The following is a 52,199-nucleotide window of genomic DNA, read 5'->3' as shown; positions in this document are numbered from 1 at the left end:
CATATCCCCCCATCGCCCACATACCCACCGGGGAACGGACCAGCATCAGAGCGCGTTGAGGGGCGCGGGCTGGTCCTGCGCGGCCGTGCCGGCGCGCGCTCCCCCATGGATATGTGGACGAGGCGCGCCCAGGAGCAGGGTACAGGAGATTTGCCGGCGGCTACACGCCGCCATGGGCCGGGTACAGCCGGTTTCGCGCCGGGTACAGCCCGAAACCGCCAGGGTACAGGTGAGACCGACGGCCGGCTCCGCTGGCGCGGTTCCGGCCGTTTGCGAAGTGGCGGATTTGCTAGGCTTTTAAAAGACCGAAGATGAAGCAGGATAGGACTTTTGTGGCCACAAAGTGGCCCCAAAAGTCCCCGGCCGGGGGCCTATCCTGTGTTGCCGGTGGCAACGGGTGCGGCGGGGGGTGCCTTCGGCCGGCTGCGCCGACCCCCCGCCTTGGTCCTCTCGATCCAGCGTCTGCACGCCGATCCACGCCCGGTCTTTCGCCCACCCGACCGATAGGAGTAGATTAGTCGCCACCCACAGCCGCAGAGGACAGAGGCCCCGGTGCGCGACGAAATGTTGAAAATCCGAATGAGCGGAGGCGAGCTAGCGGTCATCCGCCGGAAGGCGGAGGCCGAGGGGCGGAAGCTGTCCGACTTCGTTCGCTCCGTCGCCTTGTCGGTGGCAAACGGCGAGAAGGCGTATCTCTCCACCGAGGACCGCCAGATCTACATCGCCATGCTCCACCAGCTGACGGGCGTCGCGACCAACCTCAACCAGATCGCCCGGCAGCTGAACACCGCCGCGGTGATGGGCGCCGACATCGCGGCCGAGATGCCGGCCGAGGTCTTCGCCGCACTGGCGGCCGACGTGAAGCCGCTCATGGTCGACCTTCGCAAGATCGTCGCCCGTGGCTAAGTTTTGGGACGAGTGGAGCCGGCGGCCGACAAAGGCCGACCGCACAGCCGAACAGGCACGGCTTCCCGGCCTACCGTCCAAGCGCGGCAGCAAGAGCAAACCGCACAAGCCAGAGCGCGACGGCCCCGCCCGCGCCGACGACGCCCAGGACCGCGCCGACGTCATCCGTCTTGGATTGCCGCCTCCCCCGACCAGCGGCAGCGGCGGCCGAGCCGGACCCCGTGGCCCGCGACCGACACCCGGATCCGGAGGGGGTGGACGCACCGCGCGAGGCGTCAGCCGGGAGGGTGTGTTCCGCGTCCTGAACACCGCCAAGCACGCCCGCGCCACCGTGAACCAGGCGCGCTATATCGGCCGCGTCGACTCCCATGCCGAGCGCAACGGGCGTGCCGACGTGCCGCTCGAAAACGAAGCCGGGGAGATCGTCACCGACCGCGACGGCATCGATGCCGAAATCCAGTCCTGGAACCTGAAGGTCGCCGACGACAACCGCTCAGCGGCGTGGAAGAAGGCGACGGCAGACGAGCGCCGCGACCTGGAGGAACAGTGGCGCAACGCCACGGCCGAGTGGCGCCAAAAGAACTGGAACAAGGATCCGCTGCGCAAGACGCAGACGGCCCACATCATCTTTTCGATCCCGCCGGCGAGCGGCGACGCCGAGCAGCTGCGCGCCGCCGTGCGAGCCGCCGGTGCCGAGGCGTTCGCCGGGCATCGCTACGTTTTCGCGATCCACACCGACCACGGGCGAGGACCGCACGCGCACTTCGTCGTGCAGATCGACCCTATCGACGCGACCCAGCAGCGATTGAATCTGCGCAAGCACGCCCTGCAGCGCTACCGCGCCGCTTTTGTCGACCACGCCCGCGAACATGGAATCGACGTGGTGGCCACCCGCCGCCAGGACCGCGACAAGACCCGCGATCACATCCACAAGGGGGAGCAGCCGTTGCACGACCACGAGAAGCGCAGCAAATGGACCGCCGCCGATACCCTGCGCGGCAATGTTCCAGGCTGGTATGAGCAGCACGGCCGCGAATACGAGTATTACCGCAACGGCCAGGAGGCGCCGGACGACGCCCGCCCCGGCAAGCTGCGCGGCTTCATGAACCGCTTTTCCAAGCGGCACACGCCCTTCGCCGACCGCACCCAGGAGCTTCAGACGCTGGCCAAGTATTTCGCCCATTACCCGGAGGGGGAGGCGCGCAGCCGCGCCGTGGAGAGCTTCGTCACGATGTTCAAGGAGAACCCGCGCACCGCGCTATGGGCGTTCTCCAATCACGCACAGGCGTTCGGGCTGGCAGACGGGAACAGCCCGGTCCTGCCCGGCCGCATCGCCGCAGCGGCAGCGCGCAGCGTCGATCCCAGCCCGCGCAGCGCCACCGAACAGCAGCGCCAGGACCGCGACCAGCAGCGCGAGCGCGCCGACCGGTCGCGGCAGGCGCGACGGACCCAGCAGGACCGCGACCGTATGGCGCGCAGCTTCAATAGCATGGCCGCCGACCTCGCGGCGGCTGGAGACCCCGAAGCCGCCGCCCAGGTCGCCGGACTGGCGGCCGACACCGCAGCCGGACGCACCGCTCCCCAGCATCAGCCCGGCAGCATGGGCAAGCCGCGACAGCGGCCCCAGCGCCGGCCGATGCGAGGCATCGACAAAGGGTTCGGTATCACGGATTGACCGCAGCCGCGCCCGTACTGGTCCCGCGAACGTAAACAAGCAGAGTGCCCGCCACGATCAAAGCGCTGCCCGCCAACCCGTGCAGGGTGGGCACCTCACCGAACAGGACGAAGCCCAGCACGGCGGCGGCCGGCACCGTCAGGAAGTCGAACGGCGCAAGGAAGCCGACCGAGGCTTTCGCGTAGGCTTTCGCCGCCGTCAGCTGCGCCAGGACCGCGAAGCCGCCCAGGACGGCCAGCAACGGCCAATCGCTGATCGGCGGCCCGATCCAATTCACAGCCGCGACCGGCCCCGTCGCCGCCACCGACGCCGCGGTGTAAATCAGCACGATCAAGCCGGCCGAGTTCGTCGCGGTCAGGCGCCGCACCGCTGTTTGAGACCCAGCCGAGGCAACGGCCGCCAGCAGCGCCGCCGCCGCCGGCAGCCGGAGTTCCGGAACCGTCAGCGCGGGCCAGAGTGACACAACCGCGCCAGCGAAGCCGGTCAGCACGCCCGCCCATACCGCCGGACTGGACCGCTCCCCCAGCATCACGCGCGCCGTCACCGGCATCAGCAGCACCCGGCTGAAGAACAGCAAGCTGGCCAGCCCCAGCGGCATGGATGAAAAGGCAAACATCAGGCTGTAGAGTGCCACCACGCCCAATCCGCACCGCATCGCATAGCCAAACGGATCACGCGGCCGCCCGAGGTCGACCAGGAGCCGGGAGGCGCCGACCAGTACCAGGACGCCAAATGCCGCCCGGAAGAAGGCCAGCTCCGCAGTGGGAAGCTTCAGAGCGAGAAATTTAGCGGCCGCACTGCTGGCCGCGAAGGTAGCGGCCGAGGCAATCGCCCACAGACCCGCTTGTAACGATATGCGCATTCTCCGCCCCGTCCTTTAACCTTGAGCGGGGCTCGTACCAGATCCAGAGGTGGGCCGACAACCAAGCCGGCCCACCCTCCTAACTCATGCTCAACCGATCTCCTTCAGGAATGACGCAATGTCCGTGTCGGACATGGGTGCATCATTCTTGCCCTTCCCGCCTCCCTTGGCCGTTCCCTTCGCCGGCTTTGCCGCCGGTTTCGGTTTCGCCGGCTTTGTCGCCGGCGCCGGCGGCGTCAGCCCGACCGGTGGCGCGATCACCTTCGCCGGATTGCCGACCGGGTTGAGTGCGCGTTGGATCTCCGGAGGCAGCGGCAAGTTCACCAGCCGCCGCAGTCGTAGCCTGGAGAAATGTGCGGCCTTGGCCTTGATTGGTGTCTGCTGGTGATATTGCGCGCCGACGATCACCCGACCCTTCGGCATCGACATGATTTCCTGCGGACGGATTAGTGGCACGCCCTCATAGGCTTCGCCCTCGCTACCGCCCGACCGTCCGAGCCCGACTTGGCGGTTCCAACTCAGCCGGATCCGGGTTTTCTGCCCTATGCTTTCCGAGATGAATTTCGCGGTGTTGAGGTTGTTTTGGGCGAAGACGACGCGGAAACCGTAGTTGGTCCACATCGCGTCCACCTGATCGTGCCCATACACGACCCGCGCCTGCGCCAGATCCTGGAATGCCACAAGCATCCGGACGCCGAAGCCGCGGATGATCGCCGGGCCGTCCTCGATGGCGCGGAGGCGCGGGAGGAATTTGGCCTCATCCAGCACCATCGCGACCTGCAGCTGTTTCCTGTCCGGTTCGCGGGCGGTCAGGTATCGCACCAGCGCTTCAGCGTGCATGCCGGCAATCTTGCCGTACAGATCGGCATCGAACGGAGGGGCTTTCCAGTATGTCGTGATCGGCCGCCGTTGCGGACCCACGCCATGATAGTCCGCAAGGTGGAAGTCACAGCGGGCCGTGCATTCAGAAATGTTGTCGTTGAGCCAGGGCGACATGTAGGCAAAGACCGTGCCCAGGATGTTTGAGCGCGTGCGGTAGTCGAACTGTGCAATCTGCCGAAGCCCGTCCGCAATCCGGCTTGGCCAACGCATCTCTTCCGCGTGAAAAGCCGCCTCTTCCAGCGCGGCCCGCACTTCGTCAACCTCGCCTTCCTGATCCTCTTCCGCCTCGATCCGCAACGACGACAGCCATTTCAGCACCTCCCCAAAGGACGTGTCTTGCTTGCGGCTTTCGTGATCGTAGATCTGATACAGCGTTGCCGCCGCGCCGAGCAGCCGGCCAACCCGTTCGAAGAAATCTTCCTGTCCCACGCGCGCCGCAGGCAGGATGATCCCCCAATACCGATCTACCAGATCGCCGCGCGCGGCGCCGTCCCTCGGCAGTTCAGAACAGGCGATCGGATTCCAACAGGCGGAGTTTTCCGATCCCCCCGCCATGTTGATGACGAACACCTTTCCCAGCTGACCGCGCGCGCCGGCCGTCATAGCCGCCAGTTCGCCCTTGGTGTCGTGGACCATAGCCGACATGCGGTTCCCCAGGCTCAGGAGCGAGGGGACGATCACGCAGCTGGTCTTGCCGGTGCCGGCAGGACCGAGCACCACCACCGACAGGTTGGCCGTGCGCAACACCACCCGGCGCAGCAGCCCCAGCACGAAGCCGTAGCGACCGCGCAAGTCCATCTTACGGAGGTCGCGGACCCGCGCCCATCGCGCCTGTCCATAATCTCCACCCATGGGCAGGATCTGGAGCGTCAGGACCGCGACGACGCCGGCCGTGAGCCATCCAATGGCCGACCAAAGCAGCCAGTCCGGGACATGGTGTTTCACCGCGACATAGCGCGCGATCAAGTCCCAGGTGTGAGACTCCCACAGTGGCACATCCCAGCCAACGAACACCGTGGCCACCCAGCCGGCGCCGACGACGAGCGGCACCAGCAGCTGCCCGATCAGGCGCCGATATTCAACCATTCACCCTCTCCCACCAGCCGCACGGGGTCTGCACCTTTCGACGGCTCCCAAAATTCGACAGCCCGGCGGCGACCGCCGGACAGCCGCTCGACGTGCACCACCAGGTCGATATTCCGCTTCAAGAACTCGAAGACTGCCGCCCGGTCCATCGTGTAACCGGCCATGGACAGGCGGAACCAGAAGCCTGTTTCCAGCGCCGCCGTGCAGTTGTTCGCGTGGGCGCTGGTCAGAAAGCCCTTATGGCCGTTGTTCAGGAATAGCAATGCCGGATAAGCATTCGGGATAGACAACTCGCCGAGCCAGAGCCGATCCGGCCGCGCACGCATGGCGTGGTCGAATACATCGGCATAGCTCACCGTCGCTTCCTTGTTGTTTCGGTCCAGCAGGAACCCGGCTTTGTTCTCCTGTGGCACCTGCAATTCGCTCACTTCCTCCGCGTAAAGCACGCGTTCATGGAGCGGCACGTCCCGGATGTAGGCATTCACCAGAGAGGTTTTTCCCGAACTGGTGCCGCCCGACAGGATCACATTATCCCCGTTGACCGCGGCCGCCTTCAGTCGCTCGATGAGATCCGGAGGACACCCGAAATCCTCATAGCTCCGCTTCGCTTGCCGGTGCACACGGATTGCGACGCTGATTCCCTCACCGACCGCCCGGCCCATCATCGCATCGAGACGATGCCCGCCCGGCAGCCGGGCAGACACGCGGGGTTGATCCGGTCCAAAATGCTGGCCCTGCCTCGTGGCCAGCAGGCTAAGCACCTTGCCCCACCGATCCAGCGTCAGATCCGGAACGCTCAGCGCCTCCCAGCGGCCACCATCCAATTCAAGCCGGACCTCTTGCGGACGCACCGCCACGATTTCCTGTACCCCCTGTTTGGCAAACAGGGGGCGCAGAACGTCGAGTTGCGAGTCAAAAAGAGCGTTTCCGGTTTCCGCCAAAGGTGATGTGCGGATTTTTCTGGCCATCAGTTGCCTCCGGTGCCGCAATCTTGCGTCGGAGACGGGTGAAGCACTTCAATCAACAGAGTTGTGTAGACCCACGGATCTTGGAAAATTTCACCGGCGCCGTTCTGCCGTCGTTCCGCACTCCGCTGTTTTTGAAAGCGCTCAATGTTGAAAGAGCACCCAACATTGCCGTTGATTCCCCAGGTCTTTACTTCCTCCACGTCACCGATGTTTTCAACAATCGGCGGAAGTGACGAGCACCCATCCTGCGTCACCACCGGCGCCCCAGCGTCGCCGGGAAGTGTCACCGTGGTTTGGTCGGTGCGAATGTAGGTGTTCTGGTGCTGAGTGCCCTGATACTTGGTGCAGCCGGAGTACCAAACCGAACCTGCGGCCGGAATCAGATCCTGCCGCACAAGGTTGTAGTCGCTGACCCGCGTCCCCTCGCGCTTGCTGATGACGATCCGGCCGCTCGGCGTGTCGACATAGCGGATGATCTGCTGCCACGACTGCTGAACGGTGTCGTCGTGGAACCATGGGGAGTTCGGATCGTCCTGATGCTGGTAGGTCGCGGCCGAGTTCGTTGTGCAGCCTTCCGTGTATTCCCACGAGCCATTATGCGACCAGCGATACCGGACGGTTCCATAGCTCACATTCGCCGCCGGCACATGGATGTACTGGCCTTCACACCCCTCTGTTGTCGCCACGATCCCGGCGGTGGAGGACGGCGTGCAATCCTGGACGGTGATCTTGCCTTCCGGCAGGTTCACCACCGTCCGCTGAAACAGCGTCACGACCTTGCCGGCATTGTTCACCGCCGGCTCGCAGCCGTTTTCCGTCCGGTAATGCGGGTATGTCGCCCCGTGGTCCTCACACCCGCCGATGGGGCGCGTTGAGCCATCCAGGAGGTAAAAGCGCGTCATCTGCTGATATGTCGTGCCGCCGCCAACATCGTGCCGAACATCGCAGCCGGCCGCCGTCCATTGGATCGGCACATATTGCGAGGTGGCGGCGCAGGCTTTCGCCGTCACTTCCGTCCCGGCCAGGTTCTTGTACGCCTTGCGCTTGTTGACGATCACCTTGCCGCCGGCAAGGTCGATGGATGGACTGCAGCTTTCCGCCGTGTCGTAGATCGAGAAGCTCTTTCCGTCCCAACGCTGGCAGTTGCCGGCGGTCTTCCTTGCGCCCGCCGTGGTCACGTAGAATGGTTGTGCCTTTGGATAGGCGAGGCTGGCCGACAGATCCACGTCATCGGTGCAGACACTCGGATCCCACTGAATTGGATAACGGTCAACCGCGTCCGTGCAGCTGCTGATTCCCTGAGATACGCCGTTAACGAACACCTCTTGTTTCTGCTGGCTGTAGACCAACCGACCGGGCACGTCGATGCGGTCGGAGCACGCAGTCGTGGTGACGGAGCGCGTCGGTTCGGTTGCCGTGCCTCCCGGCGTCGTGGTTGGATCCGTGGGGTTGCCGTTCGGCTGCGGCGTCGTGGTTCCCGTCCCACCGGGATTCGTTCCACCGCCCGTGATCGGTGTTTGGCTGCCGCCTGGAACCGTGTTCCCGTTCGGCGTTGTGTTGCTGCCCGTGTTGCCACCCACGCCAGTCCCGCCGCCGATCCCGCCCGTGCCGGTGCCGTCGCCAAACCCGCCCGTTCCGGTGCCGCTTGAATCACTCCCGATCCCGGTTCCCGAGGTGAGGCCGCCGGTGCCGTCACCATTGTTCAAGCCGCCGGTGCCGGTGCCGGAGGTAAGGCCACCGGTGCCGTTACCATTGTTCAAGCTGCCGTTGCCGTTGCCGGAGGTAAGGCCGCCAGTGCCGTTGCCCGTTGAACTGGTCCGCATCGCGTTCGCGCTGCTGGTCGTGCCCAGGCCGTTGGCCCCACCCGCTCCATTGCTGCCGCCGCGGCCACCGGCGCCGCCGTTGGCGTCCGTGCCGCTGCCGCGACCGCCGTTGGCGGAGGCGTCCTTGTTGTCGCCATCGCTGAGCAGGCGGCGGGCGGTGCGCACCATGTCGTTGACGGCACCCGTTGCGGTCAAAGCGTCTGCCTTCCCGGCGCTGATCTTGTTCACCGCCTCCAAAGTCTTCAGCGCATCTTTCAAGGCGGCATGCCGCATCTTCTTGTTCGGGATGTATGCGCGGACTTCGGTCCACTTCACCGATCCGTCCGGCGCCATCTCGCCAATCAGTCTGATCGGATCGAGGCCGCGACCGTCCTTCTCCCCGAGCAGCTGATCCAGGCGTGCGTAAATCAGCCCAGGCTTTTCCGCCGGCAGCTTTTCCAAGGTGGACGAGTCTGTTGGACTGACGTCCGTTTTCGTCCGGGGCGTCATACCGTCCGGTTCCGCAGCCACTCCCCCGAGGTTCGCTAGGACCGGCTGCACTGCAGCTGCGGTTGCGCCCGCAACGCCTCCCACCGGCCCGACGCTGACCGGCGCACCGCCAAATCCTTGCGCGAAAGCTGTGCCACCCCATAAGGCCATGGTCGCCGCGACCATGGACAACGATTGCCGTTTCATCCTTTTACCCCTCAATGAATACAATGTCGTTCATCGGGATGATTTGAACTCGACTGCCAACCGGAACCGTCATGATCGGCGACAGGTCGAGGTTCTTTTCCAGGACCCTTTCTGTCGCCTTTGACATGTTGTCGGTCATGTTCTGGACGCCCTGCGCCACCAGCTGGTTCTGCACGCTGTTGTTGGCGCCGATCGCCGCCAAGGCGCCGATGGAGGCGGTCACAAAGGCCGCGCCGTACCGCTCCCAATTCCGGTTATCGACATCGCCAACCAAGCCAGTGGCGCCCGACTGGTCGGCAACGTCCGCTTCGGACAGCAGTCCGGACACTCCGTCCGGCCGAATGAAGCGGCCGCACCGCATGGGAAGCCGCGTGTCGCCTTCGCGCTCCAATTTCTTGAAGCGGCAGATGAACTTGGTCCCTTTTTCGATAAGGATTTTCCGTCCGTCGCCGCCGAAAATGTGAGCGTCGGCCACCAGGATGGCGCGGCCTTCCAGCTGCGAAACCGTGCGGCTTTCCAGGATCGCCCCAATGTAGCGGTCAGCCGTAATCCGCCGCGAGCGGTCGACAGGAAGCGTGGTCTGATCGTCCTTCAGCCGGAGGCGGCCGTAATCGCGATCCCGTGGCGGCCCGCTAGGCTCTGCCGGCGGCTCTTGATCCTCCTCGACCGGAACCGGCCCGCCCCGCAGGCGCTCCGCAATGCCCTCCTCCCCAAGCGCCGCCAGCAGACGGTCTATCTTCAGCCGCCTCAGCTCCGCCGAGGTGGGAGGGACCGGAGGGGGCGGCACCTCGATCTTCTCCACTCGCGGGGGCGGTGCCGGCGGCTGTGTCACCAGCATCACCCGCGCCCATTCCGACAACCCGCCAGCCTTCGACCGCACGCGCAGCGCCACCGAACCCCGGCCACCTTGCGCCGGCGGCTCATACTGCAGTGCCCCGCCGTCCGTTGGCGACACGGCCACCGGCACGCCCGGCGCAACCGGCGCGCCGCGCACAATCAAGCCCCCGTCCCCCTCCACCTGGACCTGTACCTCCGACACCTCATCGAAGGGCGTCAGGTCGAACAGGGGGCCAATGGCCACCAGCTGGCCAACGGTCGCGCTGCGTGCTGACACCTTCGCCACCGCGATGGCCGCCGGTGGCGCTGCCAACGGCGCCACCGAATAGAGATCCGACATTCCGCTGCGCTTTTCCGGCACGGTCGGTGCCGGCTTATCCTCGTTCTTCTCCCAGCAGCCGGCCAAAGTCAGGCCGACCACTGCACAGGCAGCAGACTGGAACACCCAGCGCCGCCATGGTCGCCGCCCTCTCACCGGTGCACGTCCCCGTAGTCGGGAGCCAGCCGCAGAGGCTCCCGCGAAACTGTACCGGCCCGAGCAGGCGCGGCGGCCGCCACCGGCCGCGGTGTGACTTCCGGCGCCGGCGCCGCATCCGTGCGCCGGATGCACACCACACGGCGCCCATTGCGCAGGGTCAACCCTTCAGCGACAGGGCTTTCCACGATCAACGTGTTCCCTTTGACGCGCGTGTTGACCGGCGTGTCAATCCGATCAACGACGCGCTGCACCACGGGGAGGTCGACCGCCTCGAACCGGTCGCCATAGTGGAGATACGTCCACTGACCATCGGAAAAGACAGCGGATGGGGCAATGGACTGATCGCCGCTCATCGTGAAGGCGAAATCCAGCTTCTGCGCGTCGAAAGGCGCATCTCGCAGGTAATCCGTCCGCCCATCAGCTGCAGCGCCGCCCGCAGCGCCGGCCGATCCGCCCGCCGGTGGCCCGGCATAGTTCAGCGGTGCCCGCTTCTCGATGTAGACGACTTCATCCGGTACGGACGAGCTAAGATCGTTCTCGACCACGGCATAGAAGGCATAAATGACGCCGGAATCACCGATGACCGTCAGCGTGGTATCCCATCCCGCGTGCCCTGGATTGAGCGTGAGGATCCGGCCGCCGGCACGCGGCTGGACGGACAGCGCTTCGCGCGACCCTATGTCGACCTGTTGCTTGATGTTCGAGACAGTTTCCCAATCGGGCAGCACGATCAACGTGTGTGCGCCTTCGCGCAGCCGCAGCTTTTCCTCAATGTTGCGGTCATAGCGAACCGTCCTGATCGCTTCGCCCGGCTGTGCCTTTTGCCAGGATTTCTGAATACGCCCCGCCGGAGCCCGATCACGGACCAGCTTTCCGAAATCACCGTTCATCTGATTGAAGATCTGATCGACGTTGAGCAGATCGCCCACGGGATCCGCTTTCTGCCGATTACCGGCCGCTGGTGACGGTTGCGCGGCACCAGCGGCCCGGCTCTGATCCACAGCAGGCGCCCCCGGTGGAAGCCCGCTTGCCGATCCCGCAGCCTGAGCGCCGGCGGAAAAAAACGCACACACACTCACAGCCAGAGCGACTTTGCGACAAGTCAACACTGCACTTTACTCCTTGGTATTCTTTGGTGCGACGTCGTAGAAGGTGACGACGTTCCCGTATGGATTAAGAAGGGCATCCTCGAAGCGCACGCTTCCTTTTTGCGTGTCCATGACGACTGTCGCAATCCAGCTGCGCTTATTGATTTCTTGACCCTTTTCTTTATCGATTTGTTCGAACTCGATAAGGTAGGTCCGTTGCCGCCCAACACGGCCAGCCTCTGGCGACGCCACAATGCGAATTTCGCGCGTCCGTCCCCGCTGGCGCATGGTCTTGTAATAAGAGCCTTCCTTGTCCACGAGCGACTTGAAGTCTTCGCTGACTTTTTCCGACGCCAGCCACGACGCCTCGACCCACCTCGACGCTTCGGTCTGCAGATCGAGCGACTCCCGGAGCATGACGTATCGACGCGCCAGGGTCAGAGCCACCCGATCGTAGGTCGGCATGTCGGTTTCAGCATTCGTCACGCGGAACACGCGATTGGTCGCGAGGTCCGCAGTGATGAAGAACGGTTTCACCTCTACCCGGTTGGCCATTTCCGCCACTGCCGCAACGAGCGTCGCGTTGCCGAACGCCTGTCCGACATTGATTGCGATGCTCGCCAGCAGCACCCACACCAGGAGCCTGTAGGGTTGTCCTTCGTCGACTGGCCGGGGCATTTTCAAACCGTCCGGCCATTGACGTAGAAAGCAGGCCCGCAGGCGCAGGGGGAGCGCGGGAACTCATCGCGGCCTCGCCCTACACCCACCGGCTCAGACGAGGTTGCCGGTAACAGCGAACACCCGCCCAGCACGCCGGCAGCAATCGCCAGCATCCCGAGACGCACCATAAAACGCCTCATCGCCATCTCCTTGTGTATTGCGATCGCACAGGGGCACCACGCGGCGGGATCACTTCCGCCACCCCTACGCCGTTCGTGATCCGTGCCCCGTAACCGCCGCCACCAGCTCTTGGCCCCTGCGGCGCTACGCGCGGACTGGCAAAGCCGCGGCCTGTTTCACCGCGGCCGCCGTCGCCTGTTGCTTCTGAACCACGGGAGCCTCCCGCTCCGTCGCGGCCCGGTAGACCTTCAGTGCCGGACCCATGTCCGGCAGGACCGGCGCCCGAGACATTTCCGCGCGTAGAATCGTAGCCTCCGGCACGTTGGACGCCGGGCGCTACGCCACTCGCCCCACCCGCTGCACCGCTCGCCAGATCGCCCCCGCGCCCACTTGCGCCGGCTGCCGCAGCTGCTGCCCCCGTTCCCGCCGGCACTGTTGCGCCGCCCCCGCTTTCGCCGCGAGAGCCGACACCGCCGGACGCTTCAACGCCGCGGCTCCCCATATCGCCGCGCGAACCGACGCCGCCGGACGCTTCAGCGCCGCGGCCCCCCATATCGCCGGTGCGTCCACTGGCTCCGCTGCCGACAGCAGATGCACCAGGAGCCGCGCCAGAGGTCGCAGGAACGCCCCGGCCGGCCATTCCCTGCATGCCGCCGGTGCCGACCATTGACGGGACGGCGGCTTGACGGAAGGCCGGAGATGCGGCCGACCCCGGCGCGGCTGGTCCGCCAGTCGGCCCGCCCAACTGCCGGGGGCCAGCGGAGCCGCCTGGACCCGGCAGCGCACGAGCCGGTGCCGGTAACGCGGCCGTCCGCCCGCCCAACTGTGGAGAACCACCGCCGCCGATCATCGGTCCCCCACCCATCGGACCGCCGCTTGGTCGACCGCCGCCACCAGTCGGGAACGGCCCCTGCCAATCCAGTGGCCCGTTTCCCAGCATCTTTACCGAGGACGACGGCGGAGCGATGGACGGTGGAGGGGTTGCCGGTCCAGGTAGGCTAGGCGCACCACCCCCGCCGCCCCCTTGACCCCCCTGACGTCCCCATTCCGATGGCGGGTTCACCCCGCCGGCGAGCCCTCCGACGAGCTTTGCCGCGCCCATGGCGCCGCTCGCAACCGTCATGGCGGCCTTTCCCACAGCCGCCGCGCCGGCCAATTGCGCCGCCGAATTGCCGTGGAACTCGATAAGCTGCCCCGCCCACCCTTGAGCTTTCAGGAGCATCAGCAGCATGAAATACCCGAAGAGCACGAGGCCGATATAGCCCTCGCTCCAGATGAACCCCTTAGCGTCGCGCCAGCCGCCCGTGCAGCTGCCCGGCACCCATTTCATAAAGGTGCCCAGCAGCCCCATCATGAGGCCCATCAGCGCCGCCGTGATGAGGATTGCGCCGGCCGCTTGTCCCAGCATCTTCGCGCCGTTCTTTGTGATGCTGCGTGTCGGCTTGAACGCCAGGAAGCCAATCAGCAGGGGGCCGAGCGCCTTCACGATGAAGAGGACGACCAGGACCTCAGTAAGCAGCAGAAGGAATAGAAGCAGCGCGACGAGATAGGGGAACCCCATGATGATGGCGGCAACGATGGCAGCAAGGCCGAACACGCCGGCATCGCGGATCATCTGCAGACCAAGGTTCACGACGCACAACAGGTTGGCTTCTACAGTCCGCAGAACCCCGCTCACGTCCCCGCTGAACCCGGCAACACTCGCTTGTGTCATCAACACCTGAGCGCCGTTGAACATGAAGGTTCGAACGGGATCCACGATCCAGTCGTTGAAGAATGCAGTGCTTGAGATCGTCTGCGCACAGAACGCATAGATCAGAAACTGGAACACGCCCTCGGAGAAGGCCGCATTGCCAGTAGCGATCATTCGCAAGAAATAGAAGCAAAGGGAGACGCCGACGAAAACATCAAAGGCATTCTTGACCGATGGCCACAACGCTGTATAGGCGCGCTCCCCGTAGCTAACCTGTGCCGCATCAAATAGCGTAAATATTTCGCAGGTAAGGCAAGCTGCCGCCATTACCGCACGCCTACCCGATCCTGTCCCATGGTCATGACAATGGGGATCTGTTGCAGGCTTTGAGTGGTCTGCACCTCAAGCAGAGACGCGAGAAGCAGGTTAGTTGTCTGCTGCTGCGTCAGAAGCTCTACCAGAAGCCGGTTCGTGATGTTCACTTGGCTGGCGCCGCTGACCGGACTCTCAGCAAGGACCGCGCTCGCAAGCAGATCGTCCCGCGTACGGCGGTTCGACTGCTGATACAGGCTCATGGCCATACCGCGCTTCACAGCCTCTTCAGCTGCAACCGTCCGCTTGGTTTCAATGTCCTTGGCCACCCCCTCAGACAGCGAACCGTCAGGCGACGCGACTGTGAAATACTCCTTTTCCACCATCTGCGCGCCCTCACAGAGCGTTGGAAGGTTTAGATTGTAGTTCCTAGAGCTAAAGCTGAAGAGGCAACTTCCGATTTCATTGATAAGTCGTGTCGGATTGCGCGCGTAGTCGATTGCCATGTCACCAACATGGCCCACGAAGGTCACGTAGCTGTTGATTTCGTTGTAAGTGTCCATAACAGTTTGGAGTTCTTCTTTTGCCGTCTTTCCGATGGCAATCAGCTCAGCCCATGTGGTCGCGTCGATCACCGGCATGTCGGCGCGAGCCGTGCCGGCAATCGCAACCATGGCCACGGCACCGGCAACGCCGGCGCGCAGAGCCTTCAGTCCATATTCACGAGTTCTTCCACCCATCGCTCGACCCCGTATTGACGTTGCAGTTGCTGCATGAGCAGCGATTCATCCGGCCCGCCGCGATAGACGCGGAGCGCACCGCCGAGACAGGAAAGGTCCGTGTCCAAGATCACGGTTTCCTGTCCCTTCTTGACCATCACCCAGCGCCGCAGATGCTTTGTCAGACGGCTTTCGCGTCGGATCGCGCGGAACTGTCCTTCGGTTAGGTTCAAGTGCTTATAGTCTTCCCAGGAAGCGCTTTCGTTCGGAAACAGGAAAAATGTCGGGCAACTCTCAATGATTACATGCCCGATCCCTGTATCGAACACTGATTTTACAGTTTGGAACGCCAAGTTTACGGAGCCGCGTGCTTTTCTCTGCTCAAGCAATAGTTTCTTTGCCTCCGCAGCAAAGACGGGATTGCTCAGAAGGCGTGGTGCCTCATCAATGAACACAAGGTGCGGTCTGTTGCCTTCGCGTGCGACTTGGCGGATGCGATGCATGATGTAGCCAACAGCCGCCGCAGTCGCGGCCTCGACCTCAAACAGATCGTCCATTGCAAAGCCGAACAGGCGGCGTTCCGTCAGATCCAGCGTATCCCGCTCCGCATTGAACAGCGCGCCGACACCATCTTCTGCCGCCCAGCGTTCCAGTCCTGACCGGAGCCGCCCTTGGTGCGGGAAACAGTCCATCGACTGTCGCAGTATGCGGCGGGCTGCCGGCACGTCGCGGATCATCCTCAGCGCGGCATTCGCCTCCATATCCGCTTCGGCGCTGTCGTCAGCAGCCAGCATCCGCAGCCACTGATTCAGGAAATCCGCGTCACGTTTGTCTTTGAAGTGCTGCAGCGGATTGAGCCCCGCTTCGCGGCGGCCGAGGTGGATGTAGGATCCAGGAGAGACGGCCTCGCAAAAGACGCGGCACCCCTGCCCGGAATCGAACAGGTAGGCTGATACCCGTTCGTGACGAAGGGCGCCGCCGGCCAGGTGCAGCCACAGCGCCGTCTTGCCGGCGCCTGTTCCGCCGACCGTCAGCGAGTGTGCAGCGACTGGACCCTCCGTTGCGGTGTGCAGCTGCAGCGCGTAGGGGCCTCCGGTTCGCGTCCGGAACAACCGGATTGCCCCCGGCCCCCAATCGCAGGACGCCATTCCGGTGGGCTCGGCCTCCCATGTCATCAGCCCAGCCAAGTTTTCAGCGGACAGCCGCCGCGGTCGCGAGAAAAGACGCACCGCCGGAAGCCGGCTGCGCCAAAGATATTCGATCGCTCCCGCTTCCGTCGCCGCTTCATGACCGCAGCTTTTGACGATGCTGCGCACCACGCCGAGCAAATATTCTAGCTCATCCTCCGTTTCCCCGTAGACGAACACGGTCAGCTGATATTTCAGAAAGCTGTCTTCATCGGATGCAACCTTTTCAATGGCGGTGGCGAAGTCCTGACCAGCGGCGCCAGATTTGTAAAACAGCGCAACTTGCTTGCGATCAAGATCCAGCGCGCCGACAAGCGTGTCCTGTGCAAAGCCAACGACGTGCGACAGGACTTCAACCCGCCCAGGGATCTGCATGATCGACCGCAGCATCCCCGGCCCGTCTTCAATGCCCCATTCCTTCACCGACACAGCCGCAGCCATGAACTGGCGGCCATCCTCTCGGAACAGCACCCGGCCCGCAGCGCTGTTGAAGCCCACTCTCATGGCCGCCAGCCGTTCGCCGAGGTTATCGCTTGCCTGAGCAACCTCGCACGGCCGACCGTTCAGGACCGACGCCCAGAAGGACAGCAATTCCGACCGCGGTTCATCATTGCACAGCACCCGCGGGCCCCACGCGTCCAGGCCCTCGACCACACGACGCGTCGCCTCCACCATTACCTTGGGGGCATGCGCCCCCGAAACCTGCAGAATGAGATAGTGTTCATTGACATAGACGCGTGAGAACGACGCGGACCAAAGGTCGTGGATATGCTGAAGGATTGGTTCGGCGTAATCCGCTTCGTTCGAGGCCCCGACGCTTTCGCGCCGACTGTAGGCCGTCACATGACACCCCAGCGCCGCGAGGTCACGCCACATGTCGTGACGCTGACGCTCCAACTGCGCGACGCCTTCCGGTGTCACCGATCCATAGTCGACCCCCGCAAGTCGCAGCACTCGGATCCGCGTACCGTCCTTTGCTACGAGCAGATCGCCAAGTTCGCCCTCGATCCTCACCCCTTCGAAAAGATCCGCAGTCCGCTTCTCAATGGGCGCGCGTGGAAGCCGCTTTGCTGCCGCAAGAGCGCCTACAGCAACCGCCCCCCCCACACCCAGGATACCGGCGCCTTGGATAAGGCTCTCTGTTGCGATCGCTGCAGCCGGCCCAGCCAGTGAAGCCACTGTTGCGACAAGACTCCCAACGCCGGTGACGCCAACGGCGACCCCCGCGCCGACAGCAAGCGACTTTCCCGCCATCAATCAACTCCCGCTGTACCAGTGGCCAGCTTCACCATCCAGTGCCGGCGCCGCCTTGCAGTGGCGCCGGGCAATCCCGATGGACATAAGGTCAGGATCGCGCTTCGTAAGAACTACGGCGATAGCCTGACCAATGCCGAAGATAACGAACGCGATAAAACCGTTAAGCGTCATGAAATAAACAAATATCGTGACGCCTAACGCGACGTAGGTTATTTCGCGGGTTGCGCCCATGAGCCGGGCAGGCCGCGCGACTGACCTTAAAATCATCTTAATTCGCCGACGCAATCCAGCTTTGGATCGCAGGCACGGTGTTGATCCCGGCGCCGCCCGCGCCGGTGAGCATCATCCACTTCCAGTCGGCTTTGTTCATGATCGTCATCGCCAGCTGACCGGCTAGGACAACGCCGATCACCGCATTGATGATGGTGACCATGTTGTTCCGCCCACTGGTCGCCTTCGCGACAATGCCGCTCGTGGGATCCGCCTGCGCGAACGCTTCCATGCCCGGCATCGTCATGACCGCGTAGGCACACAGCACACCGAGCGCCAGCACCCACACCTTCCCCTCCACACCGGCTTCCGTCGCCGGTTTGTGGCTACGCACGTTAAGCATCTTGATGCCTCTCATTAGACGATTAGTAGGCAGACCATAGCGACTAATCGACAAAATGGCTAGAAGGACGCTAGAGTGTGGTACCGCAAACGAGTTGCATACGCGGTTATGCAGCCACTCGCGCGCGCCAACATCGTTAACCTTTCGTTTACGTGGAAACCGTCACCGATGATCGTCCGCAGGAACTTCAAGATCCCCGGATCGCTGACCGGTCGGACCGCCTACCTTCACACCGGCTTGCGCCATCTGCTTTACACGCAGGATCCGAAGCAACTCCCCCCCGATCCACGGGTGAACTGTTGGCTTCGTCTCCACCAAAGTACGCTCAATGCAATCCGCACTTTCGCGACAGAGCACAAGATGGCTGAACGCGACGTTGTAGCGGCCGCGCTTGTCGAAATCGACAACGTGGCTGTGCTTCTGCCCGATCCAGAGCGTCCACTACCTTTTGGGCACTCTCGCAATCTTGCTCTAACCGACACTTAAACTTCAGGGGTAGAAATGACTTGCATCGGCTCTTTCAAAGAAACTGGAGACGGGTGGGCCGGAAAGATCACCACCGTCACATTCAATCGCGCATGCGCGCTGCAGCGAAACGAAGCGAAGAGTGCTGATAGCGAGCAGCCTGACTACCGCGTGGTGTGTGGGCCGGCCGAAATTGGCGCCGCTTGGATCAAGAATAACACCGAAGACGGCCGCCGCGTCGTCTCGGTTCGCATCAATGCCCCTGTCGCCGGAAAGTTCAATGCCTTGCTGGTCGAGGATAAGCCTTCCGTTGATGAAGATGAGGGCGAAACCAGAACTACGGCCACAGCGCAACTCTACTTCAGGAACTAGATTCATGGCGCCCCGGCTCAAATCGGGGCGCCTCCAACCGCCGGCACGGTGTCCCCCGCAGTGACTGAACTTTTCCGCCAACTGTCACCCGGCAGCACCGATCCGTATTATCACCGGAGAACCCCATGTCAGAACAGTTCGCCCCCGTCATCACCGTACCCAAGGCAGATACGGTAACCGTACCTACCCAGGTCGCGCCCTTCGCAATCTCCGAAACCTATCTCGTCAGCCGCGTTAATCTTGGCTCTTTCGGGATCTTGCAGTTTGACTCGATGCTGATCCGCGTGGACGCGACCGGCGCTTTGCGCCGCCGGATCGCAGCGGCGCTGAACGCCGATCCAGCATTGGCGACCGCCATCCAGCAGGCGGCGTTCAGCCCGGCCGACAAGCCCTAACCGACAGGCTATCGCCGATCCATCAGCCCCCTGTCCACCGAGGCTTTCCCATGCTGCAGACCGTCACCGACTTATTACCCGACCAACGCGTTCAAAACATTCTGGCCGCCTACTTCGCCCTGTCGCGCGTCATCAACCCGACGCGGCTCTACGGCACCCCTGCGCAAATCTTCGGGCATCACACCGCCGCAATGTGGTCGCCGGCCGACGTGGAAGCGGTGCTGAATCTGAACGGGATTTTAGCCCACGGCCTGGAAAGCTTTCTCCATGTGACGAACATTGATGTAGAGGGGCTGAACGAACAGTTGCGATGGCTTGTCCAACGGTTAGCGTTTATCGAGATTCCCCGAACCATCTACCTTCATCCCGAATGGAAGAATTTCTGTTACGAGGTGGACGAGCGGTTGATGGGCTTGCCAATGCCGCCGGATCCAGCTTCAGCAAGTGCCCCTGTGCCTGTGGTCAGGATCGCAACCATTCCCACTGCGTCCGAGACGCCGGCCGCATCGGCGAAGCAGACGAAGTCCACTATCCGGACACTCGCCACCGTTGCCAATACCGCCATTGGCAGCGTTCTGCGGATTGCCGCAGCCCTTTATGCCTTCACAGCCTCATGGGCAAAGTGGTTCGCCATCGGACTGGCGGTCTCCATCTTTTACATGGCCTGGTGGAGTACCGGCCCGGCGGAGTGGTCAGCGCTTGCCACGAAATGGAATACCATCAGCCCGGCGGCTCAGCTGGAACTCGTGAGAAAGCTGCTACATGCACCCTTCCCTGTCGCAGCCGCTTTCGCCAGCGTAATGGCCACAGCCGGCGCCTTTTTGCGAATACTTGCCCCGCTAAGCTCCGTCGTAATGCGTCGTCCTGCCGCCGATCGCGGCGAGGTGCAGCCGTGAGCCGCTTCCAGTTAATCAGCAACGTGCCCGGCACCACCGTACATGTCGGTTGGGATAATCCTCTCCAAACATTCTTCGCACACGTTCAGAAAGCCGGCCGCAAGGCAACGGACGAGCCGCAGACAGTGCTCTGGATTGGCACCGAGCCGAGCGAATGTCTCGACGTTCAGGATCTGCAGGAGCACATCCTACCATGGGCAAAACTCCCGCCCGGCACAGCTGCCGAATTGGAACGCCAACGGGACAAAGCAAGAGGGCCAACCCAACTCCAAGCGCAAATGTTGAATGTTGTGCGACTGTCCCAATACCGCCGCTGAACACGTTAGGGGCGGCTGTGGCCGCCCCTACCGCATCAGATCGCCCTTAGCTCTGTGTCCTATTTCTGCATCGTGTACCCATCCGAGCATCGCAGTTCTTGACCGAGCGGCCCCATTGTTACGCCGGTCACGCTGCCGTTGACGCACGCGTAAGCCTGCCAAACCTCTTCCCGTCCGTCCGGAAGTCGGACAATGGCACGGTGCAGCGTGTGAGGGTCAGACAGGAGAGTCTGCATGGATTTGCCGTCAGGCTCCGACTCCATGACCATGATCGGCTTGAACGCGGCCCCAGGTTCCGGCTGCGCCGACACAAATATCGTGGCGCGCACGGCCGGAGCAGCGGCTTGCTGTGCCGACGCATACGAACCAATGCCACCCGTCATGGCCGCTGCAAGCAACGGAATAGCGAGGAAACGGATACCCATAGAAAGCCTTCCGACATGACCGCTACAAGAGTATGGCTTTATACACCAACCCGCAGGTGTTTTCGCTGTGATTCCGTCATCCCTTGAGGGCCGTCTGTTCTTGGCCGCAATCGGCCTGTTGCTGATCCTTATCGCTCTATCCATCCTAGGTGAACGCACCTTGGCGCTATTCGGCGGTGATCGGATCCTTGCTGCCCGCTTTTACAAAACGCTCTATGTCGCACTCGGCGCCGGCATGCTCAGCTGCGCCTTGCCGGCACTGGTGACGGGCTTCGCCACTCAGCTGCGCGCGCTGATCGTGCGCGCTCGAACCTCCGGCATGTGGACGGACGCCCTGTTATCCGACCGCATGCTAGAGCAAGCGCATACTGTCAGCCTTGTCCTTGCCTTCCTGACTGCCGTCGCTGGCGTCGTCGCGGCAGTGCTGGTGTGGTGCGGCATCATGTGGCCTTCCGAGCCCTGAAGCCACACCCCTACCCCAATTCAAAACCCCGGAACCACCGCACTCGCTACTTCGTCGCCATCGGCGCCAACGAGCTTCCAGCACGTAAAGTCCGGGCCAGGATCGTTGACGCCCGACGCCTCGACCACCAGGAACACGCCGCGCAGCGCGACATCCTCCGAAAAGCCGGGGCCATCTGGACGCGGTGCGGTAGCCGCTTTGAACAGCTTGTCCGGATCTGTGATACGGCTTAATTCGTACATGGTTCTTGCTTTCAGCAACGCGGCTTTCAGTGCACGGATTTTACAGCGCGCATGCCTGAATGCGCGAAAAATTGGATCGCCGCCGGCACGCCGGCGAGGTGATCGCCCAGGGCGGCGCCGTCGAGGTTCAGCTGCAGGACCTGGAGGACGCGGTGGCCGACCGGCCGGGGCGCCGCTGGCCAGCCTGATCCGGATCGCCGCCGGCACGCCGGCGAGGTGATCGCCCAGGGCGGCGCCGTCGAGGTTCAGCTGCAGGACCTGGAGGACGCGGTGGCCGACCGGCCGGGGCGCCGCTGGCCAGCCTGATCCGGATCGCCGCCGGCACGCCGGCGAGGTGATCGCCCAGGGCGGCGCCGTCGAGGTTCAGCTGCAGGACCTGGAGGACGCGGTGGCCGACCGGCCGGGGCGCCGCTGGCCAGCCTGATCCGGATCGCCGCCGGCACGCCGGCGAGGTGATCGCCCAGGGCGGCGCCGTCGAGGTTCAGCTGCAGGACCTGGAGGACGCGGTGGCCGACCGGCCGGGGCGCCGCTGGCCAGCCTGATCCGGATCGCCGCCGGCACGCCGGCGAGGTGATCGCCCAGGGCGGCGCCGTCGAGGTTCAGCTGCAGGACCTGGAGGACGCGGTGGCCGACCGGCCGGGGCGCCGCTGGCCAGCCTGATCCGGATCGCCGCCGGCACGCCGGCGAGGTGATCGCCCAGGGCGGCGCCGTCAACCATCAAAAGAGGCTTTTCCAATTTGCGGTAGCACGCGCTGCGGCAGTATCGGCAGTTGGCCAAGTGAAAGCAGCAATCGTGTGTCCGGCCGCTTTTTCGATACGATAGCTAACCATCGCTGACCCATTGGTTTTGTCGAGTCCGCTCACAATTGCGGCCTTTATTTTAATAGGGTCATTTTCATTCGACAAAAAGGCAATGGTTGTCTCGGGTCCGGCGGGTGGAAAGGTTATTGTTCCTCCGAGTGCTTGCAGCGCTTTGCACACCGAGTCATTCGGGGCGCGAGAAGACGGATTGTCGTAGGTAATGGCGAAGCGCTTCATTGGGTACCTCATGTTTTGGACATCCCCAACATGGATATGCAATTTTTGACATACAACCATTTTGCATTAAAAACGATCAATTCCACGCCGTGATAGGATCTTATTCCCGATTCATTCCTATGCTTTTGGCTGGGGATGCCCTCGCTTGTCGGGCTGTGATGCGGTCAGTATGCTCAAACCAAACGTTCCTTTGGTTTTGATATGCCCTCACCAGCCCACGTCTTCATCGCCTACTACCGCGTCTCGACGGTCAAGCAGGGAGCCGCAGGCTTGAGTATCGAGGCGCAGCAGCGCGCGGTGGCGGCCTATGTCGCCGGCCGCGGCGAGCTGGTCGACGCCTACACGGAGGTGGAGAGCGGAAAGCGAAAGGACCGGCCCGAGCTTGCCCAGGCACTGACCGCATGCCGCAAGCGCGGTGCAGTGCTCGTGGTGGCCAAACTAGACCGCTTGGCGCGCAACGTCGCGTTCATCTCCAGCTTGATGGAAGCTGGCGTCGATTTCGTAGCCGTCGATTTTCCGGAGGCCAACCGGCTGACCCTGCACATCCTTGCGGCCGTTGCCGAGCATGAGCGCGAGGCCATCGCCCAGCGCACGCGCGCCGCCCTCGCTGCAGCCAAGGGCCGGGGCAAAAAGCTTGGGAACCCGGCGTTGGGGCATGACGGCGGTGCACTCGCCCGCCAGGGCGGCGCTGTCCGGCGAGAGCGCGCCGACGCGCGCGCCGCTGAACTGGTGCAGCAGGTGGATCGCATTCGCGCCGCCGGCCGCACGACCTATGCCGGGATCGCACAAGCGCTGAACGATCTAGGAATCCCAACACCACGCGGCAAGCGATGGCACGCAGCGACGGCCCGGCGCCTCATTATCCGTATGACGCCATAGCCCGCATCGAAAAAGCACCGCTTCAGCCGTCCTGCGCATGATGCACGATTGCATCCGTGCTTGGCATCACGCTACGATCCCCTCATGCCGTTTCGACGGTTTCAATTTTTCGTATTAAAAATTCATCGGTGCATGATGGCACGTAAGACCCGCGATTTTGGCGCCCTTGCGGAAGGGTTGGCCAACCTTAGAGGCCCGGCGCAACAGCCGGCGCCCACAACGCCCCCAACAGAGATTAGCCCCCCACGGGCGGAACCTGCGCCACCCGCCCCTGTCGCGTCTGATACGACACCCTCCCCGGCTTCCACCCCTACGCCCCGCGGCCGTGGTCGACCGCCGGAGGACACCGAACCGCTGCAGTTGCGGATCCCGCGAACGCTCATGCGCCAGTTGGTGCGCGAGGCGGCCGACGCTTCCGTTGAGGCAGGCAAGAACATCACTCCGCAGCAAATCATCCTGCGCATTCTTGAAGCGCGTTATAAGACGGAGGGCCAGAACCGTGGCTAAGCTGATCGCCACCGCCGGCAACAAGGGCGGCACCGGGAAAAGCACGTTAGCGCACCTGATCGGACACGGTTGCGGCAGCCTGCCCCATCCCATTGATGCCGTGGTCATCACCACCGACGACGAGGACGAACCAATCAGCGGCCAACGCCGCTATCTTCCACTCGACGGCCGAGATCTCAGCCTACTGCCGCCCATGCTGCAGAAGCTGGACGAGCAGGAGCGTTTACTCATCATCCTTGACGGCGCAGCTGCCCGACCGGAACTCGACAAGCTGGTGCAGTCCGTCGCTGACTTGGTGGTACTGCCCTACGGCGCCTCGATCCAGGAGGCACAACGCGTGCTGAAGGATCTTGAACGTCTGCCTGGAGCCGTCGCACTCCCGAACCGGTGGCCAACTCACCCCGACGTCCAGAAGCGGGCGAAACGCTTCCTTGAAATGGTGCCGGCCGACCGTCGCCTGCCGCCAATCTCAGCCTTGAGTAGAGTGGACGAACTACTCGACGCCACAGCCTACAGCCGCGTGGCGACGCCGCTATCCCGCCGCGCCCAGCAGCTGGTGATCGAGGTGCTTCACCGAATGAAGGTGCACCCGTTGGATATGGCCGCCAAGAATTGATGATTTTATCAAATCATCAATTCACGATGGCATAACGGATTGATCCTATACGCGCGTGCGACTTTGGAATTTTGCGTCGTCGCATTCGTTATGCCGTTTTTTCCGGGTCTGCTGCGCCACCGGCCGAGTAGGGCAGGGCGGCGCAGTATGTTCCGTTTTCTTTCAGGGAGTTGCAGAGCTTGCCTGCGGCTTGCCCCGCACTTCCGCAACCTTCGCCGCCAGTCCTTCAGCCGTCAGTGCCATAGGGACCATCTCTGCGCCGATGGCGAACGTCGGCGTGCTTTGGATCCCGAGGGACGACGCTTCAGCACGCGTTTCCGCCAGGGCCTTGTTCACTTCCGGGCTTTCCATGTCGCGCTTCAGCCGCTCGCCATCGAGGCCGAGCGTCGCGACCATTTCCTCAATCATCGCCGGCTTCAGATCGACACCGTGCCCGGTCTTCATTTCCATCAGCGCATGGTGCACGTCCAGGTAACGCCCTTGTTCGCGAGCCGCCAGTGCGACACGCGCCGCCAGCACGGACGATGGTCCCAAGATCGGCATCTCCTTGAACACCACCCGCACTTTCGGATCTATCGCCAGCAGTTCCCGCACCCCAGGCTCGCTTTGCTGGCAATAGGGGCACCCATAATCCAACCATTCGACAACAGTAACGTCCGCCTCGACCGCGCCGACGCTGATTCCGCTTTCGACCACCTTCGGCAACATCTCCGCGAGCCTTCGGTTGCGCTCAGCTGCAGCCTGCTGTCGCTGCTGTTCCTGCGCGCGTTGCATGGCGGCCGCCACCAAACCCGGCTGTTCTGTCAGGAGCCGACGCACCGCAGCGTCCAGATCTGCGGCGCCAACGGCCGCCTCCTGCCCCTGACCAGCTGGCGACGCCGGCGCCGATGTGACCGTCCGAGGTTGTTCGGGCGCGGTTGGCGCCGATCGGGGCAGGCTCGCTGCGGTAAAGGGCGAACCCAACCTTCCGTCGACGCACTGCCGGTATACGGGGCCGCCGTTCATGTCGACGGCCCCCAGCTGCAGAAGCACCGTCCCGTCCGGAACGCCCAGCCCTTCGACCGCGCAAACCTCGCCACCTAATGCAGCTGAACCGCTGAACAGTGTAACGAACGCAGTTGCGCGCAGAGTGTTTGCCAACATCATTTGAATCTTACCCCGTCATTACTGAGATTTTTTAGTAGTTCCAATCAATGTCGATCCGTGAGTTCGAGCATCCGCTTCCGTTGCAGGCTGATACATCGAAAGTCTGTGTACAGCCGCGCCGGGATCCGTCGTCGCAGAAAGTCACATCGAAGCCACCGCCAGTCGACCAGCCGGAGGACTGCCCCGCCAGGGCGCAAGAACCCGAGAAGGACTGTGACCCATTGAAACTCTGGCTGACAGACACTGCGATGTGCCTGCAACTCCCCCCCCACCTATCGTAACTCCAGCTGATCGAAGGGGGCGGCGTGCAGCCTTGCGTGTTGCATGCTTGACTGGTAGTCCACGACCCACCGCAGCCGTCTTCCCAATAGACTGTCTGACTTCCACCGCCGCAGCTTGCCGAGCAGCCGCCATAGCCGGTGATGCGAGAATTAGGCGTGCAGCAGGATTGCGTGTTGCACGATTGCGTGTTCGTGGTCGACCCCCCGCCGCAATAACTGGGATCGACGGCAGTACTGCCGGCGACGCCCGTCTCCGACCGCTGGCACGTCCGGGTTTGCGACTGTGTGCCGCCGCCGCAGCTTGCCGAGCAGCCGGACCAGCCGGACCACCCCGACCAGGAGTAGGTGTAGCAGGCTGCCACCGTCGCCACGGCCGCAGAATTGCTGTAGGCCGACGTCCATTCTGCCGCCGACCCCAGCGGCACCATCATGGCCAGAGAGCGCGTGTTGGTGAGCCGCTTGCAGACCCCGAAGGCCGTGACATCGAGTGTCGCCCCGGCCGGAATGCACCGCATGCTGCCGGGCATGCTTGGACAGCTTTGCGCAGCTGCAGGCGCCGACCATCCCATGATGCCGGCCACCAGCGGGATCGCCAGCCCCACCGCCAGCATCACACCAAACCATCCCCGCCGGCGCAGCCCCCAACCCAGCGCACCCAGCAGGCACGCCCCCATCGCAGCCGCGAGGCACGCCAGTCTCAGCGTTACCGCATCCTGCCGCGCCCGCAATTCGTGTAGCGCCTGGACGAGTACCGCGGTCAGGTTTCCATAGGCCACGCTCCGCAGCCCGTCCGGACCCACACGCACGACCTCCGGCAACACTTTCTCGACGGCTTCCGCGTTGAAGCCGATTTCGCCTTCAGCGGTGGACAGGCGCACATACCGCAACCCTTCCAACCGCTCGACCAGTCTCAGCGCTTCATCCGCCGGAATCGCCCGCATGTCCGCCTTCAGCCGCGGGTCGGACGAGTAGAGATAGCCCGCCGCCGATATGACTTGGTTCGTTGAAGCACCGCGGGCCGTCACAGTCTGCAGCGTGTCAGCCTCGACCAAGCCAATTCCACCGCCGCCACCGGCAACCAGCGTCGACGGCGCGTAGCCCGAACCATTCCACTGCAGCACCTGACCCGTGGTCGCGCCGTTCGCCTGGACCGGAACCCCGTCAAGCATGTCCGCGTCCAGACCCGACCCCGCGCCATCGTTCGCCGTCGTCCACACGGTCGCCCCGTTGACGGTCAGGCTGCTGAAGTTGCCGAACCCTGCCGTGGTCGCTCCGATGCTGACGCCGTTCAGCGTCCCGCCGGACACCTGGACGGCGCCGGCGACCTGCCACGCCAGGGAGTCCGCCGGCGCGCCCTGCAGGATCGCCCACCACGCACCGGCCGCCGTTGAGGCCGAGGTGCCGCCGTCACCGATAGCCAGCGGTTGCCCGAGCGTCAGCTTGCCGACCGCCGCTTCTCCGCTGACCGCCAGCGACTGGGATTCCACGGCCCCATTCACGCGGAATGTCGATCCCAGACCATCCGTGCCGTACTCCACCGTCTCCGGCGCCGTGGCCACCAGAGGCCCAGCCAGTTGCATGGATTCCGCCACCGACACGCGCCTCACTGTGTCATCGCCGCTGGCGTTGCCGGCGAGAGCCGACGCGCAGGAGGTTTCCAACAGTCCGTTTTCGCCGGCCATAATCAGCGCGAAAAGCGGTGCGGCGTTGAGTTCGGTCGGAACCGACGTCCCAGGAATGAGCCCAGCCAATTCCGGTTGCGTACCCCGCACTCCGTTGTCGACCGCGCACACCACCAGCGGCGCCCCCCATACATCCAGTTTCGGCGCGCCGCTGGAGGCCGCGATGTACCAGCCGCCGGCCGGCAGGACCGGTTCGCCCGCCACTGCAGCCCGCAACAGCGTCACCTCCGGTACCGCATCGCCGTCTAGATTTGTGGCTTCAGCCGCCAGCTGCTGAGCGGCCGACGCCATAATCTGCCGGTTCTCCGCGTCCAACTGAGCGCTCACCATGCCGCCCAGCATCACGACAACGACGGTTGCGGAAACGGACACCATCAGCCCAAGCAAAGCGAGGCCGCCCAGGATCACCGCAATTAGCATCGGGAATCTTCCTTTAGAGGTCGCAGGCACTGCCGGCAGGAATGGAGGCCGTGCGCAGCGTCAGCAGCACCGCCAGCCCGCCGTTTCGCGAAACCCAGCTCTGGCCAGCCCCCAGGCGCCGCACCGCCCCCTGGACCGCTGAATCCGTCTCGCTCGTGCGCTCGACCGGCAGTGTCATCAGGCAAACCGCCGCGCCGTCGCGCCGATAAACCCAGCTGGCGAACCCGGCCGGCGCCGCCGGCAGCGGTTGCCCGCCAGAAATGACCGCGCGTCCGTCCTGACACGTCAGACCGGACACGTTGCCGACGCCGCCGGCCGGCGCGGGCCAGCCGCGCGGCTGGCCATCCGGCGAGGTGACGTCCTTCGCGACCCGCAGAGTGCAAGCCGCCATCGCGGTCTGATAAAGCCGGGCTTGAGTTTCCAATTCCGTCTGCGCCCGCGTCGCCGAAAAGGCGCCCAGCACGTCACCGCTGTCACCGGCAATGACGCCGATCGCCAAGCCGAGCATCACGAGCGCGCCGAACGCCACCGCAACCAGCGCCCCCATCGGTCAGCGCTTGGCCAAGCTGACGAACGCCACATAGGCGCCGTCCGTCGTTTGCACGCATCCCGTCGTGCGGGCGCGCAGCCCAGCCGGCGCCGTCGTCATAACCGTAGGGGTGGCGTCCGTCCCCGTGAAGGCGGACAGCGCCAACCCGCTGTTCGGCACCTGATCGGGATCTTCCTCGCTGTCGTTGTGCAGCTGCGCATTGATCGACAGACACACCCCGGTCTTGATGTTCGGGGCGAACATCACGATTTCGGGCGTCGTCGTCCCCAACTCCAACGGCACCGCGCCGGCGCCGCCTCTGAATGCGACGTTGTTGCGGTAGTAGAACACGCTTGTCCGAGGGTCCGCCGCCGCCGACGCCGCACTCGGAAACGCTGGCGGGCTGGCCATCGTCCCGAATTTGGGGTGGAACAACTGCCGTGTGGACATGACGTCCGATTCATCCGTGATAAGGTCCACCGGCGCCCCGTTGAGGCCGGTTTCACTGCCGTTGAAAAGCACTTGGCTGATTGCCACGCCACGCGACTGCATTGTCGTGAATCCCTGCTGCGTCGAAGACATAATGCCCACGGTGGAGTAGGCTGCCGCACGGTTGGTCTGAGTGGCCGTGTCGCCGAGCGGATTGTCGGACGACGGCATGAACATATAGGCCAGATAGCCGACGAGCGTCATCGCGCCTAAAATCAAAGCGATAATAGTACCCATGTCAGCGCCCCTTTTTTCCTTTTTCGATTTGAAACTCGACCACAGTTCCTTGTGCGGTCATCTGTGCGAGGTTCGGGCATTCTTTGCCGGCACACAGCATGGACACCTGCCATCGGATCGACGGATCCAGAACCTGCAGCCGCTGCACAGCTGCCCTGAATGCGGCCAGCTTTTCAGCGTTGCCGACCGCCACCGTGAGTTCGGCGCCTGACGGCTTGACCATCACGTCCGGGTAGGCCGCCGACAGCGCCGCCACCACGTCCGAAATCTGCTTCGGATCCGGCGGCCGCCGTTGCACCACCGGCAACGGGACATCCGCCGCCACCGCCGCACGGCGCCAGTCCTGTACGTCCTTGGCCATGTCCTGGACCGCCAGCAGCGCCGCGGCAACACTCCCCGCAGCGCCGATCGCCGCGGCCGCCACCACGACGTGCGAGGCCGGCGCCGCCTGCCGCCACACCTCCCACAGTCTCGACCGGTCCCAAAAAGCTGGAGCGTTCAAAGCCAGCCGCAGCCGATGCCGGATCTCAGCGAGAGACTGCATAGACGCCTCCATCGGCATGCACCGTGTCAGACCGCCCGCCCATCGCCTCGATGGCGTCAGCCGTAACGGTCTTCGGGAAGCTCGCGCGCCAGGTTGCCGCCCCCCCCTTCGTCACCTTGAAGCTCAGCAGATCGCCACCAAGCTGCAGCACCGAACGGTCGACGTCATCGAAGCGGCCCAGCTGCGCGGCAATGTCGTTTGTCGCCAAGGTCCGGGCATCGCTGACCACCGCCAGGGCCCGCTTGGTCGCCGCCTCCGTTGAGGCCGAGGTCAACAGCCCCACGCCGGCCGACACGACCCCGCACACCGTCACCACCGCCACCGATGCAGCCATGATCCCGACTGCGCGCCGCACGATCAGCCCACCGACCGCGCGCACGAACTGTTCCTCGGCCAGCGACTGAACCACCCAAGGCGTCACCGTTCCGGTGTGCTCACCGTCAAGCGTTTGGATGCTGACCCCGTATTTCTCCACGGCTTTCGCGACACCGCTTGGCGGCCCGGTGAACAGTTTCGGATCGCCATCGGCCGGGATCACGAGCACCGTTTGCCGCGCAGCCGTACCGAACCCATAGGCAACCGTCCCCTCTAGCGAGCCGGACGGAAGCACCGACGCGAACGGGCACCAGGACGCCGGCGGAAGGTCGCTCACCGGCGCCGCCAGCACATAGAGAAACCCCGCCGCGTAGCTGGCCACATACGCCACGCGTTCCGTGCCGCATTTCCCACAGGCGTTTTCCCAGGCCGTGCGCTCGTTCAGCCCCTCCGGTGATTCGATCCGAAGCACCTTCAAGCTTTCCGGCACCTCCGGCCGGAGCCCCAACATGTCCCCTTGCATCTTCACCGCCGTTTCGTCATGTGCCGCACAGCCTCTTGGCTGGCGGTAAGCTGCAGGCTCAGCAGCCACGCGATCCCGCCCAGCGCGACCGCGACCAGAACCCCGAAAAGGCTCAGCCCGAGCACCAGCGTTCGCCGTCGCGTCGTCTTGGCTTTTTCGGCGCGTTGCTCCGCGATCCGCTCGCACGCGGCCGCTATGTCTGCCATTTGCCGGGCTTGCCCGATCTGCGCTCGCTCGCCGCCGTCAAGCGGCGCCCTCGCAAATGCACGCGCCGGCTCGACCACATCGAGCGCCGCATGCACGCTGTCCCAATAGGCTTGCACCGCAGGAACCTGCGAAACCTCCCGCGCGAACTGGACCGTGTGTCCGACCGCCTCGCCGGCGCGCAGCAGGCGCGCGGCAACCGCCATGGAAAGCGACAGGGCGTCATGCTGTACCGACGCCCGCAGCCCAGGCACTGCCTGGACAATCCGCGCCGACCAATGGTTCCGCCGACCCCGGAATGCGAAGCGCACCAGTACCAGGACGCCGCCGATCACCGTCACCGACGTCATGAGCACGAAGGCCGTGTCCATGATCGTCCGCACTGTCGCCAATCCGAAATCGAAGCGCGCTCGCAAGGCCGCATCGTCCGTCCGGATCCCGCTCATCATCAGACCGGGCAGGTAATTGGACCGGACGAACGAAACACCGCTGAACAGCGCCGACCATTCCGAGGCAAGGCCGACCAGGAACGCCCGAGTGGCACGCGCCCGCGACCGTTTCGCCCGCACTTGCTCGACCGCCTGCGCCACGGCTTCATCCAGCTGGCCCGCCTTTTCGCCGGCGCCGATGATCGTCAAAGTCGCTTCGTCGTAGAGTTCGAGCGCGCGCAGCGCCTGGACGAAGTTCGCGCCCGCATCAAGCGCCGTCTTCGCCGGCGCCAGGACCGCCATTTTCCAGGGATCCGTCTCGCGCCGGATCAAGTCCGCGAGCGCCTGTTGCGCCGGCACCGCGAAACTCTGCTGCGCTACCGACCGCAACAGGCTTTCGCTGAAGGCGTTCACCCGCCAGAACGCAGACCAGCTGCGGACTGTGCGCGGCTGCACCCGAAGCACGTCACGGCCGGATCGCACAACCCGCTCCCGTGCATCCTGCGCGTCAATCGCCCACACGTTTTCCAGCCGCGGCCTAGACCCGTCGCGGCCGCGCGACGTGACCGAAAAAATCTGCATCGGTCACCTCACCGCCATAAGGTCGCCAGCAGTCTCGACGCACAGCAGACCTTCAGCCAGCAACTGCCCGACCCGCTCGACCCGAGGGGTAAACTTCACGCCGTCAGACAGCGGAATTTCGTCATACCGCTGGTCTTTAATCAGCTGGATGATCTTCTGCTTAAATTCCGGCTCGCGTGGCAGGATCATCGTCTCGGCCGCCAGGGCGCGACCGCTGACTCCGGTGTGCCGGCAGTATCGGCACCCCGTCTTCGATTGCCGGTATACAGGCGTCGCCCGCTTCAGCTTCAACCGCTGAAGATCGACCGACGCGAAGTGCTTATGCACCGGGCCGGCATCCTCGCGGCACACATGGCAGACCGTCCGGACCAAACGTTGATTGACGACAACGCGCAAGTGCTCACCCACGATGGCGTGCGCGACACGTTGGTTGTCCTGTCCAAGCCGCTCGATGTAGCGCTGAACGGTCTGCGGCGCGTCGCCGGCGTGCAGTGTCAGATAGGTTAGGTGACCGCTATCGACGGCTTGTGCCGAAGCGTCTCCGTCCTCTTCCGTCAACACTTCCTGGACGACCAAAACATCCGGCGCACGGCGCAGCGCGCCGGCGATATGGTCCGCTACCTTGCGCCCTTCGCGACCTTTCGCGTCCTCCGCCAGCACATACGGCACCAGATATTCGGGCGGTCGCGAGATTTCGATGATTTTGCGGCGCACGCGGTCATAAGCACCTTCGATCGACGCCAGCGACGTGGTTTTCCCCTGCGCCGTGGGCCCCGATATGATGACCAAGCCCGACGCCTTCACCGGCGCCTGGATCAACGACAGCAACGCCTCGCCAACATCCGGCATGTGCCGTGTCAGCACGCGGAAGCGCGGCACCTTGGCCAGATCCAGGAGACGCACCGAGACTTCTTCGCCATCGGGCTCGATGGGACCCGTACCAACGCGGGCATCAATCAAACGCCCTTGCCAGGAAATCGAAAGGCGACCGCTCTGAATACGCTCGCGAACGGAGTAGTCCTGACATTTGGCCTGTCGCTTCACGAGCGACACAAGCGCACCCATCGTAACAGAGGGGATATTGTGCCGAAGGTCACGCTCGCCATTCACATGGAACGCGATCCAGTTCTTCGTCGTCTCCGGCAAGAACATGAAATCAATGTCCGACGCGCCCAGGTCCAGCGCTTCCGTCCACACATCCTCCAGCAGCTGCAGCAGCGCGTCCCCGCCGTTTTCAGGATCCCCGGCGAAATGGGCGGCAAGTTCGCCGATCCGCTCCGGTGACGGCGGGCGGAAGGAGGCAAGGGCTTCCTCGACGTCCTGCTGCGCCAACGTCTCGACCGTAACAGTCTCGACCTCAAAACCGGCCGCCTGGACCGCGTAGCACAGATTGTCGACCGCCGCCGGATCATGGTCCGCCGTTGCTCCGACGACGAGCACACCGTTTGTCAATTCAGTAGGGATAAGCGAATGCTCGCCAAAGGCCGAGTACGGCACCATGGAGCGCAGCGTCTCGCCCGAGGCGTTGCGCCGGCCACGCGGGTCTTCATCCATCATGCTCAGGAACAGGTTCTGAGACATCACCGCTTGGTGTGAGATCTCGCGACCCGCCGCCGCGGCGGCCGCCACCTCGACGGCCGCCACCCGCTCGAAGCCCTGGACCGTCTTTTGGTCGATCCCGCTCATTTACCCGGCCCCTTCCGAGAGCCGAACATACCGAGGGTCAGCACCAGCTTTTCGCCGCCGCCTTCCAGCGTCAGCGCATTCCGGCCAATGCTGGCCTTCCAGACCCGGCCGCCAAGCATTACCTCCCCAGCCTCGACGCTTCGCGTACCCGTCCCATCATCGACCAGTCGGCGCGCCCCCTGCACACCGACAAGGCGCAGCGCGCCGACACCAGCCGGCTTTGCCGGCCCTCCACCGCCCGGCGCGGTCGCGCCGGCCGAAGCGCCGCCATACATCACTGATTCCGGCACTGGCGGCAGATTGACGACGTTTCCACCGTCCTCACCTTCGCCCGCGCCTTGCCCGGAAACCGGCACCACAAGCTGCCGCGACGGCCCGCTGTGGACCACCAGGAGATCGGCGCCGACATTGCCCGTCACCGCCGGCGGCGCATAGCTCACCACCACCATGCAGCTTTGGCCGGGCTTCAGGCCGGTCAATTCGCTGCATCCATCCTCCACCACGCGCATGCCCGCTTGCTCGCCGCCAATGAGGCGAACTTTGGCCACCGCCAACGAGGTATCGGAGCGGTTCGACAGAGCCACCACCCGTTCCGCCGGCAGAGAGGCGAAGCGCAGTTCCTTCGTCCCAGGTTCCAAATCCTTCGGTTCGGGTCCGGCCGTCGACAGGCGGGCGGCGCTATCGACCACCTCGCCCTTCAAATTGACCGCGCCAATTCCGGTATCGTGCTGCAGCGCCACCGACGCCCGCAGCACACCCCGGCGCGTCCCCACCACCTCGATCTTCAATGCGCAGCTGGCGCCCGGCCCTATGTCCCGATCCGAGCATTCGTCCGACACCACCTTGACCCGCGTATCCGCGTCGGAGGTCACTTCCGTCCGACGAACACGCACTGGCCGACCGCCAGTGTTCTTCCAGACCGTCAGCGCATGTTCCGCCCGGTCCTGTTCCACCTTGCCCAACTCCACCACGCGCTCCACCGGATCGAGCACACCCGGCGGGACAACCGGCCCAGCCGCTGCCGCGCCCGCCGCCGTTCGAGGCGGCTGTGCAGCCAGCGAACTGCTGCGGCCGTCCGCCTGTGCGAGCACCAGATCGCCGGCCGGCACCGGAAGACGATCAACCCACCGTCCGCCTTCCGCCACCTGGACCGGCCGCTTTTGATCGCCACGCGACACCGCCTTGTCCGGAGCCGTCGCCGACCGACGCCCCGACGCCGTGCGTCGCGGCGTCAGCTTCTCCGGTTCGCCCTTGCCAGGGGCCCGACGCTGTTCGACCGGCGGTTCAGGCATCGGCGGCATGACCGGAGCGCTCGACGCTCCGATTTCCTCGAACCGCACGACGCGCGGACGCATCAAAATCACGAGTTCGCTTTGCTCCGCCGCCTTTCCCGCCAGCAACGGCGCAAACACCCCCCAATCCCCGTCAGGCAGACCTTCGGCCGTGCCCTCCGTCCGCTTCTTGCGGATTCCGGCCAGCAGCAACGCTTGTCCCGGCCGCATCATCGCGTAGCTCGACAGGTAGCGATCCGAAGTGATCGGATTTTGGATGACCGTTGTGCCGGTTGTGATGTTCTCGACGTTCTGCAGATCCACAATGTCCAGCAGCACGTCGGCATGGACGACACCGCCGTAATACTGCGGCTTAACCGTCAGGTTCATTCCGAGCGTGTAACTTTCCGTCGACACCGTATTGTTGGCGACGTTGTTGATCGTCAGCCCGCTGCTGGAAGTGTTCCCACTGGTCGGGAAACCAACCTGTGTGATGAAGCGCCGCCGTCCACCGTTCGTGAAGCTGGCAGGCGTGCCACTCAGCGCCGTCAGTTCCGGTGTCTGGACATTCGCGACAACGCCCTCTTTCGCCAGGAAATCCAGCAGCACGCTGGCGGTCAGCCGGCTGCCGTCGTAAATTCCCGAAGCACTGACAGACGGCGACAAAATACCGCCAGCCGGCCCGCCGCCCAGCGCGACACGCAGACCACCCCCAATCTTGGCTTGGAGAACATCCCAGCGAATGCCCAGCTGATTGTTCGTGTTGAGGTTTACTTCCGCGATTGTCGTTTCCATCAGCACAAGCACGTTGTTGCGCTTGACTTGTTCGAAATACGTCGCAGCCTCTGCCGCCTGATCCAGTGTCGCCCGGTACACGATGGTACGCCCGGCGCTATCGACCTTCACATTGCCGTCGCCGAGGATGCTTTTCAGCGCACCCTCCATGCCGGCATAGCTCACCGTCCCCATCGAGCGCGGGGATCCAGCACCGCCGGACCCGCCGGCCGACCCGCTCGACCCCGTGTCCGATCCCGACGAGCGCCCGCCGCCATTCGTCACGGTCGCCGGCACCGGCGGCAATTCCACGACGAAGGTCGCATGCTGCGACACCTCGACCCGCCGTCCGTCCGCCGACGCCGAGCACCACGCGCGGCCCGCCGTGCACAACGCCGTCACCTGTTCGGCAACCGAACCGGCCGGCAGTGCCACAGTCACCGGACTGCTGGCCAGTTCGTCCCCTGTGAACACCAGCCCGACGCCCGACCCTTCCAACGCAGTCTGCAGCGCCGCGCCGAGGGGAGCACCCGACAGCATCAACGCCGGCATCCGCTTTGCCGGCAGCGTTTCCAAGCCGCCACTCCGCCGCGGCCGGAACGCGCCGGCTGGCACCGGCACGGTCAGCACCGGTTCGTCCTTCGTAAGCCGGCTATCGAGCCGTTCCTCTGCGCCCGGCACAGACGGATCCGGCGGCCGCGTCGGAAGTTCGAACGACGGCCGGTTCGCATCGGTCACCGGCGAGCAGCCCACAGCGACGGCGGCCGCCGTTGCGACCAGCACCCAACGGAAGCGTTTCATGGATTCCCTACTTTCTGTTGAGCGACATAAGCGCTCTCACACAGCGATGGCCGCACGCGTGCACCCGACGCGCGCGCCAACTGACGCAATCGCCCGCAGACCCCCAGCACCCTCTGGCCATACAGCCGGGCAACGTCGGTTCGCTGCCATGCGTTGTACCGTCCGATGCGTACTGCTATCTCCGGATGGTCTGTTTGCAGCCCCTCGTTCAGCACGCGGGCGCCTAAACGCAGATTTTTCAAGGGATCGAATAGATCAACCGCGTGCTCTACTTGGCGCCCGTGGTCTTTCAAGCTGATCTGCATGAGGCCGATCGCGACGTTTCGTCCGTTCCTCATCTCACGATCAAGTATGCGGATCGCTTCCTCTCGGCTCGACGGCTGGAAGGATTGACTGGCGGTCGCAATCGCAAAAGGAGACGGCGCTATTCCACCCTCTTTCCCTTTGCGGGACTCAACCAAGGCCACGGCGTAGAGCAGGTAGGGGTCCAACCCGTATTCGGCAGCGACTTTCGACCACGCGGAACGCCCCAGGTCGAATGCCATAGCGGGCTTTCCGGCCTCGATGCTTCCACTCAGCACCGCAACGGCAAGAGCCATACCGATGCGTGTCCGCTTCCCACAGACGCAGCTTGGCTTGTGGCTACGCCCGTTAAGCATTGCGCATCCTTAAAAACGACGATTAGTAGGCGGACAATAGCGACTAATCGACAAAATAGCTAGAAGATCGCTCGAATGTGGTACCTCTCACGACCGCATACGGGGATATGCATCCATCCGCGTGCGCGGCTATCGTTAACCTTTCGTTTACGTCGCAGGGACTGCCGCCGGCATTCCGGTGCCCTCCTTCGTCGCCCCCCTATTCCTGCCTGGACACACTTTTCCGGACGGCGAAGCACGCACCGCCGCACCCGCCCGGAACCCTGAGTCGGCAGCTATGCCCGAATCATTCAGCCATTCAGTCTGAGGCTTAACCAAACCCTGCTAACGGGTCGCCAAGTAAGCGTAGATTAGTCTACCCAAAGTTCGCGATATTGGCGGCATTTGTTGTCTTTACGGCGACTGTTCGGCGGGCTTGTAAACTGTTTTGCACTTCTCTACGCACGGCGCTTAGACTTTCGTCGGCCGTCAGCGGAGGAAGCAGGAACTTGCGAGTGGGAATCAAAAGGGGCCAGACCATTGGCCCGGCCCCTCGACTTAGGGTATCACCCTCACCGCCATCGCCTCGCCAGGCTGTGCGGCACCATCACTATACCTTCACTGCAACCAACCCCACAATCATCCTCCGCAAATACGCTAGCGGGGGGTTGTGGGGGGGCGGCAATGAGCCCCCCCAACTCTTGCGCCGCATCGCGGCGCATCGCTCGGTGAGCGCGCGTCAGCGCGCTGGACGTGCTGCCCCATGGCGTCGCTCATGACGCAGCGCCGGCGCGCACGACAGGCCGACTACATGCGGGCCAAACGCGACCGGCTGAAGCAGGAGGGGCGCAAGGGCGTAATCGTCTACCTGACGGTCGACCAGCTGGCGCGTCTCGATGCCTATGTGGAGCAGATCGGCGCGGCCAGCCGCACCGAGGCGATGGAGTCCCTGATCGAGCAGCTACCGGATCCCGCGCCCCAGGCGGATCCGTGACCGCCCCTCGACCGCCACGGCGGCAATACCACAAGACGCCGCGCGCGCAACGTGCGACTGTCCGTCGACCCCTCGCGAACCGCGGGTGGTTGGAGCAGAATGTGCATACCCCGTTATGATGCCATAGGCCGTTTCGGGAATGCGCGTAGACTAATTGTTGCTTGCTTGCAAAATGTTGTGCAGATTGCGGGCATTGCGACACAACACAGGAGATCCGGACAACCAGAAACCGCATAGCCGAAACCGACCATAAACGCCAGTAGCCCCGCCGAGATTGATCCCGGCAGGGCGAGCCAGATAACCCGGCTAACTGGACGAGAGAGATAAAGTAACGGTGTCTGACTTGTCGCAGAGCGGACACTAGCGTCTCTCCGTCTTCGTTGCAAGAGGTTTTCGGCAACGCCCCTGCATGTCTTGGCGTCGGCGCAGACCCCGACGGAGAGTTATATGCACGCTGCTGCAAATGCAGAAGCCGTGAAAGGGCACGCCGCGCGCGCGCCCGGCTTTAATCATGTGGCCACAATTGCCGCTCGCTTTGATGGCACCGACCGATGCAGTGCTGAAATCGTCCGTTTAATTCTATTCGCGACCGCCTGTCTTACCTACCTTGACGAGAGCGGCGAGATTGATACCTCGCGCACCCTCTCCACCAAGGCCCAACTTCTTCTTGCCGTCCTTGCCGAGCATGTGCACAGCGACAAGTGGCAGACAGGCAAAGCCTATGCGTGGGTCAGCAACGACTATCTGTGCATGCGTCTCGCAACCGAAGCCCGGTGCGTGCGCAGATTGCTGGCCGAGCTAGAGACGGCCGGCTACATCGTGCGTCGCTACAACGGCAGGAATCAGCGCCTCGACCGCCAGGGAATCGACCTGCGCCCCTTCGGCGCACGCCTGGACGACATCGAGGCCGCCGTCGCGCGTCAGGAGGAAATGTTGGATCTGCGACGTGCCGAGCGCCATGCCGAGCGCATGGACAGCATCGACTTGTCCCCAGCTTTTTCCGAAGAAATCGCCTGCATGGAGGACTCAGGAGTCCCCCATAAAAACAATCTACAAAGCTCCGGTTCTAAAGAACCTGTAGAAATATTGCCTTCGGACCTATCAAGTTGCAAGGTGCGTGCCAGCGACAAGGCTAAGGCTGCGGAAATGTTCGATTTGATTGTCGTGGCCAGCCCAACATTCCGCCGCCACTTGGACCCTGCCGACCAGCGGTTGCCGACGCCCAGCACCATCAGTGCCGCAGCAATCCAGATCCTCGCCACGCACTTCAGGAATCTCCGGCCGGATCTCTGGCCAATTGCCGTGCAGGCGCACGGCTTCGCCGTGGCGGCCGCCGTGCTGGCGGCCGCGGTCGACAAGACCGGCGTGAAGGATCGAACCCGCTACCTCGCCTCGATGCTCGGACGTCGCGACATCGGCACCACGATCACGCTCAGCCTGAAATCCATGGTCCGCACAGCCGGCAGCGCCTAGGAGGTTCCATGTCAGCCCTCTACACCCTTGTCGTCGTCTTTCTCGCCTTCGGTCCCGCCGGCGAGCCGCAGATGCACGTCGAACGCTTTCCGGAACCGTCCATGGACCGTTGCCGGAAAGCCGCCCAAGAGCTTGAGCAGATGGCCATGCCGAACGGCTCCCTGGTCGTGAGGACGCGATGCATCGAAAGCTAGGGCGGCTTGCAGCCGCCGCGACGCTGGCGCTTTGCGCCATCGCCGCCGAGGTGCGGGCCGCGACCGTGTGCGACCTTGCCGCCCAGGTGGCGGCCAGCGTGCTACCGATCCCGCGCGATTTGCTGGTGTCAGTTGCCCAGGTCGAGAGTTCCCGGCAGCCGTGGGTGCTGAACATCGACGGCCGAGACAGCCGGCACGCGACCCGACAGGAGGCCGCCGCCGCCATGCGTCGCGCCCTCGATGCCGGCGCCTCGAACGTCGACGCCGGTTGTTGGCAGATCAGCAGCCGTTGGCATGGACGCGCGTTCCGCCATCCCGACGATATGCTCGACCCGTTGCGCAATGCGCTCTATGCGTCGCTGTACCTTCTGGATCTGCGCCAGGAGTCCGGGAACTGGACATTGGCCGTTCAGCGCTACCATTCGCGGGATCCGGCGCGCGGTGACGCCTACGCCGGCAGGGTTGCCGACGTGCTGTCACGCGTGGTCGGCGCACGGCAGGCCCAAGGACGAGCAGCACCGAACCAGTGAGGACCGCATGCCGAAGCGTCTCACCAGGGCCGACTACCTGAGCGGCGTCGAACTGGAACGGTATCTTGGCCGAGAAGTCGGTGTTCGCCGGTCGGCGGCCGACATCGCCGCCCAGCTGCCCACCCTGGACCAGCGCACCCCGCAGACACAGACCCTCGTTCGCAAGATGGCCACAAGGTGGATTGCCAGCGGCCTCGCCATCGAGGCGCCCGGCCCCCGTGGCGGAGCAGGGTGGGCACTCTCGCCGGCCGGCGCCGCGCTGATCGCCCAGGCGCTGGTGTGGAAGTCACCCGCTACGGTCAAGGCTGAGGCGCGCGCCGCCGCTGTGGCCGCACGCAGGGAGGCCGCGGAGGTCGACTATCACGCCATCCTTCGGCGGCTGGACGGAACGGAGCGGATCACGATCCGCGCGCTCACGATCCAGGAAGCGGCGACCATAGCCCGCCAGAGGCTACGGTTCACGTCCGAGCGGGTTGTCGCGGTATGGGAGGCGGCGGCCGGCGACTTCGCGCCGGCGCTGGATCCAGAGGGTTAGGTGTTCTATATTCGTTCTCATGCCCGAGAGCAACAAACCGACCTTCGCGACGGCCTATGGACACTACTCGCTGGACTGGTGCCGCAAGGGCGGCATCAAGAACCTTGAGGTCTGGTGTATCGGAAACCCGCGCTGTGCCAACCGGTCGACGCTGCGCGTCGACGTGCTGATTTCCAAAGTCGGACCAGGAACCAGCTTGCTCAACGTTGCGCGCCGCATGCGTTGCACCCGGTGCCGGCGTCTTGGGTGTTTCGTGCAACCCGAACCGCCGCCAGCACCGGGCACACCGGACTATCGCGCTTGGGTCGCTGACGAACTCGGCCGCTGCCAAGCCTTCATTGTGCAAGTGCGAGAGTCCGGCATAACGCCCGCCATCGGTTTAGAAGGCGCTGGACAGGATCCTGTTGACGGAGCCGATCCACAGAGGCGTCGTCAAGAACAGCAGGACCGGCCACAGCTTCGTTAGAATATGAAACATTGTTGGTCTCCATAGGTGTCTCTGGCGCTTCCGCCAGCGTCACCCATTGTGGAGATCTGATTTTTTTCGCGCGCCCCCGATAGGTTGCCAAAAAACGCATCTTTCTCGGCATCGACCGGTGGCGCCGCGTTCATGCCGCGCGCGGCAGCGGCCGGAGGCAAGACGCCGGCGCGTGGCTGTTCACATCGCGGGCGTCCGGATCCTCGACCAGATCGACGCCGAAGCGCTCTTTCCACAGCTGGCGCGTGGTCGCCCAGGCGGCCCGGAAGTCAGGCGTCCCGAAGGCATCGCCGTCGTGGTCGATCGGTGCACCGAACAGCGCAATACAGTCCGCACGATACTCCGCCGATCGCAGCATATGAGCGTGCCATGCCAGATCGGCCGCGCTTGGTGGGCACAGCGCCAGGTCCGGGTGCTGCTGGACCAGATCCAGGAACTGACGATAAAGCGCGACAGCTTCCGCCGCCGCCATTGGCGTCATGCCGTGCTTGGTCAAATCGCGTTCAACGCGCGCCAGGTTCAAATCAGCAATCTTCATAGCCAAGCATCCTCATTTGTTGGGGGCAAGCCCCGGCGATTGACGCAACCTGTCCGATGAGATGCGCGAGCGCCCTCTGACTGGTCACGCCGAAACTCAGGCCCAGGACCGCATAGATCCGGACCAGCTGTTTGCGTACCGTGGCGTAGGCTCGACCGGTGGACGCCGCGGCTTCAGCTGGACCGCCGGCGGTCACAACCGACAGAGCCACGTCGCACTGCCCAGGCGAGAGGCCGAGGGTGCCGAGCGCGTCGCGCACCACCGCCTCCACCGGCGCCGGCGGAGGAATCAGGATCATCGCATCGTCAACCGAAAGCCCTGCCCCAACCGACACCATCGTTGGATTGCCGGCAGAAGGCATACCGAGGAATCCGCCTCGCCCGTGGTCGGCCGCCGCCTGCACCAGTTCGCCGAGCCGAATATCGGCTGCCGCATCAAGCGCTATCAACCGGCCGTCCTGGACCGTGCAACCCAGCCCGCCGAGCAGAGCGAACCGGGCGGCCGCATTTGCCCAGCGCACCGACCGGTCGCGCCCGACAATGGCGACGCCGAGTGATAGCCGGTTCAGCAGGGCTTCGAACCGCTCCGTCTCATGTACCGTGTTCAACATCTCAAATACCGATCTTGGAGCCGCGCCGACGACCCAGCCGCGCACGCGCAGCTGCGCCACGTCGACCCGGACTTGGGCCGTCCATCCGTCCGGAAGGGCGCGGTGATGACACAGCAGATCGACCGCGCTGCCTTCGACTTGATACCGCTTGCGGAAGTCCAGCACAGGGTTCGCACGGCGGCTGTTGACGATCATCGCAAGGTAATCCGCCGGCGGGACCACCAGCGACTCGGCCGTGCTCATGCCGGTATGGACGACGGACCAATAGAGATCCGGAAAGGTTGCGCCATCGGGAAAGCCGAAGAACGGATAGCGTGAGCGAACGTTATCCGACACGAAACCAATCCGGTCATCCGGCAGGAATAACATCGTCTCGCCGCCCAAAACGCGAGAAAGTTCAAGCAGTTCGCTGAATGCGCCGGGCGCTTCAGGCGGTAGATCGCGCAAAGCTATTTCCTTCGATGGAGCGACTTATGTCCCGATGGATGTAAAAAAGCACCATTTGGTGTACGGTTCGAGCGAAAACTAACCGCCCGTTTCACGCAAACAGAAGCTGCATACAGGGATATGCAACGCTTAGAAGGCTAAGGATTCGACATACGAAGCGCTTGTCTAGTTAGCGGTTTGGATGCCGTTCCCAAGGCTCGGCAAAGCCTGAGACACACCAGAGGACCCACAATGAAAACTGCGTTGTATTGCCGCAAACTCTTGGATACCGCCGACGTTATCGTTCAGAAGTTCCTTCATGAACAGCATGACGAAGAAGCGGCCAGAGTCCCCGCGGTGATGATCGCCGACTTGAAGACTCTCGCTCGAAACCGGGATGTTCACATGCTTGTGGCGATGATTTCTGTTCTGATTACGAGCGATACCATCAGCAGTGCTGAGCGGGAGCAGATGATGATTAAAATCTTACAGTAAAAAATGCAAGATTTGATCCATCTATAATCGCATGATTTTTTGATTGTATAAAATCAAGGCGGAACGATGGGTTGATTTGTCATTTTTTCGGATCTGGCGAAGGCGGAATCTCCCGCTGGAGTGCTCCGGCTCTAGGATCCGTGCGCGGCCGCGCACGGATCCCCAAGCCCCTGGACGGGATACAGGCTCCCAGGCCATCCCTGGAGGTGCAGCCCGTCCAGGGTCTTGGCCCTGTCGGGTGACGATCTGTCCCGCTGCGCGGGCCACCCTTCGGGCGGGATAATGGACAGCCGCTCCCCATGGGCAGCGCCAGAATGCAGGCGAAGCCCACCAGCTGCGGAAGAGAGCGGCCGTGTCCGTCGCCTTGCTCTGGACACACATCGAGGCGCCTTTCGGCGCCAACTGTCTTATCCGGCCGGTCCCCGGCCGGACGCCTGCCGCCGCGGCGGAAAAGTGGTCGCGCAGGCGAAGCGATCCCGCCTATGGGCCGCAAGCGGCCCATCCCCGCTGAAGCGGGGCCCCACGGCAGGATCGTTCGCCCGTGCCACGCGCGGGCAAGGGGAACTAGGCCCCCGGCGACCCTCTCGGGCCGTGCTAAAGGCCGGGGGCCGAGTTCCCCTAAGCCCGCGCTCGTGCCAGATCCGGAAACGGGATCTGCTTAGCGATGGGTGGGGTGGAGCGGCGGTTGCCCGCCTTGGGGGGCGTTAGCCCGCCAAGGCCCTGCGCACCGCGTCCGGTTCGCGTTCGATCACACGCAACAGAGTCCGTTCCGGCCCGCGTGGGAAGCGGCGGCGCTGTTCCCATTGCGCAACCGTGTTCACCTTGAACGAAAAGGCCGACGCAAAGCCTTCCTGCGTCATGCCCAGCCGCTGGCGGAGCGCCTTAACGTCGATATCCTCCACTTCCACGGTATGAACACGGGTTGCAGGCGAAGCTTTGCCTTGCTGGTAAGCAACGGCCTCTTTCATGCCTTCCATGAGATCGGTGAACAGTTCGTCATCCATGATTTAACCCTCAGTAAGTTTCGAGTAGCTGTTTAACCACCTTCGCGAAGGCGTTTTTTTGCGCGTCGGTCAGATTTTCCTGCCGTGCCTTCGCGTAAGCAGTGAGCAGGAAGACCGGATGTTGCCGGTCATAGTAGTAATAGATGATCCGCACGCCGCCGCTCTTGCCGCCAGATCCGGTTGCGAAGCGGATCTTGCGGATCCCACCACCGCCCCGGACCAACTGGCCCCGCTCAGGGTCGAGACCGATCATCACCAGCGCATCGGCCCGCTCGGCTTCGGTCATGCAGCCCGCAGCACGCGCGAGGTAGGGCGCGGTTTCGACAACGGCTTGGGGGATGGTGGGTTGGTTCGTCATGCCCTGATTATATGTCAATGACGGGGTATCGGCAAGGGCCAACCCTGTCATTGACATACCTTCACCGCATGGCTGTTATGTTTCGCTACGCGTAGCGTTAGCCTTCCAATCGCTACGCGTAGCGTTATAATGGGGACACAAACGGAGCGAGGCGGAAGCCTCCGCCACCACCGCCCCCCTCCCCGGAGCCTTGCCGTGACTGTCTATGATCTGGATCCCGTCACCACCCGGACCTTTCAGAACGCGCATTTCTTCGTCCATGTCGAGCAGGACGACCCTGCGGCCATCGGCCTGAACGGCCTTATCAGCTTCGGCCTGATCGTGGAGCCGAAGGAAGGCGACGTTTCGCTCGCTCGTGTCGAACCCATGGCCAAGGCGCGCGGTTTCCTGCGTCAACTGGACCACGACTATACGACGCGGCAGAGCGCCACCCGCGCCGCCCGTCGCCTGCTGGACGGCCCCTTGAGCCGACCCTAGCCGCACAAGGCGGGGTTTCCCGACCGCCCGCAGCCCCAGGCGCGGACGGCCCGGCAACCTCACCCCCAATCACCGCAGACGCAGCCATGACGGCGCCACGGCGCCGCACGCCCGCCCTTTGCCTGCACTCAGCCAGGAGCACGCCTTGACCAGCCAACCCCGCCCCATCGCCACCCGCTCCCCGGTCGCCATCGTCATCAACTGGCGTGACGAGAACTATGGACGGATCAGCGGCGCCCTTGCCTTCCGACCGACCGTCGCCCCGTTCCCGTCCGACACCATGGCCGCGCGCATCGTGCGGATCTATCGGCGGCACGGCTTCGCCATGCATCCCGGCCGAGACTCCTACGTCAACCAGCAGCCGACCGCCGACACCCCCGCCCAACTCGCCGCCGCCTTGACCGCCGCCGGCTTCATCGTGACGCACGCCGGTTGCGTGCCCCCCTCCATCGCTCAGATCCAGGAGTGACCCGCATGACCTCCACCACCATCACCCCCGTCGTCATCGGAACCCGCCTGCACTGCATCCTCTACGGTGGCCGCGAAGGCACCGTGTACGCGATCCATGGCGAGCAGCGCCCGGACACCATCCGCAGCCTGTGCGGCATCGGTTGCAGCGGCGGTTCCGCGACTTTCGACGTGGTGTTTGACGACGGCAGCATTTCCAACCGCCTGCCGGAAGCCATCATCCACGGCGTGCAGTGGACGATTTTTGACGAAGTGTGGGGAGCCAACCGCATCGCCGCCGCCCTGGCGTACGCCGAGGAAGTCACCGCTAACAAGACCGCCGCCGCCGCCGCCGAGAAGGCCGCTTTTGCGGCCGAGGTGGCGCGGCTGAAAGAGGCGCCGGAGTGGGCGCACCTGACCCAAGGCAATGGCGAGCGCGACGGACGGCTTGCAGCCGCCAACGTTCGCGCCGTCCTGAAAAAGAGCTTCCCCGGCATCAAGTTTTCGGTGCGCAAGCAGCACCATAGCAGCATCGGCGTGTCGTGGGAGGACGGCCCGACCGTCGCCCAGGTCGAAGACGTGGTGTCCGCGTTCAAAGGCGGGCGGTTCGACAGCATGCAGGATCTGGCGTCCTTCGAAACCTCCCCGTTTATCTCGATTTTCGGAGGGGTGCAGTACCTCAGCACCCGACGCGAAGAGTCGGACGCGCTCATTGAACGCGCCATCACCCAGGTTTTCACCGACTACGCCGGAAACCTCAAGGACACGCCCCGGCCAGCCGTCGAGGACTACCGCAGGGGGCGGCTTTGGTCCGTGCCGGTCCCGCTCATCCAAGACGACCTGCAAAGCCTCATCCGCACCGCCGCTTATCAGCTTGTCGGCTGATCCGGCCGGGGGAGGCGCAGCCCTCCCCCCGCTTTCCCCCCTTCCGATCCCGAGGAATCCGCCATGCACACCGCCGCCATCACCTCCCCCATCGTTGAAATCGCCCTCTCAAAGCTGGTGTCGTCAAAGCAGAACGTGCGGAAGACCGGCGGGCAGACCCTCGACCAGCTCGCCGCCAACATCGAGGCGAAGGGGCTTATCCATAACCTTGCGGTGGTGCCGGTGGAGAAAGACGGCAAGCCGACCGGCAAGTTCGCCGTGGTCGCCGGGGGGCGCCGTCTCGCCGCGCTGAAGCTGCTGGCCAAGCGCAAGCGCATCCCGGCCGGGCATCCCATCCCCTGCACCGTTCGCACCGCCGCTGAAGCGGTCGAAACCTCCTTGGCTGAAAACGTCATCCGCGAAGCGATGCACCCGGCCGACGAGTTCGAGGCGTACCGCGTCATCATCGACCAGGAAGGCGCCACCGTGGAGGACCTCGCCGCCCGCTTTGGCGTGGAACCGCTGTATGTGAGCCGCCGCCTACGACTGGCCCAGGTGTCGCCCAAGCTGCTGGACCTCTACCGCACCGGCAAGCTGACGGCCGCGCACATGCAGGCTTTCGCCCTCAGCGACAGCCACGCCGAGCAAGAGGCGGCCTATTTCGAGGCGCCCGAGTATCGCCGCGACCCGCAAAGCATCCGCTCCGCCCTCACCCACGACGACGTGAACCCGACGACCGACCGCCGCGCCCGCTTCATCACCGCAGACGCCTACCTTGCCGCCGGTGGAACGGTGCGCCAGGACCTCTTTGCGGCGCCCGGTGCCGCACCCTGGACGGACGCGGCTTTGGTCGAACGGCTGGCGCTGGAAAAGCTGGAAACGGTCGCCGCCCAGGTGCGCGCCGAGGGGTGGAAGTGGGTGGAGGTGCAAACGCACGTCACCTACGAGCGCCGCAACACGTTCGCCCGCATTCACGCCGAGGATGTGCCGTTGTCGGAGGCCGACGCCGCCGAACTGGAACGGTTGGAGCAGGAATACGACGCCCTCGCGGAGCAGGACGACGCCGACCCCGCAGCACTGGCGGCGCTTGACGAGCAGATGCAGACGATCCGTGCCCGCGAGGACCATTGGTCCGCTGAAAAGCTGGCCATCGCTGGCGCACTGGTGAGCCTCGACTACCAAGGCGCGGTGCAGATCGACCGGGGCATGGTGCGGCCGGAAGATGAGCGCGCCATCCGCCAGGGTGCGGCCGAGCAGGACAGCGACGGCGCGACCGAGAGCACGGCAGGCGCGCGCAAGCCCATGACCGCCGCCCTCATGCTCCGCTTGACCGCTCAGCGCACCATGGCCCTGCGCGCCGAACTCATGGAGCGCCCCGACGTGGCATTGGTCGCCATCGTCCATAACCTCATGGCTCCGATCTTCTACGGGACGAGCAGCTACAGCCGCCCCAGCGCCCTGGAAATCAGCGTAGACCAGCGCGGCCGCGCCGCCGCCCTCGACGCCGAAGGGATCGAGGGGTGCGCCGCCAAGCAGGCAGTGACCGACCGTCACGGATGGTGGTTGCTCCGCATCCCGGCCGCGCATCACGAGGCATGGGAATGGCTCACGGAGCAGGACCACGAAACTGTTCTGTCCCTGCTGGCCTATTGCACCGCGCAGACCGTCAACGCGGTTCGCCACGCCCACAACACGGAGTTTGATGAACGCTTGGTCGCCTCCAACGACCTCGGCGCATCTCTTGGCCTCGACATGGCCAAGTGGTGGGCGCCGACCGCAGAAACCTACCTCGCCTCAGTGCCCAAGGACGCCATTCTCGACGCCGTGCGCGAAGGCGTGTCGCCGGAGGCGGCTGACAACCTCGCCAACATGAAGAAGGCGGCATTGGTTGCCGAAGCCGAGTTGCGGCTTGCCGGTAGCGGTTGGCTTCCCGTCCCGCTCCGTCCGCACCTTGACCAGCAGGAGGAAGCGGCCGAGCAGCACGTCGCCCAGGACGACGGGCAGAGTCTGAACGCCGCCGCCACGGACGACCACGGCGCCGATCGCCAAGGCGACCGCCACCAGGACCGCGAACCGACCGACACCGAGGCCCACCCGACCGACACGACGGCCGACCCTCTGGCCCTGCCCCCGGTCGACCAGGACACCCACCCCATCGCCCTTGCCGCTTGACCCTCACACGCCACGACCGGCGGCAGGCGCCGCCGGTCCCACCAGGAGGAACACCCATGTTGCAGCAGCCGAACAACGACAACCAGCAGACCGCCCAGGCTACCGCCCCCGTTGCCGCGCCGACATCGACCGTCCTTCGCTTCGTCCGCGTGCCCACCGCCGACCGGGTGACGCTCTATTGGCCCATCGCCCGCGACACCGAGGCCCGCGACGTGCTGCGCAACGTCGGCGCCGTGCGTGTCGGGATCGACAGCCAGCCCGCCAGCAGCGCCACCCGGCGCGAGTTCGGACACAGCCACACCGGCCGGGCAATCGTCACCTTCGCGGCCTTCGCCCGCATCGTCGCCGCTGGCCACGCCGATCCGATCCACCGGGCGTGAACCGTCCAGCCCCGACCCCGACCCAGGCGCGGCAAGGAGCAACCTTGCCGCGCCGCCGCGCATTCCCTACGATCCGGAGCCGTCCAACATGGTGCCTTCAATGCCTCGCCCACCGATTGCCGACCGCCCGCAGACCTCGACCGAGCGCACCCGCGCCACCCGTGCGCGTCAGCAAGCCGCCGGTTTGCCCGACCGTGAGAAGGTGCAGCGCGCCATTGCCAAGGCGTCAACGGCCCTATCCGAAGCGGAGCGGCAGAGCCTCTTGGCTGCCGTCCTGGACAGCGTGCCGGCCGACCAGCGCGAAGGGTTCGAGACGGCGACGCGTGCCTTTCTGAATCTGCCGAGGTAGCGCCGCCGCCTTTTTGCAGACGCCGCCGCCCCCCTGCGGGGGACAGCGACGCCATGGGGGCCTGACGGCCCGGATTCCGGATCAGTTGGACGCATATGAGCAAGGCTTTTCCCATTCTTCAGCGTGCGGTGACGCTGCACCAGTCGGGCCAGCTGTCCCAGGCTCGAACGCTCTACCAGCAGGCGCTACGCCTCGATGCGCGGAACGCTGACGGCCGCTATTTGCTGGCACTGCTGGAGTGCCAGGACGGAAATCCGGCCAAGGCTTTGCCCGCGCTCCGGCGTCTCGCTCTTGAACAGCCCAGGAATGGAGACATTCATTTCACGCTAGGCCGTGCCCTTCACGCGGCGGGCGATCCCAAAGCGGCCGCAGCCGCCTATGCCGTCGTGATGGCGACTTCACCGGCCAATCCTGACGGCTTTTTGGAGGCCGCCCGTTGCTACAGCGCCCTGCGCGACTGGCGCCGCGCTGCACAGGTCTTGGAATCGGGTCTTGCGGTCCATCCGGCGCACCCGCTGCTGTGGAACGGGTGGGGGGTGGTTGCCGGCGCCGAGAAGCGCGACGACGAGGCCGCGAGTGCGTTCCGCCGGGCCACGGCGGTTGACCCAAACAAACCAGAATTGCGGTACGCATACGGCCGCGGACTCCGCGCGCTGAACCGTACTGAAGAAGCGGCGGCGCAGCTTCAGCACGCGTTGCAGCTTGATCCCGGCTTTGTGCGCGCCCGTATGCTGCTGGCGCGACTGCTGCCCGTGATTTACGACACTCCCGCTCAGGTCGGAGAGTGGCGCCGCAGGATCACCGAGACGATGGAAGCGTTGCCAGCCACGGCGCCGGCGGACCCAGCGACGCTATCCGCCACTTTCGAGGCAATCGCCGACACCACGAATTTCTACCTCGCCTATCAGGGGCACGACGACCGCGCGATAGCCGAGCGGTGGGGCAGCTTCGTTCATACCATCGTCGCCGCTCGCCATCCGGATCTGACCCAGCCGCCCGCGCGCAGCCGCCGGCCCGGCAAGCGGATACGCATCGGCTTCCGTTCCGCACACCTTCGCGATCACACCGTGCTGTACCTCTTCCGCTCTTGGCTCACCAGCCTCGACCGGACCCGGTTCGAGGTCAGGGTTTACGGGGAGGGTGAGGGGGACGCCGTTGCCCGCCTGTTAGCTGCGGAGGTGGAGCACTATCGGACCTTGCCGGACGACGTTGTGAAGGCGGCCCAGCAGCTGCGCGCCGATGCCCTCGACGTTCTGGTGCACCTCGACATCGGCATGGACCCGGCCGGTCAAATTCTCGGAAGCATGCGCCTCGCCCCCGTCCAGGCGGTGACTTGGGGGCACCCGGTGACGACCGGATTGCAAGCCATCGACTGGTTTCTGTCTGCCGACGCCATGGAGCCGGAAGGCGCCGACGAGCATTACAGCGAGCGATTGCTGCGCCTGCCCGGTCTAGCGGTTTCCGTCACCCCGCCGACACTGCCCGCACAGTCGGCAGATCGAGAAAGCCTTGGGTTGGCGGCAAGTGATGTTGTGTTTTTCTGCGCGCAGTCCCTCTATAAGTTGCTGCCACAGCATGACGACGTTTGGCCGAGGATCGCCGCGCGTGTACCGAATGCCCGCTTCGTCTTTCTGGCGTCATCCGGTAAAGAGGTTGTCGCAGGGTTTAAGCGCCGCCTCGACCGAGCATTTGCCGCCCAGGGCTTGGACGCGAACCGTCATGTCGTATGGGCGCCGACAATGGACCGCCCCGACTACCTGGCACTCAATATGACCTGCGACATTTTCCTCGACAGCCTGGAATGGTCCGGAGGACGGACAACGCTCGAAGCCGTCGCGTGCGGGTTGGTTCCGATCACCACACCCGGCGTCTTCATGCGCGGTCGCCATACTGCCGGCATCCTTGCTGAACTGGACCTTCACGAACTCATAGCCGCCGACAAGCACGCGCTGGTAGATTTGGCCGTCCGTCTCGCCAGCGACACCGATTTGCGGATTGAGATGCAGCGGCGCCTTGTGAAGCGGCGCGACGCCCTCTATTCCGACACCCGGTGGAAGCCGGCATTGGAACAGTGGATCGAAGCGGCAGTGCAGACGAAAAGAGGCGGCTAAATCCATGATCGACCAGAATCGACCGATTGGCAGCGTCGAACGTCTCGCTTCCTTGATGACCGCCGACCCGGCCGAGCGCGTCGTGCAGACCTTCCAGGTTGACGGGCCGCCACAGTGGCACTTGGTCCGCCGCCGCCTGGAGGTGTCACCCGATTTGGTGCGTGCGCTACTGGCTGCCGGCACTGCCGGCGCCGATGGTGTGCCCTGTCTTGTGCCAGTCTCTGACGGCTTGCTGCCCGGAACCTCACAGACCTACCAATTTTCTGTAACGTTGCAGAAAATCGACCAGACGGACCCGCAGCCGAGGCGCAAGCGTGGTCGCCCTCGCAAGCCCGACGCCCCCGGCGCCGCTGAGCGAATGGCGGCGAGCCGTGACCGAAAGGCCCGGATAGACGTGCACAGGTTGCTGCTGATCGCCGCCATGACCGAGCATATGCCGGCCGAGAAGCTGCACCAACTGGAGACACACCGCGTTTTCGGCCCGATCATCCGCGAAGCGCGGTTCATGGCCAAGGCCGCTGCGCTGACGGGCTCGAATCTCGAAAGCTAATTTTTGTGACGTTACAAAAAATTTTCCTGTGGCTCCGTGCGGTTCGTAGATAGCGGCCTGCACGGAGCCACTGCGCATTACCGTGTCCTTGATCTGACCATTCGGCCCCAGGACTTCGCCGCGCATTCTCGGATGCGCGGAAATTTTC

At 64.2% G+C, this 52,199-nt stretch carries 54 protein-coding genes; 25 read left to right on the top strand and 29 right to left on the bottom strand.

All coding sequences use genetic code 11. The annotated features are described in order from the left end of the window. Positions 1 to 564 precede the first annotated feature (564 nt). Both mobC and ABMY26_RS07485 read left to right on the top strand, forming a co-directional pair. Positions 565 to 906: a plasmid mobilization relaxosome protein MobC gene (gene mobC / locus ABMY26_RS07490; RefSeq protein ID WP_372395343.1), complete on the top strand. Its 342-nt coding sequence runs from the start codon at positions 565 to 567 to the stop codon at positions 904 to 906. Then, complete coding sequence (locus ABMY26_RS07485; RefSeq protein WP_372395342.1) at positions 899 to 2,581, top strand: relaxase/mobilization nuclease domain-containing protein; 1,683 nt, start codon at positions 899 to 901, stop codon at positions 2,579 to 2,581. Before mobC ends, ABMY26_RS07485 begins: the two co-directional genes overlap by 8 nt. Here the strand turns inward: ABMY26_RS07485 and ABMY26_RS07480 are convergent. The 12 genes from ABMY26_RS07480 to ABMY26_RS07425 form a co-directional block, all read right to left on the bottom strand. Further along, positions 2,571 to 3,443, bottom strand: coding sequence for a DMT family transporter (locus ABMY26_RS07480; RefSeq protein WP_372395341.1), 873 nt, complete (start codon positions 3,441 to 3,443; stop codon positions 2,571 to 2,573). The two genes, ABMY26_RS07485 and ABMY26_RS07480, sit on opposite strands and share 11 nt — an antisense overlap. Before the next feature lie 90 nt (positions 3,444 to 3,533). Continuing rightward, positions 3,534 to 5,411, bottom strand: coding sequence for a type IV secretory system conjugative DNA transfer family protein (locus ABMY26_RS07475; protein WP_372395340.1), 1,878 nt, complete (start codon positions 5,409 to 5,411; stop codon positions 3,534 to 3,536). After that, positions 5,390 to 6,379 carry an ATPase, T2SS/T4P/T4SS family gene (locus ABMY26_RS07470; RefSeq protein WP_372395339.1) on the bottom strand — a complete coding sequence of 330 codons (990 nt, stop codon included), beginning with the start codon at positions 6,377 to 6,379 and terminating at the stop codon, positions 5,390 to 5,392. Before ABMY26_RS07470 ends, ABMY26_RS07475 begins: the two co-directional genes overlap by 22 nt. Next, complete coding sequence (locus ABMY26_RS07465) at positions 6,379 to 8,877, bottom strand: hypothetical protein (protein WP_372395338.1); 2,499 nt, start codon at positions 8,875 to 8,877, stop codon at positions 6,379 to 6,381. The genes ABMY26_RS07470 and ABMY26_RS07465 overlap by 1 nt, the downstream gene beginning before the upstream one ends. 4 nt (positions 8,878 to 8,881) lie before the next feature. Next, positions 8,882 to 10,159 carry a TrbI/VirB10 family protein gene (locus tag ABMY26_RS07460; RefSeq protein ID WP_372395337.1) on the bottom strand — a complete coding sequence of 426 codons (1,278 nt, stop codon included), beginning with the start codon at positions 10,157 to 10,159 and terminating at the stop codon, positions 8,882 to 8,884. A gap of 26 nt (positions 10,160 to 10,185) precedes the next feature. Beyond that, complete coding sequence (locus ABMY26_RS07455; protein ID WP_372395336.1) at positions 10,186 to 11,121, bottom strand: TrbG/VirB9 family P-type conjugative transfer protein; 936 nt, start codon at positions 11,119 to 11,121, stop codon at positions 10,186 to 10,188. A gap of 186 nt (positions 11,122 to 11,307) precedes the next feature. Next, positions 11,308 to 11,958: a type IV secretion system protein gene (locus ABMY26_RS07450; RefSeq protein WP_085084764.1), complete on the bottom strand. Its 651-nt coding sequence runs from the start codon at positions 11,956 to 11,958 to the stop codon at positions 11,308 to 11,310. Positions 11,959 to 12,136: 178 nt separating this feature from the next. After that, positions 12,137 to 14,140 carry a type IV secretion system protein gene (locus tag ABMY26_RS07445; RefSeq protein ID WP_372395335.1) on the bottom strand — a complete coding sequence of 668 codons (2,004 nt, stop codon included), beginning with the start codon at positions 14,138 to 14,140 and terminating at the stop codon, positions 12,137 to 12,139. Next, positions 14,140 to 14,865: a hypothetical protein gene (locus ABMY26_RS07440; RefSeq protein WP_372395334.1), complete on the bottom strand. Its 726-nt coding sequence runs from the start codon at positions 14,863 to 14,865 to the stop codon at positions 14,140 to 14,142. Before ABMY26_RS07440 ends, ABMY26_RS07445 begins: the two co-directional genes overlap by 1 nt. After that, positions 14,835 to 17,285: a hypothetical protein gene (locus ABMY26_RS07435; protein WP_372395333.1), complete on the bottom strand. Its 2,451-nt coding sequence runs from the start codon at positions 17,283 to 17,285 to the stop codon at positions 14,835 to 14,837. Before ABMY26_RS07435 ends, ABMY26_RS07440 begins: the two co-directional genes overlap by 31 nt. Positions 17,286 to 17,288: 3 nt before the next feature. Further along, a complete protein-coding gene (locus ABMY26_RS07430) occupies positions 17,289 to 17,519 on the bottom strand; it encodes a hypothetical protein (RefSeq protein WP_372395332.1) in 231 nt (76 codons plus the stop codon). A 37-nt stretch (positions 17,520 to 17,556) separates the two neighbouring features. After that, positions 17,557 to 17,901 carry a hypothetical protein gene (locus ABMY26_RS07425; RefSeq protein WP_372395331.1) on the bottom strand — a complete coding sequence of 115 codons (345 nt, stop codon included), beginning with the start codon at positions 17,899 to 17,901 and terminating at the stop codon, positions 17,557 to 17,559. A 501-nt stretch (positions 17,902 to 18,402) separates the two neighbouring features. Here ABMY26_RS07425 and ABMY26_RS07420 point away from each other — a divergent pair. From ABMY26_RS07420 to ABMY26_RS07405, 4 genes are all read left to right on the top strand, one after another. Beyond that, a complete protein-coding gene (locus ABMY26_RS07420) occupies positions 18,403 to 18,738 on the top strand; it encodes a DUF736 domain-containing protein (protein ID WP_372395330.1) in 336 nt (111 codons plus the stop codon). Between the two features lie 125 nt (positions 18,739 to 18,863). Further along, entirely contained in the window at positions 18,864 to 19,133 is a 270-nt protein-coding gene (locus ABMY26_RS07415; protein WP_372395329.1) for a hypothetical protein, read from the top strand. Positions 19,134 to 19,183: 50 nt separating this feature from the next. Further along, complete coding sequence (locus ABMY26_RS07410; protein WP_372395328.1) at positions 19,184 to 20,029, top strand: hypothetical protein; 846 nt, start codon at positions 19,184 to 19,186, stop codon at positions 20,027 to 20,029. Next, entirely contained in the window at positions 20,026 to 20,346 is a 321-nt protein-coding gene (locus ABMY26_RS07405; protein ID WP_372395327.1) for a hypothetical protein, read from the top strand. Before ABMY26_RS07410 ends, ABMY26_RS07405 begins: the two co-directional genes overlap by 4 nt. Before the next feature lie 59 nt (positions 20,347 to 20,405). On the opposite strand, the gene ABMY26_RS07400 is transcribed toward ABMY26_RS07405, so the two are convergent. Beyond that, a complete protein-coding gene (locus ABMY26_RS07400) occupies positions 20,406 to 20,771 on the bottom strand; it encodes a hypothetical protein (protein WP_372395326.1) in 366 nt (121 codons plus the stop codon). Positions 20,772 to 20,871: 100 nt separating this feature from the next. On the opposite strand from ABMY26_RS07400, the gene ABMY26_RS07395 reads away from it, so the two are divergent. Beyond that, positions 20,872 to 21,234 (top strand): hypothetical protein, encoded by a 363-nt coding sequence (locus ABMY26_RS07395; RefSeq protein ID WP_372395325.1) that lies wholly within the window; start codon positions 20,872 to 20,874, stop codon positions 21,232 to 21,234. Positions 21,235 to 21,254: 20 nt separating this feature from the next. On the opposite strand, the gene ABMY26_RS07390 is transcribed toward ABMY26_RS07395, so the two are convergent. Then, positions 21,255 to 21,476 carry a hypothetical protein gene (locus ABMY26_RS07390; protein ID WP_372395324.1) on the bottom strand — a complete coding sequence of 74 codons (222 nt, stop codon included), beginning with the start codon at positions 21,474 to 21,476 and terminating at the stop codon, positions 21,255 to 21,257. 59 nt (positions 21,477 to 21,535) lie between these two features. On the opposite strand from ABMY26_RS07390, the gene ABMY26_RS07385 reads away from it, so the two are divergent. After that, a complete protein-coding gene (locus tag ABMY26_RS07385) occupies positions 21,536 to 21,664 on the top strand; it encodes a hypothetical protein (protein ID WP_372395323.1) in 129 nt (42 codons plus the stop codon). A 529-nt stretch (positions 21,665 to 22,193) separates the two neighbouring features. Here the strand turns inward: ABMY26_RS07385 and ABMY26_RS07380 are convergent. Continuing rightward, the gene (locus ABMY26_RS07380; RefSeq protein WP_372395322.1) at positions 22,194 to 22,514 is read right to left on the bottom strand and encodes a hypothetical protein; all 321 of its coding nucleotides are present in this window, start codon (positions 22,512 to 22,514) and stop codon (positions 22,194 to 22,196) included. Positions 22,515 to 22,715: 201 nt separating this feature from the next. On the opposite strand from ABMY26_RS07380, the gene ABMY26_RS07375 reads away from it, so the two are divergent. From ABMY26_RS07375 to ABMY26_RS07365, 3 genes are all read left to right on the top strand, one after another. After that, positions 22,716 to 23,393: a recombinase family protein gene (locus ABMY26_RS07375; protein WP_372395321.1), complete on the top strand. Its 678-nt coding sequence runs from the start codon at positions 22,716 to 22,718 to the stop codon at positions 23,391 to 23,393. Between the two features lie 381 nt (positions 23,394 to 23,774). Beyond that, entirely contained in the window at positions 23,775 to 23,900 is a 126-nt protein-coding gene (locus ABMY26_RS07370; protein ID WP_372395320.1) for a hypothetical protein, read from the top strand. Next, on the top strand, positions 23,893 to 24,516 hold the full coding sequence (locus tag ABMY26_RS07365) for a hypothetical protein (RefSeq protein ID WP_372395319.1): 624 nt from the start codon (positions 23,893 to 23,895) through the stop codon (positions 24,514 to 24,516). Before ABMY26_RS07370 ends, ABMY26_RS07365 begins: the two co-directional genes overlap by 8 nt. A 162-nt stretch (positions 24,517 to 24,678) precedes the next feature. Here ABMY26_RS07365 and ABMY26_RS07360 read toward each other — a convergent pair whose 3' ends face one another. The 10 genes from ABMY26_RS07360 to ABMY26_RS07315 are packed head-to-tail and all read right to left on the bottom strand — an operon-like array spanning position 24,679 to position 37,027. Then, positions 24,679 to 25,662 carry a DsbA family protein gene (locus ABMY26_RS07360; protein WP_372395318.1) on the bottom strand — a complete coding sequence of 328 codons (984 nt, stop codon included), beginning with the start codon at positions 25,660 to 25,662 and terminating at the stop codon, positions 24,679 to 24,681. A 31-nt stretch (positions 25,663 to 25,693) separates the two neighbouring features. Then, the gene (locus ABMY26_RS07355) at positions 25,694 to 28,045 is read right to left on the bottom strand and encodes a tail fiber domain-containing protein (protein WP_372395367.1); all 2,352 of its coding nucleotides are present in this window, start codon (positions 28,043 to 28,045) and stop codon (positions 25,694 to 25,696) included. A 13-nt stretch (positions 28,046 to 28,058) separates the two neighbouring features. Beyond that, complete coding sequence (locus ABMY26_RS07350; RefSeq protein ID WP_372395366.1) at positions 28,059 to 28,592, bottom strand: hypothetical protein; 534 nt, start codon at positions 28,590 to 28,592, stop codon at positions 28,059 to 28,061. A 3-nt stretch (positions 28,593 to 28,595) separates the two neighbouring features. Beyond that, complete coding sequence (locus ABMY26_RS07345; protein WP_372395365.1) at positions 28,596 to 29,300, bottom strand: hypothetical protein; 705 nt, start codon at positions 29,298 to 29,300, stop codon at positions 28,596 to 28,598. Position 29,301: 1 nt separating this feature from the next. Beyond that, positions 29,302 to 29,844, bottom strand: a complete 543-nt coding sequence (locus tag ABMY26_RS07340) for a hypothetical protein (protein ID WP_372395364.1) — start codon at positions 29,842 to 29,844, stop codon at positions 29,302 to 29,304. After that, the gene (locus ABMY26_RS07335) at positions 29,828 to 30,688 is read right to left on the bottom strand and encodes a hypothetical protein (protein WP_372395363.1); all 861 of its coding nucleotides are present in this window, start codon (positions 30,686 to 30,688) and stop codon (positions 29,828 to 29,830) included. Before ABMY26_RS07335 ends, ABMY26_RS07340 begins: the two co-directional genes overlap by 17 nt. Continuing rightward, complete coding sequence (locus ABMY26_RS07330; RefSeq protein WP_372395362.1) at positions 30,685 to 31,896, bottom strand: hypothetical protein; 1,212 nt, start codon at positions 31,894 to 31,896, stop codon at positions 30,685 to 30,687. The genes ABMY26_RS07335 and ABMY26_RS07330 overlap by 4 nt, the downstream gene beginning before the upstream one ends. 3 nt (positions 31,897 to 31,899) lie before the next feature. Next, positions 31,900 to 33,582, bottom strand: coding sequence for an ATPase, T2SS/T4P/T4SS family (locus ABMY26_RS07325; protein WP_372395361.1), 1,683 nt, complete (start codon positions 33,580 to 33,582; stop codon positions 31,900 to 31,902). Continuing rightward, entirely contained in the window at positions 33,579 to 36,428 is a 2,850-nt protein-coding gene (locus tag ABMY26_RS07320) for a type II secretion system protein GspD (RefSeq protein WP_372395360.1), read from the bottom strand. Before ABMY26_RS07320 ends, ABMY26_RS07325 begins: the two co-directional genes overlap by 4 nt. Further along, the gene (locus tag ABMY26_RS07315; protein WP_372395359.1) at positions 36,425 to 37,027 is read right to left on the bottom strand and encodes a transglycosylase SLT domain-containing protein; all 603 of its coding nucleotides are present in this window, start codon (positions 37,025 to 37,027) and stop codon (positions 36,425 to 36,427) included. Before ABMY26_RS07315 ends, ABMY26_RS07320 begins: the two co-directional genes overlap by 4 nt. An 802-nt stretch (positions 37,028 to 37,829) precedes the next feature. Between ABMY26_RS07315 and ABMY26_RS07310 the strand changes: the two genes are divergently transcribed. From ABMY26_RS07310 to ABMY26_RS07290, 5 genes are all read left to right on the top strand, one after another. Further along, a complete protein-coding gene (locus tag ABMY26_RS07310) occupies positions 37,830 to 38,060 on the top strand; it encodes a hypothetical protein (RefSeq protein WP_085084825.1) in 231 nt (76 codons plus the stop codon). Positions 38,061 to 38,507: 447 nt separating this feature from the next. Next, positions 38,508 to 39,533: a helix-turn-helix domain-containing protein gene (locus ABMY26_RS07305; RefSeq protein WP_372395358.1), complete on the top strand. Its 1,026-nt coding sequence runs from the start codon at positions 38,508 to 38,510 to the stop codon at positions 39,531 to 39,533. An 8-nt stretch (positions 39,534 to 39,541) separates the two neighbouring features. Further along, the gene (locus ABMY26_RS07300; protein WP_372395357.1) at positions 39,542 to 39,727 is read left to right on the top strand and encodes a hypothetical protein; all 186 of its coding nucleotides are present in this window, start codon (positions 39,542 to 39,544) and stop codon (positions 39,725 to 39,727) included. Next, positions 39,712 to 40,257 (top strand): transglycosylase SLT domain-containing protein, encoded by a 546-nt coding sequence (locus ABMY26_RS07295; RefSeq protein WP_372395356.1) that lies wholly within the window; start codon positions 39,712 to 39,714, stop codon positions 40,255 to 40,257. Before ABMY26_RS07300 ends, ABMY26_RS07295 begins: the two co-directional genes overlap by 16 nt. Positions 40,258 to 40,264: 7 nt before the next feature. Beyond that, entirely contained in the window at positions 40,265 to 40,792 is a 528-nt protein-coding gene (locus ABMY26_RS07290) for a hypothetical protein (RefSeq protein ID WP_372395355.1), read from the top strand. Between the two features lie 608 nt (positions 40,793 to 41,400). Here ABMY26_RS07290 and ABMY26_RS07285 read toward each other — a convergent pair. After that, entirely contained in the window at positions 41,401 to 41,808 is a 408-nt protein-coding gene (locus tag ABMY26_RS07285) for a hypothetical protein (protein WP_372395354.1), read from the bottom strand. Next, a complete protein-coding gene (locus ABMY26_RS07280) occupies positions 41,795 to 42,865 on the bottom strand; it encodes a helix-turn-helix transcriptional regulator (RefSeq protein ID WP_372395353.1) in 1,071 nt (356 codons plus the stop codon). The genes ABMY26_RS07285 and ABMY26_RS07280 overlap by 14 nt, the downstream gene beginning before the upstream one ends. Positions 42,866 to 43,096: 231 nt before the next feature. On the opposite strand from ABMY26_RS07280, the gene ABMY26_RS07275 reads away from it, so the two are divergent. Then, complete coding sequence (locus ABMY26_RS07275; RefSeq protein WP_372395352.1) at positions 43,097 to 43,339, top strand: hypothetical protein; 243 nt, start codon at positions 43,097 to 43,099, stop codon at positions 43,337 to 43,339. A gap of 704 nt (positions 43,340 to 44,043) precedes the next feature. Here ABMY26_RS07275 and ABMY26_RS07270 read toward each other — a convergent pair. After that, positions 44,044 to 44,343, bottom strand: a complete 300-nt coding sequence (locus ABMY26_RS07270) for a helix-turn-helix domain-containing protein (protein ID WP_372395351.1) — start codon at positions 44,341 to 44,343, stop codon at positions 44,044 to 44,046. A gap of 10 nt (positions 44,344 to 44,353) precedes the next feature. Further along, on the bottom strand, positions 44,354 to 44,701 hold the full coding sequence (locus ABMY26_RS07265; RefSeq protein WP_167393221.1) for a type II toxin-antitoxin system RelE/ParE family toxin: 348 nt from the start codon (positions 44,699 to 44,701) through the stop codon (positions 44,354 to 44,356). A gap of 195 nt (positions 44,702 to 44,896) precedes the next feature. Here ABMY26_RS07265 and ABMY26_RS07260 point away from each other — a divergent pair, with 195 nt between their 5' ends. The 8 genes from ABMY26_RS07260 to ABMY26_RS07225 all read left to right on the top strand — a co-directional run bounded on the left by ABMY26_RS07260 (position 44,897) and on the right by ABMY26_RS07225 (position 52,051). Further along, the gene (locus ABMY26_RS07260; protein WP_372395350.1) at positions 44,897 to 45,178 is read left to right on the top strand and encodes a hypothetical protein; all 282 of its coding nucleotides are present in this window, start codon (positions 44,897 to 44,899) and stop codon (positions 45,176 to 45,178) included. Positions 45,179 to 45,323: 145 nt separating this feature from the next. Next, a complete protein-coding gene (locus tag ABMY26_RS07255) occupies positions 45,324 to 45,647 on the top strand; it encodes a hypothetical protein (RefSeq protein WP_372395349.1) in 324 nt (107 codons plus the stop codon). 5 nt (positions 45,648 to 45,652) lie between these two features. Continuing rightward, entirely contained in the window at positions 45,653 to 46,510 is an 858-nt protein-coding gene (locus tag ABMY26_RS07250; protein ID WP_372395348.1) for an LPD29 domain-containing protein, read from the top strand. A gap of 63 nt (positions 46,511 to 46,573) precedes the next feature. Beyond that, positions 46,574 to 48,661 carry a ParB/RepB/Spo0J family partition protein gene (locus tag ABMY26_RS07245; protein ID WP_372395347.1) on the top strand — a complete coding sequence of 696 codons (2,088 nt, stop codon included), beginning with the start codon at positions 46,574 to 46,576 and terminating at the stop codon, positions 48,659 to 48,661. A 56-nt stretch (positions 48,662 to 48,717) separates the two neighbouring features. Then, the gene (locus ABMY26_RS07240; RefSeq protein WP_085084786.1) at positions 48,718 to 49,041 is read left to right on the top strand and encodes a hypothetical protein; all 324 of its coding nucleotides are present in this window, start codon (positions 48,718 to 48,720) and stop codon (positions 49,039 to 49,041) included. Between the two features lie 100 nt (positions 49,042 to 49,141). Beyond that, positions 49,142 to 49,390, top strand: coding sequence for a hypothetical protein (locus tag ABMY26_RS07235; protein ID WP_372395346.1), 249 nt, complete (start codon positions 49,142 to 49,144; stop codon positions 49,388 to 49,390). A 95-nt stretch (positions 49,391 to 49,485) separates the two neighbouring features. Beyond that, positions 49,486 to 51,501 carry a tetratricopeptide repeat protein gene (locus ABMY26_RS07230; RefSeq protein ID WP_372395345.1) on the top strand — a complete coding sequence of 672 codons (2,016 nt, stop codon included), beginning with the start codon at positions 49,486 to 49,488 and terminating at the stop codon, positions 51,499 to 51,501. 4 nt (positions 51,502 to 51,505) lie between these two features. Then, positions 51,506 to 52,051: a hypothetical protein gene (locus ABMY26_RS07225; protein ID WP_372395344.1), complete on the top strand. Its 546-nt coding sequence runs from the start codon at positions 51,506 to 51,508 to the stop codon at positions 52,049 to 52,051. Positions 52,052 to 52,199: the final 148 nt, after the last annotated feature.

The sequence above is a fragment of the Azospirillum sp. HJ39 genome (assembly GCF_041507355.1).
GTDB lineage: Bacteria > Pseudomonadota > Alphaproteobacteria > Azospirillales > Azospirillaceae > Azospirillum > Azospirillum thiophilum.
This window is presented reverse-complemented; position numbering and strand designations above follow the sequence as displayed.

What these genes read in the sequence shown, in the direction of transcription:
- ABMY26_RS07310 (WP_085084825.1), top strand. Translation starts at nt 37,830, where the DNA reads ATGGCGTCGCTCATGACGCAGCGCCGGCGCGCACGACAGGCCGACTAC.
- ABMY26_RS07380 (WP_372395322.1), bottom strand. Translation starts at nt 22,514, where the DNA reads ATGAAGCGCTTCGCCATTACCTACGACAATCCGTCTTCTCGCGCCCCG.
- ABMY26_RS07285 (WP_372395354.1), bottom strand. Translation starts at nt 41,808, where the DNA reads ATGAAGATTGCTGATTTGAACCTGGCGCGCGTTGAACGCGATTTGACC.
- ABMY26_RS07355 (WP_372395367.1), bottom strand. Translation starts at nt 28,045, where the DNA reads ATGCTAATTGCGGTGATCCTGGGCGGCCTCGCTTTGCTTGGGCTGATG.
- ABMY26_RS07465 (WP_372395338.1), bottom strand. Translation starts at nt 8,877, where the DNA reads ATGAAACGGCAATCGTTGTCCATGGTCGCGGCGACCATGGCCTTATGG.
- ABMY26_RS07435 (WP_372395333.1), bottom strand. Translation starts at nt 17,285, where the DNA reads ATGGCGGGAAAGTCGCTTGCTGTCGGCGCGGGGGTCGCCGTTGGCGTC.
- ABMY26_RS07330 (WP_372395362.1), bottom strand. Translation starts at nt 31,896, where the DNA reads ATGCAGATTTTTTCGGTCACGTCGCGCGGCCGCGACGGGTCTAGGCCG.
- ABMY26_RS07385 (WP_372395323.1), top strand. Translation starts at nt 21,536, where the DNA reads ATGCGCGAAAAATTGGATCGCCGCCGGCACGCCGGCGAGGTGATCGCC.
- ABMY26_RS07225 (WP_372395344.1), top strand. Translation starts at nt 51,506, where the DNA reads ATGATCGACCAGAATCGACCGATTGGCAGCGTCGAACGTCTCGCTTCC.
- ABMY26_RS07320 (WP_372395360.1), bottom strand. Translation starts at nt 36,428, where the DNA reads ATGAAACGCTTCCGTTGGGTGCTGGTCGCAACGGCGGCCGCCGTCGCT.
- ABMY26_RS07270 (WP_372395351.1), bottom strand. Translation starts at nt 44,343, where the DNA reads ATGGATGACGAACTGTTCACCGATCTCATGGAAGGCATGAAAGAGGCC.
- ABMY26_RS07425 (WP_372395331.1), bottom strand. Translation starts at nt 17,901, where the DNA reads ATGCTTAACGTGCGTAGCCACAAACCGGCGACGGAAGCCGGTGTGGAG.
- ABMY26_RS07325 (WP_372395361.1), bottom strand. Translation starts at nt 33,582, where the DNA reads ATGAGCGGGATCGACCAAAAGACGGTCCAGGGCTTCGAGCGGGTGGCG.
- ABMY26_RS07370 (WP_372395320.1), top strand. Translation starts at nt 23,775, where the DNA reads ATGCGCCAGTTGGTGCGCGAGGCGGCCGACGCTTCCGTTGAGGCAGGC.
- ABMY26_RS07345 (WP_372395365.1), bottom strand. Translation starts at nt 29,300, where the DNA reads ATGGGTACTATTATCGCTTTGATTTTAGGCGCGATGACGCTCGTCGGC.
- ABMY26_RS07245 (WP_372395347.1), top strand. Translation starts at nt 46,574, where the DNA reads ATGCACACCGCCGCCATCACCTCCCCCATCGTTGAAATCGCCCTCTCA.
- ABMY26_RS07290 (WP_372395355.1), top strand. Translation starts at nt 40,265, where the DNA reads ATGCCGAAGCGTCTCACCAGGGCCGACTACCTGAGCGGCGTCGAACTG.
- ABMY26_RS07340 (WP_372395364.1), bottom strand. Translation starts at nt 29,844, where the DNA reads ATGCAGTCTCTCGCTGAGATCCGGCATCGGCTGCGGCTGGCTTTGAAC.
- ABMY26_RS07415 (WP_372395329.1), top strand. Translation starts at nt 18,864, where the DNA reads ATGTCAGAACAGTTCGCCCCCGTCATCACCGTACCCAAGGCAGATACG.
- ABMY26_RS07250 (WP_372395348.1), top strand. Translation starts at nt 45,653, where the DNA reads ATGACCTCCACCACCATCACCCCCGTCGTCATCGGAACCCGCCTGCAC.
- ABMY26_RS07480 (WP_372395341.1), bottom strand. Translation starts at nt 3,443, where the DNA reads ATGCGCATATCGTTACAAGCGGGTCTGTGGGCGATTGCCTCGGCCGCT.
- ABMY26_RS07430 (WP_372395332.1), bottom strand. Translation starts at nt 17,519, where the DNA reads ATGGGCGCAACCCGCGAAATAACCTACGTCGCGTTAGGCGTCACGATA.
- ABMY26_RS07420 (WP_372395330.1), top strand. Translation starts at nt 18,403, where the DNA reads ATGACTTGCATCGGCTCTTTCAAAGAAACTGGAGACGGGTGGGCCGGA.
- mobC (WP_372395343.1), top strand. Translation starts at nt 565, where the DNA reads ATGTTGAAAATCCGAATGAGCGGAGGCGAGCTAGCGGTCATCCGCCGG.
- ABMY26_RS07350 (WP_372395366.1), bottom strand. Translation starts at nt 28,592, where the DNA reads ATGGGGGCGCTGGTTGCGGTGGCGTTCGGCGCGCTCGTGATGCTCGGC.
- ABMY26_RS07230 (WP_372395345.1), top strand. Translation starts at nt 49,486, where the DNA reads ATGAGCAAGGCTTTTCCCATTCTTCAGCGTGCGGTGACGCTGCACCAG.
- ABMY26_RS07475 (WP_372395340.1), bottom strand. Translation starts at nt 5,411, where the DNA reads ATGGTTGAATATCGGCGCCTGATCGGGCAGCTGCTGGTGCCGCTCGTC.
- ABMY26_RS07360 (WP_372395318.1), bottom strand. Translation starts at nt 25,662, where the DNA reads ATGATGTTGGCAAACACTCTGCGCGCAACTGCGTTCGTTACACTGTTC.
- ABMY26_RS07265 (WP_167393221.1), bottom strand. Translation starts at nt 44,701, where the DNA reads ATGACGAACCAACCCACCATCCCCCAAGCCGTTGTCGAAACCGCGCCC.
- ABMY26_RS07445 (WP_372395335.1), bottom strand. Translation starts at nt 14,140, where the DNA reads ATGGCGGCAGCTTGCCTTACCTGCGAAATATTTACGCTATTTGATGCG.
- ABMY26_RS07410 (WP_372395328.1), top strand. Translation starts at nt 19,184, where the DNA reads ATGCTGCAGACCGTCACCGACTTATTACCCGACCAACGCGTTCAAAAC.
- ABMY26_RS07470 (WP_372395339.1), bottom strand. Translation starts at nt 6,379, where the DNA reads ATGGCCAGAAAAATCCGCACATCACCTTTGGCGGAAACCGGAAACGCT.
- ABMY26_RS07305 (WP_372395358.1), top strand. Translation starts at nt 38,508, where the DNA reads ATGCACGCTGCTGCAAATGCAGAAGCCGTGAAAGGGCACGCCGCGCGC.
- ABMY26_RS07400 (WP_372395326.1), bottom strand. Translation starts at nt 20,771, where the DNA reads ATGGGTATCCGTTTCCTCGCTATTCCGTTGCTTGCAGCGGCCATGACG.
- ABMY26_RS07375 (WP_372395321.1), top strand. Translation starts at nt 22,716, where the DNA reads ATGCCCTCACCAGCCCACGTCTTCATCGCCTACTACCGCGTCTCGACG.
- ABMY26_RS07440 (WP_372395334.1), bottom strand. Translation starts at nt 14,865, where the DNA reads ATGGGTGGAAGAACTCGTGAATATGGACTGAAGGCTCTGCGCGCCGGC.
- ABMY26_RS07450 (WP_085084764.1), bottom strand. Translation starts at nt 11,958, where the DNA reads ATGCCCCGGCCAGTCGACGAAGGACAACCCTACAGGCTCCTGGTGTGG.
- ABMY26_RS07295 (WP_372395356.1), top strand. Translation starts at nt 39,712, where the DNA reads ATGCATCGAAAGCTAGGGCGGCTTGCAGCCGCCGCGACGCTGGCGCTT.
- ABMY26_RS07275 (WP_372395352.1), top strand. Translation starts at nt 43,097, where the DNA reads ATGAAAACTGCGTTGTATTGCCGCAAACTCTTGGATACCGCCGACGTT.
- ABMY26_RS07390 (WP_372395324.1), bottom strand. Translation starts at nt 21,476, where the DNA reads ATGTACGAATTAAGCCGTATCACAGATCCGGACAAGCTGTTCAAAGCG.
- ABMY26_RS07300 (WP_372395357.1), top strand. Translation starts at nt 39,542, where the DNA reads ATGTCAGCCCTCTACACCCTTGTCGTCGTCTTTCTCGCCTTCGGTCCC.
- ABMY26_RS07235 (WP_372395346.1), top strand. Translation starts at nt 49,142, where the DNA reads ATGCCTCGCCCACCGATTGCCGACCGCCCGCAGACCTCGACCGAGCGC.
- ABMY26_RS07315 (WP_372395359.1), bottom strand. Translation starts at nt 37,027, where the DNA reads ATGGCTCTTGCCGTTGCGGTGCTGAGTGGAAGCATCGAGGCCGGAAAG.
- ABMY26_RS07240 (WP_085084786.1), top strand. Translation starts at nt 48,718, where the DNA reads ATGTTGCAGCAGCCGAACAACGACAACCAGCAGACCGCCCAGGCTACC.